Below are 57502 nucleotides of genomic sequence, written 5' to 3' on the forward strand. Positions count from 1 at the left end.
CGCTACTTGATGTGGCGGTATTTTTTTGTGAACGACAGATGGCTCAACTAATATCTGCGCACCAATATTTAGTGGTGATGTACTCTTCGATGCCGTATTTTGAGCCTTCACGCCCAAAGCCTGATTGCTTGACACCGCCAAAGGGGGCAACTTCGGTGGATAGCAGCCCTGTGTTTTGGGCGACCATGCCGTATTCTAGCGCTTCAGATACTCGCCATGAGCGACCCAAATCATTGGTATAAAAGTACGCCGCCAAGCCATAGATGGTATCGTTTGCCATAGTGATGACTTCTTCTTCGCTTGAGAAGGTGAATACAGGTGCAATCGGGCCAAAAATCTCTTCACGGTAGATGTCCATCTCAGGGGTGATATCACTGATGATGGTTGGGTTGAAGGTTAATTTACTGACATCATTTTTGTCGCCACCGGTGATGAGTGTTGCACCTTTATCCAAGGCATCGTTTAAAAGATGTTCCACTTTTTGCAGGGCTTTGTCGTTGATGAGTGGCCCGACTTCCACGCCTGATGTCATGCCGTTACCGACTGTTAGGTCATCAACTTTTGCTTTAAAAATTTCTAAAAATTGATCTTTGATGCTGTCTTGGACATAGACACGGTTGGCACAGACGCAAGTTTGTCCTGCGTTGCGGTATTTTGAGCCAATCAAGCCAGCGGCAGCCTTTTCAAGGTCAGCATCTTCAAAGACGATGAATGGGGCATTGCCACCGAGCTCTAGCGAGAGTTTTTTGACGGTGCTGGCGCATTGCTCCATCAGTAGGCGACCGACAGCAGTCGAGCCTGTAAAGGATAGCTTATGAATGCGCTCGTCTTTGGTCAGCACACTGCCGATGGTTGGGGCATCGCCTGTGACGATTTGCAGTACGCCTTTTGGCAGGCCGGCTTGTTCGGCAAGCACCATCATGGCGATGGCAGAAAATGGCGTTTGGCTATCTGGCTTGACAATCATAGTACAGCCAGCTGCGAGTGCAGGAGCAGCTTTACGAGTAATCATTGCCGCTGGGAAATTCCACGGGGTGATGGCAGCACAGACACCGACAGGCTGCTTTAGGATGGTGTAGCGTAAGCTAGGGTTGGTGGCTGCGATGACATCGCCATAAACGCGCTTGCCTTCTTCGGCAAACCAGCGGATAAAGCTGTTGGCGTACGCCACTTCGCCACGAGCTTCGCTAAGCGGCTTGCCTTGCTCAAGCGTCATGATGACTGCCAAATCATCGATATTAGCATCAATCAAATCTGCCCATTTGTGCAAAATCTCGCCACGATCTTTGGGGGTGAGCTTTGCCCATGCGTGTTGGGCAGTATCGGCAGCGGTAACCGCAGTACGCACTTCATCGGCAGATAAATCAGGCACACAGCCGAGATGTGAGCCATCAAATGGATTGGTGATGTCAATGTTTTTGCCGCTTTGGGCGGTGATCCATGCGCCATCGATGTGGCAAGATTCACGGATGAGAGCGGGATTTTTTAGGATGTTAAAAGTCATGACAAGCTCCTTTTTTGTAGCGACGTTATGGGGATGGGCAGTGAGTGATGATTGTACACGATGGATAGTCATCTCTGTATTTGCACAGCAATGAGCCATCTGATATTGTTAGCATTATAAAAATTTAGGCTATGGCTGACAAGTATTTGATGCAACCCAACTATCGGTGATCCTGTTCTTGTGTATCTGGTGTGTGCAGGCATCTTACATCGCTGTTACTAAGGCTTCGCTGCGCCATCCCCATCGGACGCTACATTTGCCAAGAGTCAAAGATTAGCAGGCAAGCTGACGATCTGCCAAAGCATCATGTTACTCATGGTGCTTTTTTTGTGATTTTTTGCTATAGTGCGTTTATCTATCGTGATGGACATATTATGCAAATCGAAAAAAGCTATGGCATCAAAAGCGCTTATGGGCAGCTGATTTTATTGGTATTTTTGCCGATTGTGATTTTGGCATTGGCAGGTTCGTACATTGTCATGACTGAGGCGCGCCGAGCGATTTTGGCTGAGCAAGATACGATGGCGCAGGCGGCGCTCGTGCGTTATGAGGCCATTGTGCGCCCTTTATTGACCGACATTCAGCATCGCCAAGCCCGCTTGGATGAGCGTGCAGCGCAGATGACTGAGGATGAGATTTTATCAGCCATCGCCCCAAACGGTGCCAAGCAAGCTGCAGCCACAGCGCTCGATGTTGATGGCTCGTTTTATAATGAAAATTGGTTTGTGCAGCTACAACAATCGCGCAATCAGCATGTACAGCGCGTCGCGGTGATGGATGGCGTCGGACAAGTGCTATTTAGTACGGGCATGCAGACGGATCTGTCATGGGGCGATTTTGACTTGACTGCCAATGAGATTTTTCGCTTACCCACCGCAGTCGGTACTGCTTATGGCAAGTCGTTTATTTTTGATGACAAGCGCTACTGGCTTTTGGTGGATATGGATAGCACGCCCTTGACGATCGCTTCATATCGCGTGGCGCTGGCGCTGACCATCACAGGTCTTACGACGATTTTGCTGTTGTTGTTGATTTTAAATATCTACTCTAAGCGCTGGATTGCACCGATTTATGAGATGCGTCTGTATTTGCAAAGGCTCAATGCTGATAATCTGTCGCGACTGCCGACTTTGAGAACCAATGGTGAATTTGCGCTGCTCAAGGATGATTTCACCCGTGCCATCAAGCGGCTCGACAGCAGTTTTACTGAGCTAAAAAATCACGCCGATGAGACCGAACGCGACTTGCAGCAAGCCTTTGATGAGATGGAGATGCAAAATATCTCTATCCGCAACGCCCGTGATGCCGCGATCTCAACCAGCCAGGCCAAATCTGCTTTTTTGGCCAATATCAGCCATGAGCTGCGCACGCCATTGAACAGTATCGATGGCTTTATCAATTTATTGGCAAAAAAAGCCACCTTTACTGGCGAACAAAATCTATATGTACAGACCATCAAAAAATCCAGCGCGCATTTATTGGCTTTGGTCAATGATGTGTTGGATTTTTCTAAGATGGAGGCAGGCAAGCTTGTCTTAGAAAGCCATCAATTCGATCTGCGCGCCGCGGTGTATGATGTGGTGGATATGCTTTCGCCAGCAGCGTTTGAAAAACGGCTGCGCTTAGCGGTGCTGTTTTATGATGATGTGCCAACCCAAGTCATTGGTGACAGTTTAAGAGTTAAGCAAATATTAACAAATCTGGTCGGCAATGCCATCAAATTCACCGATTCAGGCGGTGTGGTGGTGCGTGTGAGTTTGGCACAGCAGTCAGGATTTTTACGCATTGAAGTTGAGGATACGGGCAAGGGCGTGAGCGAAAGTGACAAGCAAAAGCTGTTTGTCAGCTTCGGCCAAGGCGATCTGTCTGTCACTCGGCGCTATGGTGGCACAGGCTTGGGGCTTGTGATCTCCAAGCAGTTGACACAGCTGATGGGCGGTGCGATTGGCTTTTATGATAATCGCGGTGAAAACATTGCCAATGCGGGTGCGACTTTTTGGTTTGAGATGCCAACGGGCGTCGAGGATGAGCTGGATATTGATCATCACGCGCAGATCCCATCGGCGCTACAGATGCCGATGCAGCTGTTGGTGTGGATCAATCATGCGCCGACACTGCAGGTCTTAAAGGCTGGCTTGTTAGGCACCAAAGTACAGCTGACTGTCGCCATCGGATTGGCAGATTTATTAGAAAAAATTGATAAAAATGAGGTGCAATACGACTGGGTCATCGTCGATAACTTCGGCCAAGATGCTGCCAAAGATGATGTCGGTGCCATCTTGCGTCAGATACGCCTGCGCTATCAGGGCAAGCTTGCCAGCTTTGGCTATCAGGTGGGCATCAATGAGCAGCTGTTAATGCGCTATCAGACGCATGCGTTGTACGAGCCTTTGGATCGGCGTCAGCTGCACGCGATGCTGTCCAATCAGCAGACGGTGGCGGCGACCATATCCGCTCAGGCCAAATTCGTCGGTCGGCGCATTTTGGCTGTCGATGACCATTTGCCAAATCTGCTGGTACTCGATGCACTGCTGGGCGAGCTGGGCGTGGAGGTGGTGACAGCCAGCAATGGCTTTGATGCTATCGAAAAAATGACCCAGAGTATCACAGGTTCGATGGCGCCGATTGACATGATTTTTATGGATGTGCAGATGCCTCGCATGTCAGGACTTGAGGCGGCGCTTGAGATTCGCAAGATCGAGCGCGCGCACATGGTGGCGCCAGTACCGATCATTGCATTGACCGCGCATGGCTTATCCGACGAAAAAGATCGCTTGGTGTCATCAGGGCTTGATGACTATGTCGGCAAACCTGTGGGTGAGATGCAGTTGATACAGATTTTGCAAAAATGGCTGGAGCGTAGCGGTGATAGCCATCGCGATGCCGATCTGCAACAGGTGATTCAATCGCTGTCCGAAGCACAAGCTGACGCGATGGATGCGCCGATTGAGGCAGCTGAGCAGCTGATGGATGTTGATTGGCAAGATGCGCTGACACGCTCAGCCCACAAGCCAGATCTGGCCAAAAAACTCTTACAGATGCTCATCGACAGCGCCGAGGGCGAGCGTCAGGCACTAGAAAGAGCGTGGGCAGACCGCGATCGTGTGGCGCTGGCAGACATCAGCCATCGGATGGTCGGAGCGGCGCGCTATACAGGCGTACCCAGACTTAGGGCGACCTCTGAGGCATTTGAAGAGCGGTGTCGAGCGGACATCACGGCGGTGAGCGCCAGTCAGTTCATCGCCATGCGACCTGCTTATCGCGCACTGATCGATGCGCTTGATGCGCTGCAGTCGATCGATCTTGGCAGCATCATCCAACCATCGATTTGAGCAGGTGGATGAAGCTTGGGCGGCTTAGGCTGACACCAATGTGCCGATGGCTTGACCCATCACCACTTTTTGACCATGAGTGATGCCATCAAGCCAAGTGTTGCCTGCTGATTTTGGCAATACAACAATCGCTGTCGAGCCCAGATAAAATCTGCCAAGCTCATCGCCTTTTTTCATATCCATATCATGCGTGCGATACTGAATGTACGGCGTACGGCGAATTTGACCAGTCGCGACGCACTCAATCCCCGCCACAATCATCGCACCGACCAGCACCACCGCAGCACGACCAAACTCAGTCTCAAACAGACATACCAAGCGTTCATTGCGTGCGAACAAATCAGGTACTGACTCGGCAGTGGCATTATTCACCGAAAACAGCGTGCCTGGCACATAGCGAGTGGCAATCAGCTTGCCATCAAAAGGCAGGTGCACGCGGTGATAGTTGCTCGGTGCCAGATAAATCGTCGCAAAACTGCCATCAATAAAATACTGCCCATCATCATAATCAGCCAGTAGCTGGCCGACTTCATAATCATGGCCTTTGGCTTGCAAGATGGATTGGTGAAGGATAGCACCTGCTTGCGAGACTGTGCCGTCAGCAGGGCAGATGATACTGTCCGCATCTGCATCAATCGGGCGAGTGTTATCCTTTAATTCACGAGTAAAAAAGTCATTAAAGCTGGCATAGTCATCCAGTGAGCCACGCTCATACTCATCGAGTGTGATGCCGTAGGCTTTGGCGAAGCTGTGGATTAGGGCTTTTTTGACATAAGGGTTTTGGCTTTTGGCAAGGCTGCCAGCCAGTTCGCTCAAGGCCTGTTGTGGAACGAGATTTTGGGCAAGGGTAAATAGGCTCATAATGATGATATTCGCTAAAGAAAATTAACTCATTTTAGCACATCAAAGCAGATTTGTAAGTTGATAAATGTGAAAAACCCAGACGATCATCTGACCATCTGGGCTGTTTTTGATGATGAGATTATTCACCATAAATCGCACGAATCACTTGCTTAAAATACGCAAAGGCATCATCAGCACCTTTGAGTGTAGCTGCTTTGTTGATGGTGGTTTCTAGCGTATCAATCTTTGCTTTGGTGTCCCTCCAATGTGCCAAGCGGCCATCACTATGCGCTGCTAAGTGGCTTGCGCCATGCGTATCAGACAGCTCGATTTTGCCTGCTTCTTTGTACAAAATCGCAGCACCGACATTAGAGCCTTCGACGCAGTATAGCCAGCCGATGGCTTCATCATCGCTAAAGCTTGGTGTTGGTAATTCGCCGGCAAATGGCTCAACTTGCAAATCTGCCATGTCTGACTTGACTCGTTCAAATCGAGCAAGTTCAGCCAAGCCATCGATGCGCTCGGCAAGTGCATCATGATGGTAGATGGGATTGACTGTTTGGTGAAAGGCGTATTGTGCTTGCAGAAATTTGCGATAATTATCCAATGAGGCAAATGGCTGCATCGACATCACCAGATGATCAACGCTGTCATGTGTGGTGCGTGAATGTTCTTTGAGTGCTTCGGTCAGTGTCATGTGATGATCTCCTTGGATTCATAGATGGGTGGGTTTGGCGTGTGTCATTTTTTTTTGGCAATAAGGTAACAAATTTTCGTCCATTTGTAAATAAGATAAATAATGATAATCATTACTATTTACAACAAAAACCTGTCATGCTACCATATTTATGATGCACCAAATAAAAATTTGCCCAAACAGCTATCAAGCAGTGATCAGCCACAGCAAGCCAAAGATAATGATTGATTTTATTGATTGTTTATTTGATTAATGATTGGATAAAATAATCAAAAAACTGATGGCTGATCAGATTTTGCCGTTGATTGACAATGATTAATCAAATATTGCGGCCAAACATTGCTTAGTGCTTTTGGAGTTTGATATGCTTAATACCATGAAACGACCTGCCGACAGCCTGATCCATAACAATGCGCTCATCCGAGGCGTATTTTTTGGCTTGGGTGTAGTTTTTTTGGTGCTTGGGCTGATTGGTGTGGTCGTACCAGGGATGCCGACGACGGTGTTTGTGCTATTGGCGGGCTATTGCTGGGCGAGAAGTTCCAAGCGGTTTTATGACTATTTGCTGTCGCATCAGCTGTTTGGCAAGATGATCACCGACTGGCAAGAACGCCGCGCGATGCCCCGTTTTGCCAAATATCTGGCATGGGCGATGATGGCGATATCGACGGTGGTGATGTTTCTAAGGTTGCCCGATGACTGGCTATGGCTGGGTGTCGTGATGGCGGTTGTGTCTGTTTTGGTGGCGATTTGGATGGCGCGCCTACCTGATGCTTAAATAAACGCGCCTGTATTCCAATCTTTGAGCGAAGATTGGAATTTTTTTATTTTGATAATGATAATAATAACAATTCTTATTTACAATATAAACACAGTTGGTTATAATTGGGCAATTATTGAGCAATTTTAATTACAGGAGCTGATCATGACCCATGCAAAACCAACCGCACTTGCGCTTAGCATCAGCATTGCCTTGGCCATGTATGCCACAGCAGCGCAGGCTGATGAAGGTGCTGGTGAGACAGATCTGCCGACGGTGGTGCTAGATACCCAGACGGTGACGATTAGCCGCCAATCTGCCTTGGCCGAAAGCCATATTGATCAGGCGCAGATCGCGCGTACGATGGCATCGGATAGCAGGGATTTGGTTCGATACGAGACAGGGGTGTCGGTGGTTGAGACAGGGCGCATGGGCGCAAGCGGCTTTGCCATTCGGGGTGTCGATGAAAACCGCGTCGCTGTGACTGTCGATGGCCTGCATCAAGCACAGACGCTGTCATCACAAGGATTTAAAGAGTTGTTCGAGGGCTATGGTAATTTTAATAACACCAGAAACGGTGTCGAGGTCGAGCATTTAAAGCGCGCCATCGTCACCAAAGGTGCAAGCTCACTTGTGGTCGGCAGCGGTGCTTTGGGTGGCATGGTGCAATACCAGACCAAAACTCCACAAGATTTTTTGCAGGACAAAGATTATTTTGCCAGCCATAAAATTGGCTATGCCACCGCCAATAATGAACGCGTGAACACCACCACATTGGCTGGGCGCTTTGCCGATCTTGAGGCGCTGATCATTCGAACCGAGCGCGAGGGACATGAGTTTGAGAATTATGGTTATGATAGCTATGATGAATTTTTACAAGGTCGCGAACGCGAAAAAGCTGATCCTTATACCATACACAAAGAAAGCTGGCTGGGTAAATTATCCTACGCGCCAAATGATGAGCATCGATTTACCATCATGGCAGACACCAGTAAGCTTAGCTCCCAAGGTCATGATTTTTCATATAATCTAAATGCCAGTGATTATTATGATCGTAGCGAGACCCGCCTAAGACACACCGATGATAAAAGTGAGCGCAGCATGTTCGGTGTCAGCTACGAAAATCATCATGCCAATGCGCTGTGGGATGGGCTAAAGCTGTCTTATCATCAACAAAAAATCGACAATGTCGCGCGCACCGATGACTACTGTGAGGGCAATTTGTCGTGCAATGAGATTGCCAATCCGATGGGCTGGCAAGTCAAAGATGGCAAAATCGTGGACAAGAATGGTAAGTTGCCCACCGTGACAAAAGTCGGCTATGACACTGTGGTCAGTATCGATGGCGTGCCTGTGGATGGCGCGGCATTCTCGTTGAACCGACGGCTGAATCAGTCGTGGTTTGATTGTTCGGTATTTGATTGTACTGGCGCGATTACAGGCTATCGCGCAGGTTATGATGATGACTGGAATCCGACATTGAGCGAGAAGCAGTTTGAATTTGATACGGATAATATCGTCACCGACCACGATGGCAAGCGCTATGCCAAAGTCAAGGATGCAGGCTATAGTGATTATCTACTGACGCCAGTTGGGCAGGGTTTTCTTGAAAGACTGTACAAACAGCGCCATCTAAAGACCGACACCAAGCAGCTGAATGTCGATGCGGATAAATATCTACACATCGGCAATATGGCGCATCAGCTGAACTATGGCGGCATGTACAGCGAAACCGACACCTCGATGGTCAACCAAGATGGCTCTTTTGCGCATCTGCCGCAGTGGTGGGCGCAGGGATTTATCGGTCTTAGAAAAGATGGCAAGTCTTTGTATGATAATTGCGCTGAGGCCAAAGACACAGCCAATGTCGATCGATGGCATTCGCGTAATACCAATACTTATGCCTGCCCAAGCCATTCGCCACTTAGTTCATTTTTGATTCCTGTCACCACAAAGACAGGCGCGCTGTATTTTGCCGATAAAATTCAAGTGACTGACAAATTGCGTCTGGATGTGGGCTATCGTTATGATAAGATCAAATATCAGCCCAATTATGTCGCGGGTGAGAGTCCAGCCATCGCTGATGATATGGTCAAAGGGCTGTTTGTGCCATTGCCAACGCCGACACATGGCACCAAACCAAATTGGTGGGATGATCAGTATCAAGGTACTAGCGATCCAAAGTTCATCGCCGATTTGACAGCTTGGCAGAATGCGGAGGATGTGTATCAGCAAAGCGTGGCGGATAATCCTGCCCAAAATATCGCCTACTTTGCTCAGCCGAAAAAATATTCAGCACACTCTTATGCATTGGGTGCGACGTTTGACCCAACGAGCTTTGCCAGATTGCAATTGAAATATGCCCGTAGCTTTAGAACGCCTACCAGTGATGAGATGTATTTTACTTTCAAGCATCCTGATTTCACCATTTTGCCAAATACCGATCTAAAACCTGAGATCGCGCACAACAAAGAGCTGGCTTTGACCCTGCATAGCAAATTGGGGCATGTGACTACCAGTGTATTTCAAAGTGATTATGACGACTTTTTAAATTTGGACTATCTGGGTCAAAAAGCCTTTAAAAACCCTTATGAAAGCAATATTCCGACCTTGCAGCATCAACTGTATCAGAATGTCAATGTCGATAAAGCCAAAATTACAGGTGTCGAAATTGATGCTAAGCTCAATGTCGGCGAGGTTTTCCCATCACTACAAGGGGTGAATGCCAGCTACAAATTCACCGATCAAAAAGGCCGTATGGCTGGCGACATACCGATCAACGCCATTCAGCCACGCACCTCGGTGATCGGCATCGGCTATGATCATGCCAATGAAAAATTCGGCGCCAATCTGTATCTGACGCATGTGGATGCCAAAAAAGCTGAAGACACTTATAATATGTTCTATCGCGAAGAGGGCGCGGATAATAGTCAAGTCAAATGGCGCAGTGATGCCTATCGTCTGTGGGATTTGACTGCGTATTATCGCCCGACAGATCATGTGACATTGCAAGCAGGCGTCTATAATCTGTTTGACAAAAAATACTTAACTTGGGATTCGGCACGATCGATCCGCTCATTTGGCACCAGCAATATGATTAATCAAACGACAGGTCAAGGCATCCATCGACTCTACGCACCAGAGCGTAATTTTAAACTCAGTGCTGAATTTAAATTCTAATCAGACCGCCCATCTAATCCCCTTGAATATCTTTCAAGGGGTTTTTACCGCTGATCAATGACACTGGACAACAGCCACGCATCAATTTGGTTGGTTTTGCCATGCTGTGTGCTATAATTTGGATTTCTTAACCAATTAGGCGACCGCTATGACCTTGCCGACAGATGATTTTGATACCGCTCACATTTGGCATCCTTATACATCGATGACTCAGCCGATTCCTGCACTGAAGGTAGCACGGGCGGATGGCTGTTTAATTCATCTGGCGGATGGTTCGGTGCTGATTGATGGGATGTCGTCTTGGTGGTGCGCCATTCACGGCTATAATCATCCTGTGCTCAATCAAGCAATTCAAGACCAGCTGACCAAGATGTCGCACATCATGTTCGGTGGTCTGACCCACGAGCCCGCCATCGAATTGGCTCGGTTATTGATTGACATCACGCCCAAGCCACTGGAGCACATATTTTTTGCGGACTCGGGTTCGGTGGCAGTCGAGGTGGCGCTCAAGATGGCAGTGCAGTATCAGCACGCTCTAGGCAAGCCTGCCAAATCCAATATCATCACCACGCGTTCAGGCTATCATGGCGATACTTGGAATGCCATGAGTGTCTGCGATCCGGTGACGGGGATGCATGGCCTGTTTGGTGAGAGTCTGCCCAAGCGTATCTTTGTGCCAGCACCGAGCATCCGTCCTGATGAGCCGTGGTCGGCAGATGAGATGCTGCCTGTGTATCAGGCATTTGAGCAGTATGGCGATACTTTGGCGGCATTTATCATTGAGCCTGTCGTCCAAGGTGCTGGCGGTATGCGATTTTATCATCCCAATTATCTCAAGACCCTGCGTACACTGTGTGATCAGTACGGGGTATTGTTGATTTTTGATGAGATTGCCACAGGCTTTGGACGCACCGGCAAGCTATTCGCCTGCGAGCACGCCGATGTCACACCTGATATCCTATGTCTGGGCAAGGCATTGACCGGCGGCTATATGACGCTGTCGGCGACCCTGACCACACGCCAAGTGGCACATACCATCAGTGATGGTGAGGCAGGCGTATTCATGCATGGCCCGACTTTTATGGCCAATCCCTTGGCGTGCCGTGTGGCGTTGGCAAGCACGCAGTTATTATTATCCCAAGACTGGCAAGCCAAGGTTACAAGCATCGCACAGCAGTGCCAAGATGCGCTCGAGCCACTAAAACAACTACCCATCGTGGCAGATGTGCGAGTGCTTGGGGCGATCGCGGTGGTGGAGCTTGATCGTGCTGTGGATATGCGGTGGATACAGGCGCAGTGCGTCGCTCGGGGGATTTGGATTCGGCCATTTGGGCGGTTGGTGTATTTGATGCCGCCATTTGCCATCAGTGAGGATGAGCTGGCTACGCTACTGACCCAGATGGTGCAGATGATTGGGGAGATGGCAGATGTCTGAGCGAATGTTGGCACAGTTTGCTGAGCATCTAGATCAGCTCAAGCAGACGGATAATTATCGCAGTTTTCGTAAGCTACATCATCAAGGTGCAGCCATTCATCTGGATGGTCAAAAGCTTGTCAATCTGGCGAGTAATGACTACTTGGGCGTGGCAAGTGATGAGCATCTACAAGCACAATTTTTGGCAACTTATCAGGATTATCTGCCATTTGGTTCGTCATCATCACGACTGCTGACGGGTAATTTTGCAGTGTATGAGATGCTTGAAGAGCGCATGGGCGAGCTGTTTTTGGGGCGTGCTTGCTTGCTATTTAATAGTGGCTATCATGCCAATGTCGGGATTTTGCCGGCGATTTGTGATGGGCGAACACTGGTTTTGGCGGATAAATTGGTACACGCCAGCATCATTGATGGGATGCGTTTGGCGGCTGCCAATGGTACAAAGTGCGTACGCTATCAGCACCAAAATCTGACGCATCTTGAGACACTTATCCAAAAATATCATGATGATATGAGCATCGATCGCATCGTGATCGTTACTGAGTCGATTTTTAGCATGGATGGGGATGCGACCGATTTGCCTGCCTTGGTGCGTCTGAAGGCGACATATCCCAAGCTGATACTGTATATCGATGAAGCACACGCCATCGGAGTGCGTGGTCAGCAAGGGCTTGGCTGCGCTGAAGCCTTTGGCTGTATTGATGAGATTGATTTGATTGTTGGGGCATTTGGCAAGGCGATGGCATCGGTGGGTGGTTATGTGATTTGCCATCAGATGATCAAGGATTATCTGATTAATACCATGCGTCCCTTGATTTTTAGTACGGCTTTGCCACCGATGAATGTCGCTTGGACGGCATTTGTCCTTGATAACATCATCGGCATGACCGCTGAACGTAACAAGCTTCAAATGCGGCATGAACATCTGATTATGCACATCAAAAGCTTGGGTTTTGAGTGTCCATCAGACAGTCAGATCGTGCCTATTATCCTAAAGGACAACGCGCGCACGATGCGTGCTACCGATGAGCTGACCAAGCAGGGCTTTTTTGTCCTAGGTGTACGACCACCGACTGTACCGCAGAACCAATCACGGCTCAGAGTCTGCCTAAATAGCACCATCAGTGATGATGAGTTTACGCAGTTTTGCCATGCCATCGGACAGCTGACATGACAGCAGAAAAATGCCATTCGGTGACGATGCAAACTGTGCAGACATCGCACATCGCCAAACGCTTTGCACGGGCTTATGATGGCTATCAGCAACAGGCAGTTGTGCAGGCGATGATGGCAGAACGCTTGGTGGATGAGCTTGTGAACATGGGCGGTCATCATTTTGATCAAGTGCTCGAAATCGGCTGCGGTAGCGGTTTATTAAGTGATCGCTTTGCCAAAAGATGCACGGCCAAGCAATTGATTTTAAATGATTTATATGATGATATCATGCACAATCCAAAGCATCTGGATGCTGCCGATTATCACTATCTGATCGGTGATATCAGTACGGTCAAGCTGCCTGATGGATTGGATTTGGTGCTATCGGGCGCCAGCTTACAATGGATTTATCCACTGGATCAACTGATGGCAAGACTGTATCAGGCGTGTCGGTCGGGTGCGGTTTTGGCGTTTAGTAGTTTTGGCGTGGATAACCTGCGTGAAATCAGACAACTGACAGGGCGAGGGCTTGAGTATTATACAGTCCAAGCACTTCGTGAGTGCATCACAGCACAGGGCTGGCAGATTTGCCAACTACACGCATGGCATGAAGTGCTGTATTTTGATAGTCCGATGGCATCACTTCGCCACCTAAAGGCGACAGGTGTGACTGGATCAGATCGTGAGTATCGCTGGACACGCACAAGACTGGATGAATTTTGTCAAGCATATCAATCACTTGCCACAGATCATGGTGTACCATTGACTTATCATCCGCTTATCATACTTGCTAAAAAACCCTAAGGAAAACCCATGCAAGGCATCTATTTTATCACTGGCATTGATACCGACATCGGCAAGACCATCGCAACAGGTATCATCGCAAGACGGCTGATGGATGATGGCGTCAAGGTCATCACCCAAAAACTGGTGCAGACCGGCAACTGCGATATCAGTGATGACATCATCATGCACCGCCAACTGATGGGCGTGCCAATGCTCCCCGAAGATCTGCCCGATGCTGATGGTGTCAGATTGACCATGCCGGTATTGTTAAGCTATCCTGCATCACCGCATTTGGCAAGTCGGCTGGATGATCGGCCAATCGATCTTGGGTACATCACTGCGTGTACCGATGAACTGGCGCACCGTTATTCGGTCGTATTGGTCGAAGGAGCAGGGGGTGTGATGGTACCACTGATTGATCAAGATGGGCAAGATGTGCTGATGATTGATCATATTGCACAGCATGATTATCCGGTGATTGTCGTGACTTCAGGCAGATTGGGCAGTATTAATCATACACTAATTACTTTAGAAATAATAAAAAATAAAGGTATCAGTGTTCATGCTGTCGCCTACAATCTTGCTGATGATAGCCAAGATGAAACCATCGCCAATGACACCAAACGCTATCTACAGGCATATCTTGCCAAGCATCATCCACAGGCGAGATGGTGGGAGATTCCTGTGGTGACTGGCTAAGTGTCGTTTATTTTTGGCAAGTCAAAACAGCGGTATTGGTAAGTTTACTGTTAATTTTCAAATACTTAGGAAAAACTCATGAAAGCACTGATTCAACGAGTCACCCATGCCCAAGTCGATGTCGATGGACAAACCATTGGGCAGATTGATGCAGGCGTGCTGGCCTACATCGGCATCGGGCATGATGATGACTATGATAAGGCGTGCCGCTTGGTGGATAAGGTGTTAAGTTATCGTATTTTTGAGAACGCCACCGATGCTGATAAGCTTGGCAAGCTGGATAAAAGCGTCGTCGATGTCGGTGGCGGCTTACTGCTGGTATCGCAATTTACTTTGATGGCAAAGACGGACAAGGGTCGCCGACCTGACTTCGCCCCTGCGATGCCGCCCGCTCAGGCAAATGAGCTATTTGCGCGGCTGATCGACTATGCCAAATCTCAGCATCACACCGTCGCCACAGGGCAATTTGGCGCCAATATGCAAGTGATCGCCCAAAATGATGGGCCGATTAATTTTATATTGGAAGTGTGATTTGGTCAGTTTGATGATTTGACCAGTTTTTCCAATTGTGTAAATTCTGCTTCGGTCAAAACCGCTTTATTGAGCTCATTTACCTGCCAAAGACCATGTTTTGCAATTTTTGGTCGAGTTGAGTGGTTGCCAAGCCAAACAGTGGATGGTTTGATTTCACCTGATTGGGCAAGCGTGGAAACCAGTCTGCTTTCCCAAAATAATCTTTCTTCTTTTGTTGATACTTCAAAAACGCAAAAAGACAGATTGTTTTGGATATAATCGCTAATCTTTTCTTCAAGTTGTTTTTCGTAGTCTTGATCAATGAGTTGCAGTTTTTTGTCTCTGCCTGCTCTTGGCGTAGGGTCAAGTTCCCAAATTGGTAGATAGTTTTGATTATCCCGATTTAAAAAACAACGACCAATATTTTTTCTAAAGATACTGCGGTTTTTGTTGGGTTTGATAAAGTGTTGTTTTAGTCTTGATGGTAATTGATTGCTGCCAGTGTGTGTGCCAATGCGTACAATTCTATCCATATTTTGAAAGGATTCACCTGCTTCAAAAATGATATAAATACCATTTTTGGGGATGGTTGCATCATCAAACGGAAATTTTAGGCGCGGTTGATGACTGAACAGCTGATGTAATCGGGTGGCTAATGAACTCATAAATTTACCGAAGAAAGTTGTTGGTTTAAAAATTGCATTCTCTCACCAATGCGCATACCTACCAATGGTAGTTCAATATGACTAAGATGTCTTTGCAATGGCATGAGGTAGTTATTACCAGCCAAGATAATGAATTTATCATGGTTTAAGTCGCAAACTTGAGATAATTGATTGGCGACAACATCACCCCATGCTAATTTTTCAGCTTTTTTCATATTCTTAAGCGTTTTATCATAAGGCTCAATCTCCGTTGTTAGTTCAAGCAAATGATACTCGGCTGAGAGAATGTAGATTGCGTCAGGATGAAGTTGTTTGGCATATTGCAAGCTTTTGATGAATAATGGGCTTTGGTATAAATCTTGGGCTTTGCATTTGGCATTAAGCTTTTTAGATACGCAAGAGATAAGAACAATATTTTTCATGACTTTTCACTGATTATTTGGATATCGGCATTTTAACCATCTTAACCATCAAGTCAATTCATCCACCACAATCTCATCTAAGGTGATTTGGTGCAGTGGATAATTGGCAAAGTCATTGGGGTTGAGCCCCTTGTCGATGATGGCTTGTTTGTCCGCCAAATAATGCTCAAGCGTCAAGCGAATGGTACGAAACGCAAGCTCATCCCACGGCAAATCCGCTTCATCAAATAACGCGCACTCAAGACTCTCCACGCCCACACCAAAGCGACCATCGGCAGTGAGATTGGACAGATGCATCGCATGAATCTGACCCAAAAACGGCAGATCAAATAAGCAATACAGCTTGGCATCGGTGGCGATGGCGGCAGCTTCTTCGATGGTCTCACGCAGCGCGCCTTCGAGCATGGTCTCTCCGATTTCCATAAAGCCTGCCGGCAGGGTCCATTTGCCATACTGTGGCTCAATCGCTCGGCGGCACAAAAGCACCTGATCATGATGACGCACAAGCGCCCCGCAGATCATCTTGGGGTTGTCGTAATGGATATAGTGGCAAGCAGGGCAGACGATACGGACTTTGCTGTCACCTGGTGGGATGATTTCTTGGGCTTGGGTGCCGCAGTGTAGGCAGTAGGGCATGAGCTTAAGCCTTGACATTTGATGAGTGATAATTTAGTTTAAAACAAATCCATCGCAATTACAAATTCTGTTATGCCAAATTTGACCCAGCGGACCGATGTCACATTCATCGATCGTGAATATATCCCAACCACCCAAGGGCAATTTGCCATGCTGACTGCCAAGCTTGATCGCTATTGGCAAGATGGCGGCTTGGAAGTGCTGCCCTTATCCAAAGGGGATAATCAGCTGCTGTCAGCCGATATCGTCGCCAAATCAACATTAGCTGAACAAACTTCGCCTTTGCCTGATGCGTGTGTGCTCGTCGCCATCAGTGATGAGCCTGTGCCACGACTGCTTCTGACACGCCGTGCGGTGAATCTGAATAGCCATGCTGGCGAAGTGTCATTCGTCGGTGGCAAGCGAGATGATACGGATGTATCAAGCCTATCGGTGGCGTGCCGTGAAGCCTTTGAAGAAGTGGGGCTGTATCAGCATCACATATCACCGATTGGTTATCTACCGATGCAGATGTCTCGTAGTGGGCTATTTGTGCGTCCTGTGGTGGCAAGTATCGAACAGTCGGCGATTGAAGGGCTGATTGCCAATCAAGATGAAATTGATGCGATATTTTGGCTGGAGTTTGAGCGGATACTCACACCGCCTGTGGCGTATGCGATGCCTAGAATGCTTGGCGTGCAGCGATTTACCTTGCATACACCGGCATGGCTTGGTGATGACGGGGCAGGCGAGCAGGTGGTCTGGGGGCTGACGGCTCGGATTTTGGCAAATTTGGCTGAGATTGGCTTTGGTAAGCAGTATCCGTGGTACTATCGGCTTCGAGCATAATTCAAGGCGTCAGACGGCTGTTGGCTGATTAATTCAGCAAAAAAACCGTTCATACTTTTTGCTTATTCGGCTTGGTATGAACGGTTATTTTGTGTGAACTGGCTTAGTCTTTTGGTGCAACCGCCAATGCGCGCAGTGCTTCTGGCGATGACCATAGACCTTCTAAATCATAAAACTCGCGCGCCTGTGGCGTCATCACATGGACGACCACAGAGCCTAGATCGACCAGTGTCCAGTCGCTGTCTTTGTCGCCTTCACGACCTAGTGGCATAAGTCCTGCTTCTTTGGTGGCGGCACCAAGCTTATCAGCGAGTGCTTTGACATGACGCTTGGAAGTGGCTTCACAGATGATGATGCGTTCGGCAACTTCGGTCAGATGCTCAATCTCAAGCGTGGTGATGTTTTTGGCTTTTAGGTCATCGAGTGTCTCAATGACAAGCGCCAAGGTTTGCTCTAAAGTTAAAGTAGTCATAAATTCAAAAAAATTAATCAGAAAACTCAATATTATAACACAAATTAGCTGTCTTGGTATAGCTGATGTGTATCAATATAGTCAATGACCGCAGGGTGCAGATAGTCTGTCAGTGTATCTGCCTTGCCATCAGCGATTAGCTGTCTGATGTGGCTCGATGACATTGCCGCGATCGAGCTGGGATCTTGATAAATCAAGCCATCATCTGACAAAAACTGAGCCAAATCATCCGTCAGGCGTGCCGATATCGATGGATCGATAGATTTGGTTTCGCCCACACGATCAAATGCCCAAAATTTCACCAAATCAGGCAGCTGCTCACCACTTTTCCATCTTGGCAGACTGCTTAGGCTGTCTTGTCCAACCAGATAAATCAGCACATCATCGGCAAACTCGTCACGCAACTGCCGCACGGTATCGATGGTATAAACCGGTGGCGGCTCGTGAATCTCTCGCTCGTCAATACCAATCGGCAGATAGGCGGTGGCAAGCGTCAGCATGGCAAGGCGATGTGCTGTGGGTGTCGGCACTCCTTTAAAGGGATTGCCAGCGGTGGGCAGTAGCGTCACTGTCACAGGCAGATGCAGAGCGGATAATTGTTCGAAGGCTGTCATCGCCATCTGTAGATGTGCGTGGTGAACAGGGTCAAACGAGCCGCCAAGATAGATGTGATAGGTCATGTCAGTCTTGATTGAGATGACTGGGGTCAAGAGTGGGGTGTTTATGCAGTGCTTGTCCAGCACGCCAACCGTCTTCATCACCAAAATACAACAAGCCTTGTGCATCATCTCGATAAAACTTTAGTATCTTGCCATTTGGATCGGTGACGACAAGCGTATCTACCACTTCTTGGCATAGGCGCTTGATTTCATCTTCGTGATCGCCAAGCATTGGGCGAGTGATGGCGTTCAGTGTCTGGCGCTGCTCATCGGTCAGTATGGGATTTTTTTGGTCACGAGCAAGAATACGTTCGGCGATTTGTTTGGCATAAGCGACCGAAAAATCTTTGGGGTTAAGAGTTATAAAAAACACGGTAATGCTCTCACTACAAAAATACAGCCAATATTTTACAGTAAGTCTATCATCATGGCTTGATTCGATGGTATAAAAATTGTTGTACGTCTTACAATTTACCACTTTAAAATCCATCAACTTTGCCCCATTATGCCTTATAATATCTATTTAAAATATCAAAAAGGCAAGTCTATGGCACACGACAAAATCAGTATCCGTGGTGCACGCACGCACAATCTCAAAAACATCGATGTCGATATCCCCCGTGATAAATTTGTCGTCATCACAGGCTTGTCAGGCTCAGGCAAATCATCGCTTGCCTTTGATACACTGTATGCCGAAGGTCAGCGCCGCTATGTCGAGAGCTTGTCCGCTTATGCGCGCCAATTTTTGAGCCAAATGGAAAAGCCTGATGTTGATAGCATCGAAGGCCTATCCCCTGCCATCGCCATCGAACAAAAATCCACCAACCACAACCCACGCTCCACCGTCGGCACGATTACCGAAGTGTATGATTATCTACGCTTGCTATTTGCTCGTGTGGGCGTACCACACTGCCCTGAGCATGGCGAGCCAATGGTAGCACAGACGGTCAGTGAGATGGTTGATGGCGTGCTCGGCTTGCCTGCTGATACTAAGCTTATGATCCTTGCGCCTGTGGTGCGTGAACGCAAAGGCGAGCATACGGCACTACTTGAGCAGCTGCCATCTCAGGGCTTTACCAAGGTGCGTATTGATGGCGTGATTTATGATACCGATGAATTGCCAAGTCTAGAAAAAAACAAAAAACACAGCATTGAGGTGGTGGTCGATCGCTTCAAGGTGCGTGATGATTTGGGTAATCGTGTGGCAGAGAGTCTTGAGACAGCACTCAAGCTTGGCAATGACATTGCTATCTTGCACCACATGGATGGTAATCCTAATGGCGATGATGAGCAGATTTTATCCGCCAAGCATTCTTGTCCAGTCTGCGATCGTGCGGTGAGCGAGCTTGAGCCACGCCTGTTTAGTTTTAACAACCCTGCTGGGGCGTGTCCTGCTTGTGATGGCTTGGGCAAACGCCAGTATTTCGCTGCCGAACGCATCGTTACCCATCCTGAAAAGTCGCTCAACCAAGGGGCGATTCATGGCTGGGATAAACGCCATGCGTATTATTTTGGCATCTTGAGTACGGTGTGTCGTCATTTTGATATTGATATGGATGCACCGTGGCAAACCTTACCCAAAAAACATCAGGACATTATCCTGCATGGTTCTGGCAAAGAAAAAATCGAGTTTGATTTTGTATTTGAAACAGGCCGAAAAAGCAAAAAAACCGTGCCATTTGAAGGCATTTTGCCATATCTTGAGCGTCGCTATGCATCGACGACGAGCAATCTTGTGCGTGATGAGCTTGCCCAATACCTATCCGACACGGCGTGTAATGTCTGCGATGGCGTGCGTCTCAATGATATCGCGCGTCATGTACAGGTCGATGGCAAAGGCATCGGCGAGATTATTCATCTGCCGATTGGTGAGGCGTGGCAGTATTATGAAAATCTGCATATCGATGGTGCCAAAGGCGAAGTGGCAGATAAGATTTTTAAAGAAATCCGTGAACGCTTGGGCTTTTTGACCAAAGTTGGGCTTGAATATCTTACTTTGGCTCGCAGTGCCGAGACGCTCTCAGGTGGTGAAGCACAGCGTATTCGCTTAGCCAGTCAGATTGGTGCAGGCTTGATGGGTGTGATGTATGTGCTTGATGAGCCGTCGATTGGTCTGCACCAAAGGGATAATGACCGCTTGCTTTCGACCTTGACCCATTTGCGAGATTTGGGCAATACGGTAGTGGTCGTCGAGCATGACGAAGATGCCATCCGTCAAGCCGATCACATCATCGACATCGGTGTCGGTGCAGGCGTGCACGGTGGGCGAGTAGTTGCCCAAGGTACGGCCAAGCAAATCGCCGCCGTCAAAGGCTCATTGACTGGTGAGTATCTATCGGGTAAGCGTCGCATCGAAGTGCCAAGCGTGCGTCATACGCCTGCGACCATCACCGTCGAAACAGGCAAGGGCAAAAATAAATCTAGCATCGAAGAGCCGCTGTATATTAGGCTTGATGGCGCAAGTGGTAATAACCTAAAAAATGTCAATCTATCCATCCCAATCGGTGTGATGACCTGTATCACAGGTGTGTCAGGCTCAGGCAAATCCACCTTGATTAACCGCACCTTGATGCCGCTGGCAGCCACTGCACTCAATAACGCCACGACACTTGTCCCCGAAAAATATGACAGCATTACAGGGCTTGAGCATCTGGATAAGATGGTGGATATTGACCAAAGCCCGATCGGTCGCACGCCACGCAGTAACCCTGCGACTTATACAGGTGTGTTTACCTTGATTCGTGATTTATTCACTCAGACACCCGAGGCACGAGCTCGTGGCTACAAGGCGGGGCGGTTTAGTTTCAATGTCAAGGGCGGTCGCTGTGAGTCATGCCAAGGCGACGGCTTGATTAAGGTTGAGATGCACTTTTTGCCAGATATGTATGTGCCGTGTGATGCCTGTCATGGCAAGCGGTACAACCGAGAGACACTGGAAGTCAAATATAAGGGCAAATCCATCAGTGATGTGCTCGATATGACGGTCGAAGAGGCGATGGTATTCTTTGAGGCGATTCCAGTGATTCATCGCAGACTTGAGGCGCTACACGAAGTGGGGCTGGACTATATCCGTCTAGGTCAGTCGGCGACGACGCTATCAGGGGGTGAAGCGCAGCGTGTCAAGCTTGCCAAAGAGCTTGCCAAGCGAGATACCGGCAAGACCTTGTACATCTTAGATGAGCCGACCACAGGCCTGCATTTTCATGACATTGCCAAGCTATTGCACATCTTGCATACCTTGCGTGATCGGGGTAATACGGTGGTGGTGATTGAGCATAATTTGGATGTCATCAAGACCGCTGACTGGATTGTGGATTTGGGCTACGAAGGTGGTAGCGGTGGTGGTGAAATCGTTGCTACAGGTACGCCAGAGACAGTGGCGATGGATGATAAATCGCATACGGGGCGGTTTTTGAAGCCGATGCTTGAGACGGATAAATCTTTGGCAAAATAATTTGTAAATTTGCCAAAAACCCCTAGCAATTTTACTTCAAATTTCGTAAAGTAAGCACTAAAAATTGATGCGATATTTCGGCTGATTTTTATCGTTTTTAACAACAAAAAAGGAAATCTTATGAGCGTAAATAAGGTCATTCTTGTGGGTAACTTAGGTAACGACCCAGAAGTGAAGCAATTTGAAAATGGCGGCATGATCGCCAATGTCTCGATCGCTACCAGTGAGCGCTGGACCGATCGCAACACTGGTGAGCGCAAGGAACACACCGAGTGGCACCGTGTGGTGTTTAATAATAAACTGGCTGAGATCGCTCAGCAGTATCTGCGCAAAGGCTCGCAGGTCTATGTCGAAGGTAGCCTGCGCACCCGTAAATGGACGGATCCACAGACAGGACAAGACCGTTATAGCACCGAGATTCGCGCTGACAGTATGCAGATGCTTGGCAATCGTGGTGGCAATGATAACGGTGGTTATCAAGGCAATCAAGGTGGCAATGGTAACTACAACCAAGGCGGTTATCAAAATACCCGTAATCAAGGTGGATACGATGGTCGTCAACAAAACCAAGCACCACAAAATCGCAACTACGGCAATCCAAATCAGGGCGGCAATCAGTTTGGTGGTCAGCAGCCGTATGCGCAGGGCGGTCAGCAGTCATATCCAAGCCAGTCAGCGCCAAGTCATCATAATGAGTACAATCAAGACTACGCACCACAAGCGCAAGGCAACCCGATGGCACAGAATAACTCATTCCAGCAGCCTGCTGTCAGCGCGCCTAAGCCGAATACGCCAGCACCTGCCGCGAATAAAAATGTCATCAATCCAGCCGTCGGTGTGACGGATGATGACATGCCATTCTAAGTATGATTTTAAGATCAGATCTTATCCAAAAGCCCTAACATTAGGGCTTTTGTTTTGGATGGGTGGGTGTGATGGCGGTTGTGCATCACACAAAGGCGTGCGGTACAAAAAGACTGGTGTCCTTGGTAATCAGCGTACTGTCTTCACGCACGCCAATCCCTGCAGGGCTATGACCAATCACCCAGCTACCGATGACCGTATAGACGGCTTGACCCTGATGATTGGTGAACTTTGGCAGCGGTTTAAGTGCTTGATAAACATAACCTTCTTGCCCATAGATGCCATCGGTTGCGATGTGCATATCGCCTTGATGCAGGCTGATGTTCGCCCCTTCTCGAGAGAAAAACGGCTTTTTGACCACATCAGATGCGATTGCAGATGCGTTTAGGCTTGCTGGTAGTAGGTTCGGGTGATTTGGGAATAGCTCCCATAGCACAGCAAGCAATGCTTTGTTACTCATCAACAGCTTATAGGCAGGCTCGATAAACTGCGTGCCACTATGCTCGATATGACTGCCAAACGCTTCGGACAGTAGCCACTCCCATGGATACAGCTTGAATAGATGGCTGATGGCATGGTCTTTTAGATCCGTAAATCGCCCGTCGGTCGCACGATGACCAATCGCACCGATATCGATATAATCGGTGGCAAGTCCTGCTTGGATAGCGGCATCTTGTAGGTAGCGAGTGGTGGTGTAGTCTTCGACGCTGGCAGAGACTGCGGTAAAATACAGCTTATCTTGGCCAATCACAGGCTTCATCGCCCCAAACTCTACCAATAATCGCTCATGAATGCTATTAAACTGGTCGGCACCACTCAGCTCACCACCTTGAGCCTGTAGCCAATACCACTGGGCGACACTGGCTTCAAACAGGGATGTCGGTGTATCAGCATTGTATTCATACAGCTTAGGCTCAGTTGTGCCATCAAAGCACAAATCAAAGCGACCGTACAGACTTGGCTCACGGTTTTTGAAGCTTTGTTCAATCAGTCGTGCAGCAGTATCTGACAGCCCAAGCCGTGCATAATCGCCTGTTTTGACGACATGGGCGACGGCTTGTAGATACATCTGGTGCAGTGCTTCGGTGGCAGTTTCGATGATATCGATTTGGCGTTCATCAAACACATAGCACGCATCTTCTTGCCAATAATTACCATCGATACTGTGATAATCAAAGCCAATGCGAGCCATCTCACCTTGCCAATCAGGGCGTGGCGCGACCTTGATGCGTCTCACGATGCAGCGCTCGTGCTACCGCCAGTTGCCCCAAAGCCTTGGCGAGTCGTGCCAGTCTTATTATCTGCTGTCGCCTGTGCCAGTGATTGGCGGTTTTGGTTGGCGGCTTGTTGCTGGGTGTTTTGGACAGGCTGCTGAGTGGTGGTTGGCGTTTGGGCGGTTTGTGAAGCAGCGGCTGTCTGTGCTTTGCCTGCACCGGCAGCTTTACTTGCGATATAACCAGCGGCAGCACCGGCAGCGGCAGCACCCAGCATAGTACCGACACCGCTACCATTTTCAGCGGTGGCTTCGGTGCCTTGTTCGGCGGCAGCTTGCTCAGCCTGTGCTTGTGCTTCAAGCTCGGCAGCTTGGGCTTGTAGGGCGGCGGCTTGTTCTTGCAAGGCTTGTGCTTCAGCACTGGTGTACTGCTGTGTCTGCTCTTGCGGTGCGGGTGCGGTTGTTTGCGGTGCTTCGGCAGGCGAGCAGGCAGTCAGTCCTAGACCTGTTGCACCGAGCAGTACTAGTGAGATTTGGCGAGATGCTTTTGAAGGTTTTGTCAATTGAGTCATCAATGTATCCAGTTTGGTAATGAATTTACAACGATTATCCTATCATTATGCAGTCAAATCACCGATTTTACAAGGGATGGCAGACGGATTGTTGATGAAAATTGTCCAGATAGCTTGCCAAATTTTGTATAGAGTGGGGCGAATTGTGCTATAATAATTAAGATTTGCCACCGATTTTGGCAAAGTGATTCGCGTGATTTTCCTTCAAAACTTTTTGCAACTTATAGAAGCCTTTGAGCTAGGTAGAAAAATGCCAAAAAATAGCCAAGCCACCAATAGCACGAGCCAAGCCAGTTTTTTTGGACGACTTTGGCAAGGATTTTTGACCACTGTCGGCACCGAGCGATTTTTTCAGATTTTCTCACCTTGGGTAAAATATCTTGCCGCCATCGCAGCGATTTTGCTTGGTGTTGGCACGGTGTGGGGCTTGGGTTTTGCACCGCCTGATTATTTGCAGGGTAACAGCTATCGCATCATCTTTATCCATGTGCCAGCGGCGAGCCTTGCGATGAGTATTTATTTTGCGATGAGTGTGCTTGGGGTGATTTTTTTGGTATGGAAAATCAAAACCGCCAACATCGTCGCCCAAGCCATTGCACCGATTGGCTTTATCTTTTGTGTGCTGAGTCTTTTGACAGGGTCAATTTGGGCAAAGCCGACTTGGGGGACTTACTGGGTGTGGGATGCGCGCTTGACATCGATGCTGATTTTGGCGTTCTTGTACGCAGGGGTGATGGCATTGTTTGCAGCATTTGAGCATAGTAGCAACCGTGGTAAGGCGGCGGCGATTTTGTCCATTGTCGGTGCGGTGAATTTGCCCATCATCAAATATTCGGTGGAATGGTGGAACACACTGCACCAAGGGGCGACTTTTACGGTGACCAACGCACCCAAGATGAGTGCATCGATGTGGGTGCCACTACTGATTATGATGCTTGGGATGTATTTTTTGGTGGCGGCATTGGCGATTTATCGCACCAATTCTTTGATTTTAAGCCGTGAAGCCAACAAAGCATGGGTAACTCGATTGGTTAATTCGGATAAATAGGGCGAGCGATGACACCGTATTTTAAGACTTTTGGTGATTTTTTGGCGATGGGTGGGCATGGCTTTTATGTATGGCTGTGCTATGCGATGACTTTTTTGGCAGTCATTGGCTTGATTATTTATGCCAAAAATGAACGCAAACAGACGCTAGATAAACTTGGCAGACAGCAAGCACAATCTCGCCTAACCAATAAACAACGCAAACAATCTTAATTGATGAATTATTAATGATAAGGGTGACATCATGAATGCAGTCAGACAAAAAAAGCTGATGTGGGTCATTGCCGTGCTACTCGGTGCGGTGGTGGCGGTGAGTTTGATTTTGTATGCCATCCGCAATCAGACCGATTATTATTTTGACCCGACAGCCATCGCTGCAGGTCAAGCACCTGAAGCCAAGCGTATCCGTGCTGGCGGCATGGTCGTGGCAGGTAGTGTCAAGCGTGATCCCGCTGATCAGCTCAATGTGCAGTTTGAGATCACCGACTTTAAATCGACCGTGCCTGTCAGCTATCGTGGCGTATTGCCTGATCTATTTGCCGAAAACTCTGGCGTCGTGGCAACGGGTGAACTACAAAACGGCACCTTTGTCGCCAGCGAAGTACTTGCCAAGCACGACGAAAACTATATGCCACCTGAAGTCGCCAAGTCACTCAAGACCGAGCACGCCGCTCGTGGCACGGATGTCAATAATGGGCAGTTTGTCCCTGCGACATCGATGAGTGAGATCGATGAGCGTAATGCCAAAGAAGCTGAACAAAAGTAAATGGCTAAAACCGATAAAAGCGTATCGATGGATACGCTTTTATTTTAAAGGAAGTTTATTATGGTGATATTGATGGCACTAATGGCGCTCATTGCTTTGGTGTTTGCAGGGTTTAGCATTAAGTTGTGCTATGAGCTAGTCAAAGCACAAAGATGGTTTGGTGCAGCACTTATGGCGATTTTTGGTGTGTTGGGTTTGGGTGCCGTGGCTTATTGTGCGCTCGTCATTTGGGCGGTTTTTCATATCTCTGTTTAAAGTTCAATGACTTATGATAAATCGAATTAAGTTAAAAACAAACAACAGCGTCATAAACCCCAGACTACCAAGATAAATCCATTTGCTTTGTCTAAAAATCTGTCTGGGCAATTCATCATTTTGTAGATTGGCAACCAACAAATACACAAGATTTAATCCCACAAAAACCATCACATTTAGCTGAAACATCCATAATATTGTGCTAAATAAACCTTGCTTGGGTAATTGCAGTATCAGTGATACAGGGATAAAGATAATATGTAAAAATAATAAAATTCTCTTTGCCAAAGCCAGCGTCGCCATCATATCCCCCACACATCCGCACAATCAAGATAAAAAAATCTCAGCAAACCCAGCAGATAAATGGCGATATGGATGCCAAAGCTGAAGCCGTATATTCGTTTTGATTGTGATAATAGTAATTTGGGCAAGCGTTGGTGATGCGTCCAAAGTACAAATAAATATAATAAATTCAATAAGATGTATATTATATTAATCAGAATAAAGTTAATGGTTGGTCTGGCATAAAACCCATTTTCAAGCATGTATAAGCAGTCTTGGTAGTGAGAATTTAAGCCAATACCAAACTGACCGACCAAGAAGAGTGGTAAAAATGGAATGTGTAGCAGCACCAAAACTTTTTTGGCGAAAGAAACTTGGCTCATATCTATGATTGAAATAACAAAATCCCCATCACCGAGCGATGATAGGGATTGTTAAGTTCGGTGAGATTACCAACCTTTGACCACGCCGTCTTTAAATTGCTTTTTGGCTTCGGCTTCGACTTCATCAGTTTGATAGGCTTTGACGAAGTTTTGGATGGCTGCAGAGTCTTTATTGTCGGTGCGAGCGACGATGATGTTCACATATGGTGATTCTTTGTCTTCGACAAATACACCATTTTCGCTGGCAGTTAGGCCGACTTGACCAGCATAGTTGTTATTTACCACAGCGATATCCACATCATCCATGGCGCGAGCTGCCACAGAGGTATCCACTTCTTTGATCACCAGATTTTTTGGATTTTCGATGATGTCAATGGTGGTTGAGAATAGGTTATTGTGGTCTTTTAGTTTGATCAGACCTTGTTTTTCAAGCAAAATCAGCGCACGAGCTAGGTTCGATGGATCGTTTGGCACAGCGATGATGGCACCGTCTTTTAGCTCAGAGAGGTTTTTGATTTTGGTTGAGTAGCCTGCCAGTGGATAGACAAAAGTATTGCCAACGATGGCTAGGTTGTCCAGACCTTTTTCTTGGCTGTCTTTATCCAAATATGGCTTATGCTGCATGGCATTAGCGTCCAGCTCGCCTTTAGAGACGGCAGTATTTGGCAGCGCATAATCGTTAAATTCAACCAATTCAACGGTCAAATTGTACTTATCTTTTGCCACTTGGCTGGCCACTTCGGCGACAGCTTGCTCAGGGCCTGCCATCACACCAACTTTGATGGTTTCGGCAGCAGGTGCATCACCAACAGGGGCGGCAGTTTGTTGTGCTGCTTTGTCTTGGTTGCAGCCAGCTAGGGCGATGCCTGATGCGATGGCGCACACGCCAAAAAATTTGCTCAAATTAAAAGTCATAATCAATTCCAAAAATAGATCAGATCAGATGGGATAATAAAAAATTGCTAAATAGCAACAATTGTCATATTAAAGCAAAAAAAGCCATCCAATGCAAGCATCAAGCGGCATCAGATGACCAAATTTCTCGATAAATCTTATAAAACTCAACCAATCAGCGATGATCAACTTTGGCAGCCAGCATGTCACCTGCTTTTTGGCAGATCATCACGATCGCGACGATGATAATGGTGGAGATCCATTTGACATACACCATGTTGCGATGCTCACCGTAGTTAATGGCCAAGCTACCCAGGCCGCCTGCACCGACGACGCCTGCCATCGCCGAATAGCCGATGAGCGACACCAAGGTCAGCGTCACGGCATTGATGAGAATTGGCAGGCTCTCAGGCAGATAGTATTTGCTCACCACTTGCCAATGCGTCGCCCCCATCGATTTGGCAGCTTCGGTCAGGCCAGTTGGCACTTCAAGCAAGGCATTGGCGGTTAAGCGTCCAAAGAACGGAATCGCCGCCGCACTCAATGGCACAATCGCCGCTGTCGTACCAAGCGTCGTCCCCACCAAAAAACGCGTCACTGGCATCAACACAATCAATAAAATAATAAATGGCACCGAGCGACCAACATTAATCAAAGCATCCAAGATGACAAAGATGCTGCGATTTTCAAGGATACGACCTTTGTCCGTCAAAAACGCCAAGAAGCCAAGCGGCAGACCCACCAGTACAGCGATGGCAGTGGCAGTCAGCCCCATGTAAAGCGTCTCCCAAGTGGACTGGGCGACCATGCTCCACATCTTTGGGTGCATTTCGGTTGTAAAATCGATGAGTAATTTATCCCACATAGCCAAGTATCTCAATATTTACCCGATGGGTCTGTAAAAAATCAATCGCTTGAGTGATCGCAGCATCGTCGCCAGTCATCTGTGCGATTGTAAAGCCAAACTTCACACCACCAGCATAATCCATCTGCGAAGTCAGGATGTTAAATTCCACGCCAAAGGCCTTTGAGGCTTGGGAGAAGAGCGGCTGATCGACCGACGCACCAGTAAATTCAAACTGAATCACAGGCGACAATCCTGCCGCAGGCGATGACTGTAGGGCGCTCATGTAGCTGTCTGGCAGACCGATGTGAAAGGTTGAGCGGATGAACTCTTTGGCAAGCTCGGTTTGTGGATTGGCAAAAATCTCACTGACTGTGCCTTGTTCGATCAAGATACCGCGATCCATGACAGCGACCTTATCACAGATGCGCTTGACCACATCCATCTCATGGGTGATGAGCAAGATGGTGATGCCAAGTGCTTGATTGATTTGTTTTAATAGCTTAAGAATCGACTGCGTGGTCGCAGGATCGAGTGCTGAGGTGGCTTCGTCGCATAGCAGCACTTTTGGATCAGATGCCAAGGCGCGAGCGATGGCGACGCGCTGCTTTTGACCGCCAGAGAGGCTGGCAGGATAGGCATCTTTTTTGTCAGATAGGCCGACCAATGCCAATAGCTCCGTGACCTTTTGGGCGATGGCAGCTTTTGGCATGCCTGATAGCTCAAGCGGCAAAGCGACATTATCAAAAGCAGTGCGAGAATGCAGTAAGTTAAAATGCTGAAAAATCATGCCGATTTTGCGGCGTTCAGCGATCAGCGCAGGTTCGGTCAATGCGGTCAGATCCGTGCCATCGATGATGACGCGACCCGTGGTTGGGCGCTCTAAGAGGTTTACGCAGCGGATCAAAGTGGATTTGCCAGCGCCAGAGGCACCGATGATGCCGTAGATCTCCCCTTGATCAATGGTCAAATCTGTGGGCTGTACAGCGGTAAAATCATGGATTTTGCCATCTTTTTCGATGCGAAAAACTTTGCTTAAGTTTTGCAGCTCAATCATGGCAGTAGAAGACCGTGTGTTCATGCTAAAGAATCAAAATAAAATAACTGATTATTATAACATGAAAACGCGGCATGTGGGGCTTAATATGATTTTCTTGTTGTGATCAGAGTCAGTGATATGGATGACAGCTGATGCCACCTTAGCCAAGATGGATGTGCTGTTTATGACGACAATTTGGCTTTATCAGTCTCAGATGTCATCGATTTTGGTTTGAGTGGCAATACAACCAAGAATCGGGTGTGGCCTTGCCAAGTATCGGTACTGATCTTGCCTTGATGCGCTTCAACGATTTGTGAGACCAAGGACAAGCCAAGCCCCGAGCCTTTTTTCTCTTGTTTTAGGCGAACAAAGGGGCTAAAGATATCCTCTCGCTTATCTTCAGGGATGCCTTCACCTTGGTCAATAAAGGCCAATACAGCAAAGTTTGGCTGTGATTTGGCTTTGTCTTTGTCTTTATCTTTACGAGCAAAGCGCTTTAAAAACTCAGCAGGCAGACGACCACCAGCCTCGGCCGATTGGACTTCACGAATGTCGTTGCACAAAATATCACCGCTGACATCGAGTGCTTGTCGCTGCTCAATCAGGGCAGATGGAATGATGGCAGCATCGCCAAGCGTTTGGGCGTAATACAGGTACACTTCAATCGGTGGCACGCCATGGATCATGGCATTGTTCAATAGATTGCGCACCAGATGGGTTAATAGCTTGGGCTGTGCAAGCAGGCTGACAGGCTCGGCCAATAGCGTCGCTTCAGGATAGTGCTGACACTCTTGGCGCGTCAGCTCATACAGATCGACCTGCTCGGTGGCTTGCAGGGCATGACCTGCATCGAGGCGCGAGACCAATAAGATGCTCTCGACCAACTCATTGAGTCCGGTCAAATCTCGATTCACTGCCGCTGCGCGCTTGTCAAACTTTGCCTTGGTGTCATCATCTAGGCGAGCTGCGAGCATATCCATCATCTCGATCTGTAGGCGAATGCGAGTAATTGGCGTGCGAAACTCATGCGATGCGTGCGCCAGTAGCAGGCTATTGGCGTTGATCAGTTGTTCGATTTTTTGGGCCGATTGGTTAAAGCCATGCGCCAGTACCGCGATCTCATCGTTGCCATGCTCACTGACTCGTACGCTAAAATCACCCTCACCAAGACGGCTCATCTGACGGCTCATTTGGTTGATCCGCCAAGTGATGCTGTGCGAAATCCACCACAGCACCGCTGACATGATGGTAAATAATAAAATGGTACCCGAAAACAGGTTAAACCATGCCATCAATGGGCGCTCGGGGCTTGGAATGCGATTTTCATACCAAAGCGAGTAGCCAAGCGCGCTATCGACGATGGTATGTGGCGGTGCAGGGGAGAAAATTTGACTGATCCAAGGCGGCTCTGGCGCTAGGACATCGGGCAGGTTGGTGTTTTCGGTTTGTAATACCAAGCGGCCTTGAGGATCGTACAGGCCGATCTTGGCATTGAGGCTTTCATCAAAAATATCGAAGCTTTTTTTGATCACCACCAGTGAAAATCGCGCCTCAAGCAGATTGTTTTCGGCGGATAAAGCTTGAGCCTCTGCCAAAAATGGCTCAATTTGGGTCATAATTTGGCTGGCGATGGCACGAGTTCTGGCGTGGTCGGAGTTGTTATGCGCAAACTGTGACAGCACGACGAAGGCAATGGTAAATGTCAACAGCGCCAAAAACACGCTAATGAACAAGCGTGATGAGATGGAGTGAAAACCGAATTTACCGTGATGAGGCGCGCGCATAAATCAAAAAATCTCAATCAATCTGAAGAGCATACCAAAAAACACCAAAAACCATCAAACGCATGGCTCGATGGTTTTGGGTGAATTAGATCTTATACTTGGTCAGTGGCGAACTGATAACCGACACCACGTACGGTGATGATGCGCTTTGGTTGACGCGGATTATCCTCGATCAAGGCGCGCAGACGCGAGATGTGGACATCGATGGCGCGATCGATGTTCTCTGAGCTGTCGTCATTTGGCATGGCTTGCCAGAGCTGTTCGCGGTTTAATACTTTGCCTGCATGCGTGGCGAAGTAGTGCAATAACTGGAATTGATGCGTGGTTAGGCGCACCGTTTTCTCGTCGATGGTGACTTCGTGGCTGTCTGGATAGACAGTCAGACGGCCAAAGGTCAGGCTACCAGAGTTGGTATCAGCTTGATTTGGGGTCTCATGGCGACGCAGTACCGCACGGATGCGAGCCAGCAGCTCTCGAGGTTCAAACGGCTTGGCGATGTAGTCATCAGCACCCATCTCAAGACCCAACACGCGATCGGTGGTGTCGCCTTTTGCCGTCAGCATGACGATGGGGACTTTGTTGATGAGGGTGTTTTTTGAGGCGCGGACTTTTTGGCAGACTTGCATGCCATCCATGTCAGGCAGCATCAGATCCAGTACGATCAGACTGATGTCGCGCTCTTTGGCCTCCAAAATATCCAAACCGCCTTGGGCAGTTGGTGCATGATGCACTTCATAATAGTTCATCGACAGATAGTCGCTGATCAGTTCGGCCAAATCTGGATCGTCTTCGATGAGTAGAATTTGTTTATTCATATCAATGCCTTTTTACCTTATTATCAAAATTACTGTACGCCAATGACAATCAGCGCTTAACTTATGTTTATCACTATTTCATATGAAAACTTAATAAGCATATCTTGCCAAGTTTTCTTGCGCTTATCAAGCATTAAATTGTAGTTAAATTGCATAAATCAGGGCGCGATAAGCAAATTTTAGCAAACAATCTCAAAAATCTGTAACATTTATGCGGTGCTGTGACACACCTGTCATCAATACTTCATTTAAGATGAACTTCCTGATCGCGCGCCTCTTTGGGCAAGGGCTGGGTGACGACTAGGCTGTCCTCGGTGATGCCTTGTACCAAAAATTGCTGATTTTTTGGATAATATTCCAATAGCTTCACAGGTGATAGCGCCAGGCGATGGTTTTGTTTGATAACCCAAATCTGGCCATCGATGGGCGATTCGGGCTTGTGCGGCGGCTTGGCAAAAGGCTCAAGATCAATCGCATTCATCTGTGCATCATATACCGCCATTTTTGGCATCATCACGCCAACCTGAATCTGGCCATAATCAATGTGACCGACGACACTGCGACCCAAAAGATCGTTGGGGTCTTGGGCGGGTTCAAGTGGAATCATCACATGCACATCGATCAGGCGATTGTCATTACTGGCGCTCACCACCTGACTGATCTGACCTGTGTGCGTGACGCCATCGACGCCAAAAGTCACGGCATCGCCCACCTTGATATAATCCATCAAGGTCGCTGACAGCCGACTGATGAATTTGAGCGCATTAAGATCTTGGATCTCGACCAGCGGTGTCTTTTTGGGATAATGCGTGCCAGATACGGCATGCAGCTGGGTGATGGTGCCATCAAATTCTGCCGTCAGATGAAGCTCATCCGATTGATTGGCTGCATTGTCGGTCAGCATATCAGGCGTGTAGCTGAGCAGCACATCACCTGCAGTCACCTCATCGCCAGCTTGGACAAAGACCTCATTGACTTGGGCGGCATCAATCAGATCCATCACTGCGCTTTTGGCGGGTATGATGGTGCCATCAAAAGCAAAGCTTGGCTGATATTTTGACATTTTTACCGTCATGACGCTTTGTTTATCTAAGCTGATGCGCGTATTTGCACTGCCACCTTGAGGGTCGCTACAGCCACATATACAGACGATCAATGCTGTGATGATCGCTGCCAGCCATAGCTTGGGGTGAGCTTGTGAAGTGGGATGATGCGCTTGTTGATGGTAGTGGGTGACTGCGCCAGTTGGCATGATGAGCTCCTGTAGATCCATAAGCTATCTTAGCATGCTTTGGCTCTGGCGTATAGATAAGACAGTGATCTTTGATGGGTGAGCCATCGCCCAAGCTGCTTACTGAAGCTTTGGTATCAATCGCGTGAATACAATACATCCACCACAGCTTCATCACCCATACTCTTGCCACTATCCAGCGAATAAAACAACAGCTCTGCCTCTTCACAAGCAGATAAAAATGTAATCTGCTCATTAAAGCCAAAATCACCATTAAAAATGCAAAGCTGCCTAGATGATCTGATGCTTTTTGATTGATCGATGATCATGTCAATCCGCTGATCGCCCGTGCCGATGCATCTTTGATGATCAAATATGCAGCCTGACAATGCTGTGAGCAACTCAACCAGATCAATTCTCAAAAAACCGTTGGTGACGGCATTACAAATCAATTCAGCGACCAGTCTTGCATCATCACAGCAGATCATCGAAAAGGCCTGTTCTGGCAGCTGTCTGTCATCGTCAGCATCCACCAGTGCCACCAGATGCACGCCATTTGCTTGTAGCTGATTGATTTGATCACGATCACAGTGATTATCTGGATGATAAAAAGCCAAAACAATCGACTCATTCTCTGGCACTTTATCAAGCGGCATCAAGTGATCGGTGTGATAAGTGGCACCACCAATACATAAGCATAATATTTCATTTAACATCTTTATCCCTTATTGAATGCATCGCACCAAAACAGCGCTGATATTATCAAGCTGCTGTGTTGGCTTGATTTGCTTGATTTGATCAATGCTGTCGATGAGCCATTGTTTTAGGCTGATTGCCTCATCCATCGGCAAAAACTGACCCTGCAATACTTCATAAAAACCATCACTGCACAGCAGCAGGCACTCGCCTGATTTTAGACTCAATGTCTGATGGCTTGCTAACTCAACTGCCGACATATCCGCCATGCGATCAACGACAAAATAACCCATCAATGCACCATAACAACTGGCATAGTCATCATTGCTCGCTGCGCCATCTGACTTAAGCTCATTGATAAAGCTGTGATCTTGGGTTAAGCACGCCCATGACGCGCCGTCATAATGATACGCCCGACTGTCACCAAGATGCTGAAGCACAATCTCATCACCCACCGTATAAGCGCACACCAAGGTGCTGCTCGCGCCATCATGCCGATCATCTGTCAGCGCTTGATTGAGCCGATGTTGCAACTCTACAAAATCCACTGCGCCTCTATCAGCGTACATCGCACTTGTCAGCTGTAACAAAGTCCGTGATGCCAGCGATGAATAAGGACTGGCAGATACACCATCAGCGACAGCGACACAAAACTGCTTGGCGTCATAACAGCGGCTAATCCGTCCTTGGTGCTGATAGATTTTAGGTGCGATCAGTACCGCATCCTGTTGGTGCGCCATACCGCCACGCCAGTTTACAGCTTGGATTTGATATGTCATCTTGACTCCAAAAGCTTGGTTGTGATGGCTATGATAACTTACTGATGCGTCAGACTGTGTCGCATTCTGCACACCCAGTGATATTTTCGTGATTTGTCACACGCCATCGCCAAGACCAAAATGACTTTTTTGGATCTGCTTTTGTAGATTATAATCACCTGCAAAATCATCCAGCTTCATCTGCATTGATGATCGTATGTTGATTGAAAGGTCAAATTGGCGATGGGTGTTGGTGTGCCATCATTTTGGTGGGTTTATTGAGATTGGACTGGTCGTTTGGTGTGATGGCATATCACAAGCGTCGGTCTAAGTCGCCAGATACAAAACCGCTACAGTTTGCCCAAGCAAGCTTTTGGATATATTTGATAAAATATCAAAAATTATTTATTAGAAATGATATGAGTGACTTGGCCAAGCGCTTTGCTTGCTGCCAAAATGATGGGAAAGTTTTATGACACACACAGCAACTGCGACTGTACATAAATACAGCGTGGCAGCACGCGTTTTTCATTGGGTGGGTGCGCTGCTCATCTTGGCTGCATGGTTGATCATTGAGCAGGGTGATGACTTCATCAGCCTGCATAAATCGGTGGGCTTTAGCTTTTTGATTTGGACGGTACTGCGTATTTTAAACCGTCTTGTCAGCAAAACGCCGCCAGCACCTATGCCAAAATTACACAGCATTGCCTCGGCTGTGGTGCATTTTTTGTTATATGTCGTGATGCTTGCGATGCCATTGACCGCCTTTATGGCGTCGATGTACGGCGGCTATGGCGTCAATGTCTTTGGGCTGTTTCAGATCCCAGGCTTTGGCAGTGTGAATGATTCATTGGCAGGTACACTGATGGATTGGCATACTGGGCTGATTTGGCCGCTGCTGCTGGCTTTGATCGCAGCGCACATCATCGGCGCACTGTATCATCAGTTTATCCTAAAAGACAATCTGCTGGCTCGCATGCGCTAAGCTGCCCTAGGATTCGAACACCGCACTATGCGGTGTTTTTTTAATAAAAAAATCCGCCAAATCTGGCGGATTATAGTATGACAGGGTCATCAGACATCATATTCAAACATGGCGCTGATCGATTCTTCGTTATTGATACGGCGCAGTGATTCGGCGATCATCGCAGCGATACTGACTTGGCGGATGTTGCCACAGGCCATCGCAGCTTCTGACAGCGGAATGGTGTCGGTGACGACCAGCTCATCCAAGGCTGAATTTTTGATGGTTTCGATGGCTTTGCCCGACAGAACAGGGTGGGTGATGTAGCCGACGACACGGCGTGCACCATTGTCTTTTAGAGCTTGGGCGGCTTTACACAGCGTACCTGCAGTATCGACGATGTCATCGACGATGACGCAGTCGCGGCCAGAGACATCACCGATGATGTGCATCACTTGTGATTCATTAGCACGGGCGCGGCGCTTGTCGATGATGGCCAGATCTGCTTCACCCAGCAGCTTGGCCATCGCACGAGCGCGAACGACACCGCCGACATCTGGCGAGACAACCATCAGATTTTCATAATTTTGTTGCTTTAAGTCGCGCAGTAGCACAGGCGTGCCGTATAGGTTATCCACAGGCACATCAAAGAAGCCTTGGATCTGATCTGAATGCAGATCAACCATCATCACACGGTCAATACCTGCGATCGATAGCATATCTGCGACCACTTTTGCTGAGATTGGCACGCGTGCCGAGCGCGGGCGGCGGTCTTGGCGCGCATAGCCAAAGTAAGGGATGACCGCGGTGATACGGCCTGCACTCGAACGACGCAATGCATCGGCAAGCAGGACGATTTCCATCAAATTGTCATTGGTGGGTGCGCAGGTCGGCTGTAGGATAAAGACATCTTTACCGCGGACATTTTCTTTGATCTCGACGGCGATTTCGCCATCAGAAAAACGGTTGATGTCAGCCTTACCCAGAGGAATGTGCAGATTATCAGCGACAGTTTGGGCAAGTTGAGGGTTGGCACTACCTGAAAAGACAGCCATATATGACATGGGAAAAATCCTATAAAAGCAAATCGAAAAGGGCTTTGGGCGTATGAGGCCGATTAAGGGTATATTTTAGCATTTTTGGATGTGATTTTGCAGGGGGTGCGATAAGTTTTTTGTAAACTTGCAGGGCGGTGGAAAAAACCACAAAAAAATCAAGCCAATCACGAATGACTGGCTTGATCGGATTTGGCAGAGGTAGCTGGACTCGAACCAACGAATGTCAGGATCAAAACCTGATGCCTTACCAACTTGGCGATACCCCTAGATGCAAATTTTTTAAAAGATTTGCAAACTTTGTTTTAAAGTCAATCTGTGCGATTTACTTTAAAAAAATTGGCAGAGGTAGCTGGACTCGAACCAACGAATGTCAGGATCAAAACCTGATGCCTTACCAACTTGGCGATACCCCTGTATAGGGCAAAAATTATACCAAATTTTTTGGATAATACAAGTAAATTTTATGATTTTTGGATAAAATTTTATAAACCATTGAAAAATATAGCATTATTTAATATAAATTCTCTGCAACCACACAAGGACAGGGCGAAGACAGCTGCCATGCGCTGAGCACGGCGGCATCGATATGCTCAGGTATCGGCAAAAACACCGTACTGCCAGTGCCAGTCAATCGTGCACTGGTGCCTGTCTTAGCCTCCAGCGTGCGCAGATAGCCGAGCGCCTCAGCCACAGCAGCTGAGTGCTGGACAGCGATGTGCTCAAAGGCATTAAAAAAATCCACCGATAAGCGTTCGCCATAGTCACTGTAGCGATCGGCGATGTCGGAGATGGGTTGGGTGTTTTTGATGAGATCAGGGTGGTTAAATAAAGCGGCGGTTGCCAGATGCGCGCGCGGCAATAATAACAGATAGCGCGCACTTGGCAGTTTAAGCGCGGTGAGCTGTTCACCAATGCCCAACGCATGCGCATCAGCATGATGGGCTTGGCTAAAAATAAAAAACGGCACATCGGCGCCCAGCTGCTGCCCAAAATCCATCAGCTGCTGCGTCGAAAGATTCAGCTGCCAGAGTGTATTTAGCGCCATCAATGTAGCAGCACAGTTGCTGGAACCGCCGCCCAGACCTGCACCTGTGGGAATGACCTTGTCCAGATGGATGCTGACAGCACGCGCTTGATCGGGATGATGTGTGGAGAGTAGCTTTGCTGCTTTGATGATGAGATTGTCATTAATATCATCGGTCAAGGTGTCGGCGCCAGTCAGGGTGACAAGCTGTGCCTGTGATGGCGATAGCTCAAAGCTTAGCACATCCCCAAAATCGATGGCGCGGAACACGCTTTGTAGATCGTGATAGCCATCATCGCGCTTGGCGGTGATGTGCAAAAACAGATTGATCTTAGCAGGTGAAAATACGATCAGTGACATAAGCTACCTACGAATGCGAGATGGTCAGGGTGACGCTGTGACCCTCTTGGTGTACAATGCGCAGTCGCGTCGGCAGAGCACCTTTGCCATACTCAAAATTGGCCTGCCAAACGCCGTTGGTGGCAGCGATCAGACGGCCGTTGGCATCGTGCGCAAGTGCGCTGTCAGCAGGCGCTGGGCGTCCCATGATCCAATAAGGCAATCTTGAGATCGGTGCTTGCCAACCAGTGGCTTGATACAACAGCGCTTCTGGCGAATCGGCAGTCAGCGTGCCAGTGCGTTCACTGCTTAAGGTCGCGCTCTTGCCATCATAGCGGATCTGGGTGGCGCCAATGCCCAAAGCGCCCGTCAGATCGATGCTGAATCTGTCCTCATCTTGAGCCCAAGCATAAAAAGCGCTGCCAGCTTGTCTGCCCTCGGAGCTGACACTGATCACCCCGATTTTGCCTGTGATGCCAAATTTGATCGGCGCTTGTGCGCTTGGTAGGCTGCTGGCCGTGGGCGCGATGTTCGGCTGAGTACTGGTGCATGCGCTGAGTAGTAGCACAGCTGCCGATGCGGTGATGAGACTGAGTTTTTTCATGATAAGTCCAAATGTCTGATCTTAAGGTTGGGTAAATCATCTGCCATCGGCTGCCACGGCAGCGGCCAATGCTGATGCCTGTCGATTAATAAATCTGACTGTCGCCTGTGGCAGCATCATTGCCGCCAAAACGCGCTTGCAGATCTGCCAACAGCTGCGCCATCGCGGCCTGATCATTAATGCCTTGATAAGCGCGCAATAAGGTGATGCCGACATCGAGCCTTGGGCTGACTTCATACGGCGCTTGCAGATGGTCGATGACGGCAGCAAAATCGCCTTGGGATAAGGCATGATTGGCCAGCACCAATAACGCATCTAGCTGCAGCTGACTGTCATAATCAGGGTGATCAAAGCTGATATTGCTGATGGTTCGCGCGATGTCCAGCGCCTTGGCATCTGTCGGATTTTGGCTTAGGCGCAGCTTGGCGTCGGCCAGCTGATAATACGGGTTATAATCAGCCAGCTGCAATAGGCGATCGATGGCTTGGCGCTTGTCGTTATGATCAAGTTCAGCTTCGAGCAGCTGGAAGCTTGCGTACAGTAGCCGATCGTCGTCTGGATATTCTCGATTGGCGATCGTCAGCAGATCTTTGGCTTTTTGTTTATCGCCTTGACGCAGATAAATCTCGGCCTGCAAAATATAGCTGTCGGTGGCGTAATTTTCAAATTCATCGCGCAGACGCACCAAGGTCTTGATGGCAGCGGCGGTGTCATTTTCTGCCAAATAAAAGCCCACCACTTTACTGCTGGCATCGAGCATATGCTCATAATGATTGACTTTCTCAAAGTGACTGCGCGCATGCTGAATGTCGCCCAATCGTTCATAGCCGATGCCCAGATAATAATGCGCTTGGCTTTTTAGGTCGGGCAGCTCGGTGAGCGGCATCAGCATGTCGATGGCATCACGGTAGCGGCCGCCATCCAGACCGACAAGGCCAGCCAATAGACGAATGTCGTTATCTTGGGTGTGTTTAACTGCTTGAGCCAACAGATCCCATGCTTGGGCCAGATCACCAGTTTCGATCAGATAGCGCGCTTCGTATAGATACAGCTCTTTTTCTTTGGGCAGCTTTTTGCGCATTTGGTGTAAGTATGACCACAGCTCATCCATGCGCTGATCGGCGCGCAGGATATTGAGCTTTAGGGTAATAAATGCCAGATTGTCAGGTTCGCTTTTTAGGGCTTGATTGACATGCAGGCGCGCGGCAGCATAATCCTCAAGCCCCATCAAAATACCTGCCCGCAGCACCGCGACCGAGGCATTGTCCTGCCGCAGTCCTTGTAAGGCATAAAGCAAAGCGCGCTTATCATCGGCATTTGGCGGAATAATGCCAGTCAAAATCTGCCCCAAATCAGAACGCGGATCATAGTGCAAAATGGTCGAGATCATGCTGGCGGCTTGGTCGTATTCGCCAGCCTTGAGCGCCAGATGCGTCACATAAAACCAAGCAGGAATATGCTCAGGATTGCTGTCTTGCCAAGCGGTCGCAAAGGCCAGCGATTTATCAGGTGTCTCAAATTCGATGGACAATGACAGCGCTCGTTCAAAGACGCTGGTGGCATTTTGTTTGAATGACTCGGCCTTATACAGAGTCAGTGCGCGCGCAATATCGCCACGATCCGCCGCAAATTCAGCATCCATCAGCGCATACAGATCGGGCGTATCGAGCATCGGTTCGATGTCATCGGCAATGAGTGTATCATCCAAGAGTACGGCAGGTAGGTTCGGGACGCTGCTTGGGGTCAGTACCTCATCAGGCTCATCACTCAGATCAGGCTGCGATGTGGGCAGTTCCACGATCTCGGTGTCGGCCATGTACTCGGCTTCTTCTTCGATGTCGCTTTTGGGGTTGGGTTTATAAAAAGGTAATAAAATTTTTAATAATGGATCAAAGACATTGGCATGCGCGCTCGTGGCGGTGATGCCTGTGATGCCGATGGCGCCGACACAGGCGATGGCGATGGCAAGCTTGATCGGCCGTCTGATCAACTGCGCTTTTTTTGGCGTGCCGATGCCATGATGACTCATCAGAGCATCATCAGCGCTGGGCGGTATGCCTTTGGGTGGGTGTCGTCGCAGTATCATGACCATCAGCCAATTTAAAAAAAGATTGGATTGGCAAAACAACAGTAATGCTTGCCAAATATGCTGTATTATAAAAGTACGCTCTATTATAAAAGTATTTTTGATAAGTGCAAATAAAACCGCTGAAAAACACCGACAAATCACAAATTTTAGCAATTTGCTGCCAATTTGTTAAGAAATCCGCGCATTTATCAAGCTTGGCGTAACACTTGGGTAGGTCAATGCGCTTTATGGCAAACGGCAAACCGACAGATGCTTGATGGGCAGCCGATGGCTATAAGACGAAAGATAATACAGCTTCATCAAGTTATCAAAGCGGTGATTTGATCGGCTCGCTCAGATTGGATCGGTTGGAATGCTAAGGCAAAGCTGTGATCTTTAAACAACGACTTAGCCAAGCAGCATCATTAAGATCGTCACTAAATTTGGCAAAATAAACTTGCAAATTTTTTGCTTGAAATGCGTGAAAAGCTGTTATAATAACGAGTTTAATTCATCGCAAGCCTCATCGATTGTTGGTTATTTTATGAAATTAGCAGTTATCGGAGTCAATCATAAGACTGCCCCTGTGTCATTACGGGAGCGGCTGTCTTTTGGCTTGGATATGCCTGAGGCAATTCAGGCATTGTCTGGGCTGACCCGTGGCTGCACCATCGTCTCTACTTGCAATCGCAGTGAGCTGTATGTCGGCATCGAGGATGAGTCGCTTGGCGATGATGAGCAGGTCGATGGCGTGATCTCGCCAAAGCTGCGCGCCATCGGTGAATGGCTGGCTCAGTTTAAGGGAGTGAGTTTCGATGACATCGCCCCTTATCTGTATGCCTATGAGGATTCGCGTGCGCTCAATCACTGGCTGCGCGTGGCAGCAGGCCTTGACTCGATGATCTTAGGCGAGCCACAGATCTTGGGTCAGATTCGCCAAGCAGTCGCCACCTCTCGCGAACATGGTGGGGTGAGTAGTGAGTTTGGTTGGCTCACTCAGCAGGTATTTGCCGCTGCTCGCACGGTGCGCCGTGATACCAAAGTCGGCGCTCAGGCGGTGACGCTGGGTTTTGCCACCGCCAAGCTTGCCACACAGATTTTTGATGATCCGCGTGAGCTGACTTTTTTGTTGGTGGCAGCAGGGGAGATGAATCGCTTGGTGGCGCATAATGTCGCTGCACTCGGCATCAAAAGAATCATCATCTGTAATCGCAGTGCCGAGCGTGCGCAGGCGCTGAGTGATGAGCTGGTCAAGATGGCCGATCAAGCAGCTCGACCGCTGCAGGTGGATATTGTGCCGCTGGCTGAGCTATCGATGGTGCTGCCTGAGGCCGACATTGTCAGCAGTTGTAGTGGCAGCATGCAGGCGCTGATCGACGCCGATATGGTCAAAAAAGCACTCAAGCAGCGCCGCCATCAGCCGATGCTTTTGGTGGATTTGGCAGTGCCAAGAGACATCGAGCCTGCCGTCGGCCAGCTTGATGACATTTATCTGTATTCAGTCGATGATCTGCAACATGTGATCGCAGGTAACTTGGCTGAGCGCAAACAAGCTGCCGTCGAAGCTGAGCTGTTGGTCGGGCAGCTGGTGCTTGACATCGAGGCGAGGATGCAGACGCAAAGGGCGCGCGCTTATATCCGTGACTATCGCCAGATGGCACAGCGCCGTAGCCAACAGCTTTTGGATGCTGCGATGGCGCGCATCGATCAGGGCGAGGATGCCAAAGTGGTGTTGGCTGAGTTTGCGCACGGCATGAGTCAGACCTTGATGCACAGCCCATCTAGGCTGATTCGTCAAGCCGCCAAAGTCTATGATGCCGACACGCTCGATGCCATCAGTCAAGAGCTGATCCACAGCCATCGTAAGCCGATCTGAACTGACATCGCAGCACACTTTTTATTAATAATACATCCCTTAAAAAAAGCACCAAGAGGCTCTTGGTGCTTTTTTGGGTTTACATGTTAGGATAATTTGGGCCACCGCCACCTTCTGGCGTCACCCAAGTGATGTTCTGGGCAGGATCTTTGATATCACAGGTTTTGCAATGGACGCAGTTTTGGCTGTTGATGACAAACTGCGGTTCCTCACCCTCTTTTTGGACGACTTCATACACGCCAGCAGGGCAATAGCGCTGCGCAGGCTCGGCATACAGCGGCAAGTTGACAGCGATTGGCACCGTCGGGTCAGTCAAGCGCAGATGGCATGGCTGATCTTCAGCGTGGTTGGTATTTGAGATAAAGACGCTGGATAACTTATCAAAAGTCAGCTTGCCATCTGGCTTTGGATAATCAGGCTTGTACGACTGTGCTGCTTTATCCAAAGTATCATAATCTGGCGTGGTGTCATTGATGGTCAATGGCATTTTGCCACCGAATAAATTTTGTTCCACAAAAGTGAACGCGCCACCCATCCACTGACCCATGCGATGCATCGCAGGCGCGAAGTTTCGTGCTTGATAGGCATCTTCATACAGCCAAGAGTTTTCAAAGACGCTTTGGTACTCGACCACCTCATCACCGCTGCGACCTGCTTTGATCGCCTCAAAGACGCTTTCGGCAGCCAGCATGCCTGATTTCATCGATGTGTGCGTGCCTTTGAGTTTGGCAGGATTTAGAAAACCTGCATCATCACCGACCAGTACGCCACCTGGGAAGGTGAATTTTGGCAAGCTGTTCAAACCGCCTTTGGTCATCGCGCGCGCGCCATAGGATAGACGCTTACCACCTTCTAGGATCGGGCGGATTAATGGGTGTAGTTTTAGGCGCTGCAACTCATCAAATGGTGAGATGTGTGGATTATGGTACGCCAAATCCACGATCAAGCCGAAGCTGACTTGATTGTCTTCAGCAAAATATAAGAACCAGCCGCCAGTTGAGCCAGTCTCAGACAATGGCCAACCCGTCCCATGCATGATGACGCCTTCTTCGTGTTTGTCGGCATCGATTTCCCACAGCTCTTTTAGGCCGATGCCGTAGTGCTGCGGATCTTTGTCTTTGTCCAGATGAAAGCGGCTGATGAGTCGTTTGCCCAGATGGCCGCGGCAACCCTCAGCAAAGATGGTATATTTGGCAAGCAGCTCATAACCTGGCTCGAAGCTGCCCTTTGGCTGACCTGCAGCGTCGATGCCCATATCGCCAGTTTGTACGCCGCGTACCGAGCCATCTTCGTGGTAGAGGATCTCACTGGCAGCAAAGCCTGGGAACATCATCACCTCAAGGGCTTCGGCTTGTTCGGCAAGCCAACGCACCACATTCCCCAGCGAGACGATGTAGTTACCCTCATTGTGCATACTGGCAGGAACGATGGAACCAGGCAGTTTGGTGGTGCGAGTGGCGCTGCCTAGCATATAGACGCGATCCTCTTTGGCCTCGACCGTGATCGGTGCGCCGCGCGCTTTCCAGTCTGGGATCAGCTCGTCAAGGGCGCGCGTTTCCATGATGGCGCCTGACAAGGTGTGTGCGCCAAATTCTGAGCCTTTTTCTAAGACACAGACGGTGAATTCATCCATGCCGTTTGCGATGGCCAACTGGCGCAGACGAATGGCAGCTGACAGACCTGCAGGCCCACCGCCGACGATGACGACATCAAATTCCATAGATTCGCGTTCGATTTGCATGAAGTATCCTTAATAATAAAATAAAAACTCTCAAATGATATCCAAAGTAGCAGAGGCTGGCAGTTAGCCTGCGATGCTACAGTTAAGCATGTGTCTATTTTAGCAATCTTGGCTAATTAGGCAAGTTTTTTTAAAGCCAGCTTAGTATTTTTGAATGGCCGATGCATGGTTTTTTAAATTTTTACCAAAAAAATTGGCTGCCGTGTAGGCGGGTTTGTGCGGTAAATCTTAGCCAAAAATCGCTTGCAATTCCCCAAAAAATCACCCATCATAACAAAAAATGGCGATGGCATTGACAAGCATTGCTTGTATAGTTGAGCAATATGATCAATCAATCAGGGAGTATACAGATGACACAACATGAATTAAAATCAAATAAAAACAATGAGTTAACCAAAACCCTTACCCAAGATCTACAAAAGCTGGCTGCCGATGGCGTCAGTGATGATAAGCCTGTGCGCAAAATTCCGCCTTTGGAGCGCTGGCAGCCTGAACGCAGCTCACCGATCGATATTGAAATTCGTGATAATGGCGAGTGGTGGCACGAAGGCACAAAAATGACCCGTCAGTCACTGGTGGATCTGTTTGCCAGTGTGTTGTGGGTTGAGATGCATGATGGCCAAAAAGTGCATTACCTAAAAACGCCGACAGATAAATATCAAATACGCGTTGCTGATGCGCCTTTATTTATCAATCAAGTCGATCAAGTGTCCGACAATGGGCAGCTGTGGATCGAGTTTGGCACCACCAATGGCGATCGCATTCGCTTGGATGATCATCATCAGCTGTATTTTAAGAGCCATGAGGGTGGTGAGCGGCTGTATATCGATACGCGCTTTGGCCTCAGCGCACGGCTGATGAATAATGCGATGTATCATCTGATCGAGATGGGCGAGCTCGTGCAGATCAGTGATAATAAGCAAAATAAAACCGTGCTAAAGCTGTCAAGTGGTGGTAAAATTCACCAAATTGATCAGCACGCTTAAGCGGCAGTTTGTAGTTTTTATGGACCATGTATGCGCATGATACACCCACAGTTTGACCCGATGAAGCCCACTAGCCAAGCCCCGATCGGTATTTTTGATTCGGGTGTCGGCGGGCTGTCGGTGTTTCGCCATCTGGCGCGGCTGATGCCCAATGAGCGCTATGTGTATTATGCTGACACCCAAAATGTGCCATACGGCAATAAATCAGGGGATGAGATATTATTTTTGACTTTGCAGGCAGTGGATTGGCTGTGCAAGCAAGGCTGCAAACTCATCGTCATCGCCTGCAATAGCGCATCGGCGCACAGTTTGACAGCGCTCAGAGCCAGATGCAGCGTGCCGATCGTGGGTCTGGTGCCTGCGGTCAAGCCAGCCTGTGAGATCACCACTTCAGGCCAGATCGCTGTGCTGGCCACCCAAGCAACGCTCCAAGGCAGGCTACTACAGCAAGTGATCGATGAGATCGCTACCCCAAAGGGCGTGACCGTGCATAAGCATTTCGAGCCGATGCTCGTGCCGTGGGTGGAGTCTGGCATGCCCATCGATCATCATGTGGCAGATCTATTGATCAAGCAGACTGCAGCGTGGCACGAGGCGGGCATTGATGTGATCGTGCTGGGCTGTACGCATTACCCGTTTTTTAAGGAATTTTTGCAGGCATGGATCGATGACTCTCATCTTTCGATGGCGCTGCTGGACTCAGGCACCGCGATTGCTGAGCGCGTGCGATCGTTGCTTGAGTATTTTGGTTTAAGTGCTGATTCTAGTGAGCGGGATGCGGTGCTGTATTTTTATGCATCGAGTTTGGCAGATCATGTGGTCACGACCGCCAAGCGCTTATCAGGTACGCGGATGGTGTTTGTGGACAGTGATTTTTTGCCACTGGATGATGAGTCATCTTGTGCTTGATGGCTAGCGTCGATTGTGCCAAGAATGTTATATTTTATGAAAATCGGTAAAAAACGCACCGATGATTTGCAATTTTCCTCAAAATTTGTTGTAATGCCACTAAGTGATGCCAATTTTGCATCTGATGAATGTTTTATACCACAACAAGGAGAATGAGATGACAACAGACACTAACAGCACCCTGCGCGAACAAATCGAAAAATTCGACGAGCTATCCGAAGCGATGCACGACGCCGAAAAAAAGCGTACGCTCGAGGAGCAGGTCGAATACCTAAAAAAACAAGGCATCAACCCATCGAAGACCTATGCCGAGTGGGATGATAAAGAAGACGACGCTTGATGGCATAGTCGATGTCGATAATAAAAAAGCTCAAAGTACGATACTTTGAGCTTTTTTTGATGCTGATTGATTATTTGACTGGCACTAATGATGTCGAGCCGTCAGTATTGACTACTCGGCGATAGACAGTGCCTGCACCAGAAATGCCTTGGCTTGGCTGAACCACTGGTGTAGCTTGGATGCTACTGGGTGCCTGCGGTGCTACTTGTGGTGCTGACATAGGCTGTACCGCACTGCTTTGTGTTGTAATCAAGCGATGGAATTTTTGACCCGCTCGGCCATCTGGAGTCACGCCTGCTTTACGCTGATAATCCATGATGGCACGGCGAGTATTATCCCCGATGATACCATCCACTGCACCGATGTCATAGCCAGCGTTGAGTAGCGCTTGCTGAATCTCTTTGGATTCACGGCGACCGATACCTGGGTCATCTGTTGGCCAAGGTGTGGAAAAGTTTGTGTTGGTATTTTCGCTCGTCACCAAATCTGACAAATGAGCAATGGCAAGTGCATAGCTCTCTGACGCATTATAGGCATAAAACGCATCAAAGTTCTTGCCCACCAAGAACGCAGGACCATGCTTACCTGCAGGTAGCAGCAGTCCTGCCGATGCCATGTTATTTGGCAATGGACGACCATCAGGTAGGGTCAGCCCCATATTTTGCCAATGGCTGATGGATTTTTTGTCACGGCGACCGCTTGAGCCGTCATAGCCGTTCAATTTTACTTCATAGCCCCATGGCTCGCCACTGCGATATCCTTTTTTGGCAAGGAAATTGGCGGTACTGGCTAGGGCATCTGCTTTTGAATTAACCAAATCTTTGCGGCCATCACCATCAAAATCCACCGCCAATTCTAGGAATGTGCTTGGCATAAACTGCGTCTGACCAAACGCCCCCGCCCATGAGCCTGTCATATCCTGCGGACGAATGTCACCATTTTGGACGATTTTTAGGGCATTGGCAAATTCACCACGGAAATAGCTCTGGCGACGGTCAAAGCATGATAAAGTCGCAAGGCTGTCAAACAAGTTTTTCTTACCCAAAGTCTGACCAAAATTACTCTCCACACCCCATACGCCAAGCACATGCTCTGCCTTGACACCATAACGGCTCTCGATACGGCGTAAGACATCGGCCTGCTCACGCTTGGCGCGGATACCGTCTTCGACACGCTCGCTATCGACTAGTGATGCCAAATAATCCCAAACATCTTTTTTAAATTCAGGTTGATAATTCAGCGAGCGAATCACCGTCGGGTCAGGCTGACTTGGGCGATAGGTTTCAAAGGTTTGGCTTGAGACACCACGAAACGCACTGCTGTTTTTTAGGCCATCAAGGCATTGTTGAAATTCGCTATTGCTAAGATTGGGTAAATCATTTGCCACCGCCGCTTGGCTCAGTGCCAAACCGCTCACTGCCAATGATAGGACTGAAAGTGTTTTTTTCATAAAAAAATCCTTAGAACCATAATGAAAATTGCAAATAGCCTAAGCTTACCCAATTTTGCCCGTGATTTCAAAATAAACTTGCTAAAATCCGACAATATCAACCATCATGCAACAAATGCGTAACCTAAGCCGAGCCAAAACCAAACAAGATGCACTGCTGTGATGATGCTAGAAGAACGACAGTTTGACAAGTACTAGAAGAACGATAGTTTGACAAGGTAACAGTGCTTTGGCATAATCTTAAAAACTCTTAGCAAAACCACCGCACAACAAACAAGGACTTGCCCATGACCACCCAAGACCAAACTGCCATCGTAGATAGCGTGATCACCGCTCGCCACTCAGTACGGGCATTTTTGGATACGCCTGTCGATACACAGACCATCAAAGATATTCTCACCGTGGCAAGCCGCGCACCATCAGGCACGAACACACAGCCGTGGAAAGTCTATGTGGTGACAGGTGACAAACGAGCCCAGCTGATTGACAATATCTTTACTGCCAAACAAGCCATCGCCGATGATCCAAGTCTTGCGGACAAATTCCAAGAAACTTTCCCCTACTATCCGACCGAATGGATCTCGCCATTCATCGATCGTCGCCGTGAGAATGGTTGGGGACTGTACGGACTTTTAGGCATCCAAAAAGGCGATAAAGAAAAAATGGCGGCACAGCAAGATCGCAACTTCAAGCTATTTGATGCGCCTGTGGGGCTGTTTTTTACGGTGAATAAAGTGATGGGCACTGGCTCAAAGATGGACATCGCTATGATGATCCAAAATGTGATGATTGCCGCCAAGGCTCGTGGGCTTGACACCTGCCCGCAGGCTGCATTCAACCACTTCCACCCTGTGGTGCTTGAGACGATCGGTGCAGGTGATGATGAAGAGCTGGTTTGTACTGTCGCGCTTGGCTATGCCGATGAATCAGACATCGTCAATACCTTTATCACGCCACGCGTGCCTGTGGATGAGTTTGCGGTGTTTTTGGATTAATAGGAGCAAAGGTACCAATTAATATGAAACATGCATTATTCAAAATTTCTGCCCTCGCCATGATGATGACTGCGATAATCAGCTGTAGCGATGCCAACATTGCCAGTTACAACACACGAAAATCAGCGGATAATTTTGAAGTTAATCGCCGTATTGTGTTTTATAATGGTATCACGGATAACTACATCCTTGAGATTGAAGGCAGATGCTCATTTGAGTTGAATGATAGCAAAACTGCTTTTAATGTCATTTGCAAGACAGGTGAAAAAGCATTTAAAAGACATACATTAGTGCTATCTGACAATGTGACAGCATTTGTCGAACAAATTGAGCCCAATCAGGCTGATAGTTATTTTTACCGAGTTATATTCAAGCCGTCCGCTATCGTACCTGATATGGAAGTTAAACTGCCAGAGTAAACTGACAAAGCAAACATACTGGATTGATTATCGCACAATCCAGTATGTTTTGTTAGTATTTATAAACGAAATATCACTTTAATAAATCGGTGAATTTTTCACGCAGTTTTGCCAATTTTGGTGGAATGGCAAAACTACAATACGGCTGGGTGGGGTTATTAGCAAAATAATTTTGGTGATAGCTTTCTGCTGGATAAAACTGCGGTGCCATCTCAAGGCGAGTCACGACCGGGATGCCATCTTTGATAAGCTCATTTATGAGTTGCTCAGCGATGGCTTGATCGGTGTTATCCTCATAAAAAATCACCGATGCATATTGTGTGCCGATGTCATTGCCTTGGCGGTTCGGCGTTGTCGGGTCATGGGTGGCAAAAAACACTGCCAAAATCTGCGATAAATCAATCACTTGATCATCATAGACCACCTGCACGACTTCGACATGACCTGTCGTACCTGTACAGACCGCTTGATAATTGGCGGTATCGGCACTGCCACCTGCATAGCCACTGATGACACTTTGCACACCTTTTAGTGCGCCAAACACCGACTCAGTACACCAAAAACAGCCGCCACCCAACAAGATTGATCGAATCATCGCCACATCCTTAATTTCAAATTGATAAATCAATGCTATAATAAGTCATTTTTACCAGTCTATCATAAGCCTATGTCAAATACCAAGCACGACACGCTATTTACGACACCGCTGGATAAATCGGCTCGTTTTAGCTTTGATGAAGAAGTGGTGGCGTGTTTTCCTGATATGATTCGCCGCAGTGTCCCAGGCTATGGGCAGATGCTTGCCATGTTGCCGATTTTGGCTCGCCGTCATTGCCTATTTCGCCAAAATACGCATGATGGCAAAAAAGTCAGTCGTGTCTATGATCTTGGCACATCGCTTGGGGCGGTGAGTTTTGCTTTGGCGGATAAATTTCGTCCTGATGAGCTTGAAATCCACGCCATCGACATCTCAAAGCCAATGATCGATCGTGCCAAAAGTGTCGTCGGTGAGCATTATCCTGATCATGACATTCGCTTTGAGCTTGCCGACATCACGCAGATGGACTTTGAGCCGTGCGATTTGATTGTTATCAATCTGACCTTGCAATTTCTCAATCCTGATGCCCGCCTAGCCCTACTACAAAAATGCCACGATGCACTGGCTGATGGCGGTATTTTGATTCTCACCGAAAAAACGCACCTAAGCGATGAACAAGATGATGCATGGCGAGTCGAACGCTATTATGATTTTAAGCGAGCCAATGGCTACAGCGAGATGGAAATCAGCGGCAAAAGAAATGCGCTTGAGAATGTACTCATCACCGACACGCTTGAGCTGCATCATCACAGACTGCAGCAAGCAGGGTTTGAGCGTCGTTTGACTTGGTTTATGTTTTTGAATTTTGCGTCGATTGTGGCGTTTAAATAGCGATTTTTAGTATGATGAACACCATTGCCCGTACCGAAAAAGCCTTATTTGACACCTTGTTTGACCTAGCTCAGCATCATCCTGTGGCGTATGAATGGCTCAAACGCCTACCTGATTGGCTTGGCAGTATCAAAAATAAAGAGCGATATGCACACGCCCCGTATTATGAATCCGTGATTAACAAACTGCCTGAAGTATCGCCAACGCATATTGATCTTGATGCCAGCTGTGTCACTGCTCATGTCAGCCTGACTCACAGTGACTATCGCAAAGCCGAAGCACTGCTGAAAAACCTGATGCCATGGCGAAAAGGCGGCTTTATCATCGGTGATGAGACGCATCAAATCCATATCGACACCGAATGGCGTAGCGATCACAAATGGGATCGCGTCTTGCCACACATCAGCGACCTTGGTGGCAAACGCGTGCTCGATGTCGGCGGTGGCTCAGGTTATCATGGCTTTCGTATGATTGGCGCGGGTGCTAGTAGCGTGGTGGTGATTGACCCATCTTGCTTGTTTTATCATCAGTTTATGGCGATACGGCATTTTTTGGGTGAGATGACCAACCGCTTTGGCCAATCACCGATTCATTTTATCCCTGTGGGTTTAGAAGAATTGCCAAATGGCGGATTGTTTCATACCGTCTTTTGTATGGGTGTGCTCTATCATCGTGCTTCGCCGTTTGATTGTTTATTACAATTAAAAAATCAACTGCTAAAAGGCGGTGAACTGGTGCTTGAAACTTTGGTCGTAGAAGGTGATGAAAATACCGTACTTGTGCCAAAAGATCGCTATGCGATGATGAATAATGTGTATTTTTTGCCATCAGTGGCAGCACTGACGCTTTGGCTAGAAAAAGCAGGCTTTGTCGATGTCCACTGCGTCGATATCAGCACCACCACAAGCGATGAGCAGCGTGCGACTGATTGGATGACTTATCATTCGCTATCAGACTTTTTAGATCCCGATGATGACAGCAAAACCATCGAAGGCTATCCACGCCCTGTACGCGCGGTGATGGTCGCCAAAAAGCCTTGACCTGCGATGATACAAACTGGCATTTGTGCCAATTTTATACAATTTACTACACATCATTTGCCAAAGCTTGATTATAATAAGCCAGCTGTCATGCGCTTGGCTTATTTTGTATTTGCCATACCAAACAAATGCAAAAACAACGCATGACAAACCAGTTAAAATAATACTCTAAAATTAAGGTGAAAATATGGCAGGTGGTAGCCTACTGATGTTACTCGATGACATCGCAACGATTCTTGATGATGTCTCAGTAATGACAAAAATGGCAGCAAAAAAGACTGCAGGCGTACTGGGTGATGATTTGGCGCTGAACGCTCAGCAGGTGACTGGCGTGCGTGCCGATCGTGAGCTGTCGGTAGTGTGGGCAGTTGCCAAAGGTTCGTTCATTAATAAAGTCATCCTAGTGCCAGCCGCTCTACTCATCAGTGCGGTGGCAGCTTGGCTGATTACCCCACTGTTAATGCTCGGCGGTGCGTTCTTGTGCTATGAAGGTGCCGAAAAAGTCGTGCATAAATTCGCCCCAAACCTGTTGCCGCATGAGCTTGACGATGATGCCGCACATCATGACCGTCTAGTCGCCAATGCTGATGAGCAGGTGGATTTGGTTGCTTTAGAAAAAGACAAAATCCGAGGTGCGATTCGTACAGACTTTATCTTATCTGCTGAGATCGTGGTCATCTCACTGGGCGTGATGACGGCAGCGACATTTGCAACCAAAGCAGCGGCGCTATCAACGATCGCCATTTTGATGACGGTGGGCGTGTATGGCTTGGTGGCGCTGATTGTCAAGCTTGATGATATGGGCGTGCATTTGCTGAATAAGCCTGACGCATCCTCTCAAGCGATCGGCCGTGCGCTGCTTGCTTTTGCACCAAAGCTAATGAAGTTTTTATCATTCGCTGGTACGCTTGCGATGTTCTTGGTCGGTGGTGGCATCTTGGTGCATGGCATCGATATTTTGCACCATCAAGCCGAAGATCTGGCGGCATTGTCAGGCGTATTTGGCGGCCTTACCGAAGCGCTATATAATGGCGTCGTGGGTCTGATCGCAGGTTTGATTATCCTTGCTGTGGTAATTATGGCAAAGAAGCTATTTGGTAAGAAGCATTAAGTCACCTCAAGCGATGTGGCATTGAATAACTGCCATCGCCAATCAAAAAAAGACGCTTGAATGCGTCTTTTTTGCATATTGTGATAAATTGTTCGGCTGATTTATGAATCACTGGGATAAAGTGAAACACCCCTCGATGCTGACGGCTATCACCGCGTCCGCTGCTCGATGATGATCGAATCGATGCCGTTATTGCGCAGACGAATGCTGGCTGAGGTGGCCTCGCTTTGGCTCATCGGTGTGGAGATGACTTGGTACAGATAGCTGCCATCGTTTAATTCACGACGCACGACGATGGCATCGACACCTGCCATCAGCACTTCAGCGCGCTTTAGGTCGGCTTCGTGGGCTTGCTCATAGCTTTTGATTTGTAAGATGTGGCTGCCTTGACTGGTTTGGACTTGGCTGATGCCGCGCTCTGACTCGCTCATGGTCAGGCGATTGGTTGGCTCATCCGCCTCGGCTGCATCAATGGGTGCAGGTTCGACTTGGCTTGGCGCGCTGTTATTGGCATTAGAATGCACGATCAAATCCGTGCTTGGGGTGGGTAGGCTGACCACCTCGCGCTCTTGAATGCTGACGCCCTCAGGGATGCTTTGAAATTTTTGTTCAGGCAGCACTTCATAAAACTCAAATTCCATCGCAGGACTGGTGGTTTTGATGGGTTCAACCGGCGCTTCGAGTTCAGCGGTACTGCGGCGAAAGCCATCAAACAACGGCGAAAAATACAAAAATACCGACAGCATCACCACCACCAAAGCGCCCACCAACATCCATAATAGGCTGCTTAAGCCTCTGCTGCGGCGGCGCATCTCATCTTTATAGATGGCAGAAGGTTGTTTTTGAGGTCTTGGTGACATGGTGATATCCTTGGGCTGAGCGTACTGGCCAAAGCTGCATCGAGCGGCGCAACTGAACTTAAGATGACAAAATCAATGAATGATGACTATTGTAACAAATTTTTCTAAAAATATCGTGCTTATTGTTGCATGGTGGTTGGTAGTTGGGATAAATATTGTTATAATATGTGGATGAATTATCACAAAGGTGCTTAGCATGTCTGCGATGGCGACGCTATTTTTGGTATCGGCCGAGACGATTACCAAGTTGGGCTTGTATGTATTACTGCCTGTTTTTATTGCATTTTTGATTTTTATTATGTGGGACATCTCCAAAAAATCAAATGCAGGCAGAGCAGGAACATTCTGGATTTTTGTGGCTTTGGGTATGGGTTTTTTTGGATTCATCGCCAAACTTGTGATCGAATTCGTCCTTGAAAAATGGGTTTTATAAGCTTTAAATTGTTCATCGGCATTTGATGACTTGATTGACAATTTTAATTGATCTTAAACTTGGAGAAACGGTATGAAAAATTTTGCACTAATTGCCGTGATGGCAGCAGCAGTGGCGTTGAGCGCTTGCAGCAAGCACCATGAGAAAGTCTATGCGGTAGATCGCGTTGAAGAAGCGCAGGCAGCTGCACTACAAAAGGCGCCACAAGCTGAAGAGATGATTTTTGATGATCATGGACAGCCGACTTTTGTTGAGTTGTCAGGTGGCGCGGCAACTACCACCACATCTGCAGCCGATACTGCCGCTCCAGCTGATGCTGCCACCGATGCCGCTGCGCCTGCAGCTGATGCAACCACAGAAGCTGCGCCTGCAGCCGATGCAACCACAGAAGCTGCGCCTGCAGCCGATGCAGCCACCACCAATTAATCAAATTGATGAATGCTGTTTTATAAGCCTGTGGATTGCCGCAGGCTTATTTTGTATGGATCTGTCATCAGCTGGGTGCTTGATTTTTTTGGCGCAGCTTGATACAGTAGAGCTGATTTTAATGGAATAAGGAAAATACCCATGGCACTACGACACGACATCGACCCTGATGGACTTTTGGAATATTCGGTGGTCTATACCGACCGTGCTTTGAACCATATGTCAGCACAGTTTCGGCAGGTGATGACTGATTTATCCAGCGAGCTCAAATCACTGTATCATGCAGATGCCATCGCCATCGTACCAGGCTCTGGTACATCAGGTATGGAAGCGGTGGCGCGTGCTTTGGCGGCGGACAAGGACTGTGTGGTGGTGCGTAATGGTTGGTTTAGCTATCGCTGGACGCAGATTTTGGATGCCACAAAGGTGGCTAAGTCTGTTGAAGTATTTAAGGCAAGTCAGTCGGACAATGATGGCGTGGTGCAGTTTGCCCCTGCCGATATTGAGACGGTGACGGCTTATATCCGCAAAAATTGCCCGCAGATGGTCTTTGCACCCCATGTTGAGACAGCTTCTGGCATGATGCTGTCGGATGACTATATCCGTGCACTGTCTGAAGCAGTGCATGAAGTCGGTGGTCTGCTTGCCATTGACTGCATCGCTTCAGGTTGTATTTGGCTGGATATGCAGGCGCTTGGCATTGATGTACTGCTATCTGCACCCCAAAAAGGTCTATCCAGCACCCCGTGTGCAGGGCTTGTCATGCTCTCAGCGGCTGCCAAAGAAGCGGTGCTTGCCAGTACGCCATCAAGCTTTGCCTTGGATCTTAAGGCATGGCTCAATATCATGATTGCTTATGAAAACGGCGGTCATGCCTATCATGCGACCATGCCAACTGACGGTATCAAGCAGCTAAGAGATATGCTGTTTGAAGCTCGTGACATCGGCTATGACACCCTAAAAGCTGCCCAAATCAAGCTAGGTACTCAAATCCTAGCCGTGCTAAACGCCAAAGGCATCCAAAGCGTCGCAGCACCTTCTGCTCAGGCCTATGGCGTCGTCGTCTGCCATGCGCCAAATGATGCGGTGCATAAGGGTGCAGCATTTGCCGAAGTGGGCTTACAGATCGCTGCTGGTACACCGCTACAAGTCGATGAACCCAGCGATTATAAGTCGTTTCGCATTGGGCTATTTGGGCTTGATAAGCTGATCGATGTCGATGGCACGACTGAGCGATTTGCCCGTGCAGCGGATCAGGTGTTTGGCTGATCCAAGTTCAAGCCTTTTATCACTACTTGAAAAATCAACAGGCTAGGTGTATGCTTAGCCTGTTTTTTGTGTTTTTTAAGGATAAAAAATGAGCCTAAATCAACTTGCTTATGAGCAAAATTTATCAGTTGTCAAAGACCTAACCCCCCAAAGCCTATGGCAATGGTTCGCCCGCATCTGTGCCACACCGCACCCAAGCTATCATGAAGAAGCTCTAGCCAATGACATCGTGGCATGGGCGAGCTCTCGTGGTATGACAGCCTATCGTGATGGCGTGGGCAATGTGATTATTAAAAAAAATGCTAGCCAAGGCTATGAGCATCATCCGACCATCGCACTACAAGCACACCTAGATATGGTGCCCCAAGCCAATGCCGATACGGTACATGACTTTACCACCGACCCGATACGCCTACGCATCCATCCTGAAGATGGCGAATGGCTGATGGCGACAGGCACGACACTCGGTGCGGATAACGGCATCGGCATGGCAAGCTGTCTGGCTGTCTTGGACAGTGATGACATCGCTCATCCACCACTTGAAGTGCTACTGACCATGACCGAAGAGACGGGTATGATTGGTGTGTTTGGACTGCAGCCGCAGACCTTATCTGCACAGATGATGATCAATACCGACACCGAAGAGATTGGTGAAGTGTATATCGGCTGTGCTGGCGG

At 48.2% G+C, this 57502-nt stretch carries 57 protein-coding genes and 2 tRNA genes (1 of these 59 cut by a window edge); 29 read left to right on the forward strand and 30 right to left on the reverse strand.

All coding sequences use genetic code 11. The features are described 5' to 3' along the window. Positions 1 to 43: 43 nt before the first annotated feature. On the reverse strand, positions 44 to 1504 hold the full coding sequence (locus B0681_RS06280; protein ID WP_078317905.1) for an NAD-dependent succinate-semialdehyde dehydrogenase: 1461 nt from the start codon (positions 1502 to 1504) through the stop codon (positions 44 to 46). Between the two features lie 374 nt (positions 1505 to 1878). Here B0681_RS06280 and B0681_RS06285 point away from each other — a divergent pair, with 374 nt between their 5' ends. Beyond that, positions 1879 to 4836: an ATP-binding protein gene (locus B0681_RS06285; RefSeq protein ID WP_078317906.1), complete on the forward strand. Its 2958-nt coding sequence runs from the start codon at positions 1879 to 1881 to the stop codon at positions 4834 to 4836. Between the two features lie 24 nt (positions 4837 to 4860). Here B0681_RS06285 and asd read toward each other — a convergent pair whose 3' ends face one another. Both asd and B0681_RS06295 read right to left on the reverse strand, forming a co-directional pair. Continuing rightward, entirely contained in the window at positions 4861 to 5697 is an 837-nt protein-coding gene (asd, locus tag B0681_RS06290; protein WP_078317907.1) for an archaetidylserine decarboxylase, read from the reverse strand. Positions 5698 to 5818: 121 nt separating this feature from the next. Then, a complete protein-coding gene (locus tag B0681_RS06295) occupies positions 5819 to 6376 on the reverse strand; it encodes a biliverdin-producing heme oxygenase (protein WP_078317908.1) in 558 nt (185 codons plus the stop codon). A gap of 364 nt (positions 6377 to 6740) precedes the next feature. On the opposite strand from B0681_RS06295, the gene B0681_RS06300 reads away from it, so the two are divergent. From B0681_RS06300 to dtd, 7 genes are all read left to right on the forward strand, one after another. Then, positions 6741 to 7154 carry a YbaN family protein gene (locus B0681_RS06300; RefSeq protein ID WP_078317909.1) on the forward strand — a complete coding sequence of 138 codons (414 nt, stop codon included), beginning with the start codon at positions 6741 to 6743 and terminating at the stop codon, positions 7152 to 7154. Positions 7155 to 7301: 147 nt separating this feature from the next. Then, the gene (locus B0681_RS06305) at positions 7302 to 10316 is read left to right on the forward strand and encodes a TonB-dependent hemoglobin/transferrin/lactoferrin family receptor (RefSeq protein ID WP_078317910.1); all 3015 of its coding nucleotides are present in this window, start codon (positions 7302 to 7304) and stop codon (positions 10314 to 10316) included. A 148-nt stretch (positions 10317 to 10464) separates the two neighbouring features. Continuing rightward, a complete protein-coding gene (gene bioA, locus B0681_RS06310; RefSeq protein WP_078317911.1) occupies positions 10465 to 11751 on the forward strand; it encodes an adenosylmethionine--8-amino-7-oxononanoate transaminase in 1287 nt (428 codons plus the stop codon). Beyond that, complete coding sequence (locus B0681_RS06315) at positions 11744 to 12925, forward strand: aminotransferase class I/II-fold pyridoxal phosphate-dependent enzyme (RefSeq protein ID WP_078317912.1); 1182 nt, start codon at positions 11744 to 11746, stop codon at positions 12923 to 12925. Before bioA ends, B0681_RS06315 begins: the two co-directional genes overlap by 8 nt. After that, complete coding sequence (bioC, locus tag B0681_RS06320) at positions 12922 to 13710, forward strand: malonyl-ACP O-methyltransferase BioC (protein ID WP_078317913.1); 789 nt, start codon at positions 12922 to 12924, stop codon at positions 13708 to 13710. Before B0681_RS06315 ends, bioC begins: the two co-directional genes overlap by 4 nt. A gap of 9 nt (positions 13711 to 13719) precedes the next feature. After that, positions 13720 to 14391 (forward strand): dethiobiotin synthase, encoded by a 672-nt coding sequence (bioD, locus tag B0681_RS06325; RefSeq protein WP_078317914.1) that lies wholly within the window; start codon positions 13720 to 13722, stop codon positions 14389 to 14391. Between the two features lie 78 nt (positions 14392 to 14469). Then, positions 14470 to 14922 carry a D-aminoacyl-tRNA deacylase gene (gene dtd, locus B0681_RS06330; protein ID WP_078317915.1) on the forward strand — a complete coding sequence of 151 codons (453 nt, stop codon included), beginning with the start codon at positions 14470 to 14472 and terminating at the stop codon, positions 14920 to 14922. A 5-nt stretch (positions 14923 to 14927) separates the two neighbouring features. On the opposite strand, the gene B0681_RS06335 is transcribed toward dtd, so the two are convergent. Genes B0681_RS06335 through B0681_RS06345 form a run of 3 tightly spaced genes read right to left on the reverse strand, consistent with a single transcriptional unit; the run spans position 14928 to position 16627 of the window. Beyond that, positions 14928 to 15569 (reverse strand): hypothetical protein, encoded by a 642-nt coding sequence (locus B0681_RS06335; protein WP_078317916.1) that lies wholly within the window; start codon positions 15567 to 15569, stop codon positions 14928 to 14930. After that, positions 15566 to 15991, reverse strand: a complete 426-nt coding sequence (locus B0681_RS06340) for a DUF6884 domain-containing protein (protein WP_078317917.1) — start codon at positions 15989 to 15991, stop codon at positions 15566 to 15568. Before B0681_RS06340 ends, B0681_RS06335 begins: the two co-directional genes overlap by 4 nt. Before the next feature lie 48 nt (positions 15992 to 16039). After that, positions 16040 to 16627 (reverse strand): NUDIX hydrolase, encoded by a 588-nt coding sequence (locus B0681_RS06345; protein ID WP_078317918.1) that lies wholly within the window; start codon positions 16625 to 16627, stop codon positions 16040 to 16042. 72 nt (positions 16628 to 16699) lie between these two features. Here B0681_RS06345 and B0681_RS06350 point away from each other — a divergent pair, with 72 nt between their 5' ends. Beyond that, the gene (locus tag B0681_RS06350) at positions 16700 to 17455 is read left to right on the forward strand and encodes an NUDIX hydrolase (protein WP_078317919.1); all 756 of its coding nucleotides are present in this window, start codon (positions 16700 to 16702) and stop codon (positions 17453 to 17455) included. A 103-nt stretch (positions 17456 to 17558) separates the two neighbouring features. On the opposite strand, the gene rsfS is transcribed toward B0681_RS06350, so the two are convergent. Genes rsfS through B0681_RS06365 form a run of 3 tightly spaced genes read right to left on the reverse strand, consistent with a single transcriptional unit; the run spans position 17559 to position 18959 of the window. Then, positions 17559 to 17927 carry a ribosome silencing factor gene (rsfS, locus tag B0681_RS06355; RefSeq protein WP_078317920.1) on the reverse strand — a complete coding sequence of 123 codons (369 nt, stop codon included), beginning with the start codon at positions 17925 to 17927 and terminating at the stop codon, positions 17559 to 17561. A gap of 44 nt (positions 17928 to 17971) precedes the next feature. Beyond that, on the reverse strand, positions 17972 to 18607 hold the full coding sequence (nadD, locus tag B0681_RS06360) for a nicotinate (nicotinamide) nucleotide adenylyltransferase (RefSeq protein WP_114144963.1): 636 nt from the start codon (positions 18605 to 18607) through the stop codon (positions 17972 to 17974). A gap of 1 nt (position 18608) precedes the next feature. Continuing rightward, positions 18609 to 18959, reverse strand: coding sequence for a hypothetical protein (locus tag B0681_RS06365; RefSeq protein WP_143821227.1), 351 nt, complete (start codon positions 18957 to 18959; stop codon positions 18609 to 18611). A gap of 174 nt (positions 18960 to 19133) precedes the next feature. Here B0681_RS06365 and uvrA point away from each other — a divergent pair, with 174 nt between their 5' ends. Further along, positions 19134 to 22040: an excinuclease ABC subunit UvrA gene (gene uvrA, locus B0681_RS06370; RefSeq protein WP_078317923.1), complete on the forward strand. Its 2907-nt coding sequence runs from the start codon at positions 19134 to 19136 to the stop codon at positions 22038 to 22040. A gap of 120 nt (positions 22041 to 22160) precedes the next feature. After that, a complete protein-coding gene (locus B0681_RS06375) occupies positions 22161 to 22904 on the forward strand; it encodes a single-stranded DNA-binding protein (RefSeq protein ID WP_078317924.1) in 744 nt (247 codons plus the stop codon). Positions 22905 to 22989: 85 nt separating this feature from the next. Here the strand turns inward: B0681_RS06375 and B0681_RS06380 are convergent, their stop codons facing one another. Together B0681_RS06380 and B0681_RS06385 are read right to left on the reverse strand one after the other, a co-directional pair. Then, on the reverse strand, positions 22990 to 24141 hold the full coding sequence (locus tag B0681_RS06380; protein ID WP_078317925.1) for a glutathionylspermidine synthase family protein: 1152 nt from the start codon (positions 24139 to 24141) through the stop codon (positions 22990 to 22992). Further along, complete coding sequence (locus B0681_RS06385; protein ID WP_078317926.1) at positions 24138 to 24689, reverse strand: hypothetical protein; 552 nt, start codon at positions 24687 to 24689, stop codon at positions 24138 to 24140. Before B0681_RS06385 ends, B0681_RS06380 begins: the two co-directional genes overlap by 4 nt. A gap of 250 nt (positions 24690 to 24939) precedes the next feature. Between B0681_RS06385 and B0681_RS06390 the strand changes: the two genes are divergently transcribed. From B0681_RS06390 to B0681_RS06405, 4 genes are read left to right on the forward strand one after another with little or no spacing between them, the layout of a single operon-like run. Next, on the forward strand, positions 24940 to 25737 hold the full coding sequence (locus B0681_RS06390) for a heme ABC transporter permease (RefSeq protein WP_078317927.1): 798 nt from the start codon (positions 24940 to 24942) through the stop codon (positions 25735 to 25737). 8 nt (positions 25738 to 25745) lie between these two features. Beyond that, positions 25746 to 25949, forward strand: coding sequence for a heme exporter protein CcmD (gene ccmD, locus B0681_RS06395; protein WP_078317928.1), 204 nt, complete (start codon positions 25746 to 25748; stop codon positions 25947 to 25949). A 31-nt stretch (positions 25950 to 25980) separates the two neighbouring features. After that, entirely contained in the window at positions 25981 to 26502 is a 522-nt protein-coding gene (gene ccmE, locus B0681_RS06400; protein ID WP_078317929.1) for a cytochrome c maturation protein CcmE, read from the forward strand. A 60-nt stretch (positions 26503 to 26562) separates the two neighbouring features. Next, positions 26563 to 26757, forward strand: coding sequence for a hypothetical protein (locus tag B0681_RS06405; RefSeq protein ID WP_078317930.1), 195 nt, complete (start codon positions 26563 to 26565; stop codon positions 26755 to 26757). A 3-nt stretch (positions 26758 to 26760) separates the two neighbouring features. Here B0681_RS06405 and B0681_RS06410 read toward each other — a convergent pair whose 3' ends face one another. The 9 genes from B0681_RS06410 to B0681_RS06455 form a co-directional block, all read right to left on the reverse strand. Next, entirely contained in the window at positions 26761 to 27060 is a 300-nt protein-coding gene (locus B0681_RS06410) for a hypothetical protein (RefSeq protein ID WP_078317931.1), read from the reverse strand. Positions 27061 to 27488: 428 nt separating this feature from the next. After that, positions 27489 to 28337 (reverse strand): MetQ/NlpA family lipoprotein, encoded by an 849-nt coding sequence (locus B0681_RS06420; protein WP_078317933.1) that lies wholly within the window; start codon positions 28335 to 28337, stop codon positions 27489 to 27491. A 154-nt stretch (positions 28338 to 28491) separates the two neighbouring features. Next, the gene (locus tag B0681_RS06425) at positions 28492 to 29181 is read right to left on the reverse strand and encodes a methionine ABC transporter permease (RefSeq protein ID WP_078317934.1); all 690 of its coding nucleotides are present in this window, start codon (positions 29179 to 29181) and stop codon (positions 28492 to 28494) included. Next, positions 29171 to 30241, reverse strand: coding sequence for a methionine ABC transporter ATP-binding protein MetN (gene metN / locus B0681_RS06430; RefSeq protein WP_304442089.1), 1071 nt, complete (start codon positions 30239 to 30241; stop codon positions 29171 to 29173). Before metN ends, B0681_RS06425 begins: the two co-directional genes overlap by 11 nt. Before the next feature lie 140 nt (positions 30242 to 30381). Beyond that, complete coding sequence (locus B0681_RS06435) at positions 30382 to 31983, reverse strand: sensor histidine kinase (RefSeq protein WP_078317936.1); 1602 nt, start codon at positions 31981 to 31983, stop codon at positions 30382 to 30384. A gap of 92 nt (positions 31984 to 32075) precedes the next feature. Beyond that, positions 32076 to 32798 (reverse strand): response regulator transcription factor, encoded by a 723-nt coding sequence (locus tag B0681_RS06440; RefSeq protein WP_078317937.1) that lies wholly within the window; start codon positions 32796 to 32798, stop codon positions 32076 to 32078. A gap of 244 nt (positions 32799 to 33042) precedes the next feature. Then, on the reverse strand, positions 33043 to 34050 hold the full coding sequence (locus B0681_RS06445) for an efflux RND transporter periplasmic adaptor subunit (protein ID WP_114144966.1): 1008 nt from the start codon (positions 34048 to 34050) through the stop codon (positions 33043 to 33045). 116 nt (positions 34051 to 34166) lie between these two features. Next, complete coding sequence (locus B0681_RS06450) at positions 34167 to 34745, reverse strand: hypothetical protein (protein WP_078317938.1); 579 nt, start codon at positions 34743 to 34745, stop codon at positions 34167 to 34169. A gap of 9 nt (positions 34746 to 34754) precedes the next feature. Continuing rightward, positions 34755 to 35504, reverse strand: coding sequence for a PP2C family protein-serine/threonine phosphatase (locus B0681_RS06455; protein ID WP_078317939.1), 750 nt, complete (start codon positions 35502 to 35504; stop codon positions 34755 to 34757). A gap of 451 nt (positions 35505 to 35955) precedes the next feature. Here B0681_RS06455 and B0681_RS06465 point away from each other — a divergent pair, with 451 nt between their 5' ends. Continuing rightward, positions 35956 to 36468 carry a cytochrome b gene (locus B0681_RS06465; protein ID WP_078317941.1) on the forward strand — a complete coding sequence of 171 codons (513 nt, stop codon included), beginning with the start codon at positions 35956 to 35958 and terminating at the stop codon, positions 36466 to 36468. A gap of 89 nt (positions 36469 to 36557) precedes the next feature. Here B0681_RS06465 and B0681_RS06470 read toward each other — a convergent pair whose 3' ends face one another. The 6 genes from B0681_RS06470 to B0681_RS06500 all read right to left on the reverse strand — a co-directional run bounded on the left by B0681_RS06470 (position 36558) and on the right by B0681_RS06500 (position 41558). Further along, on the reverse strand, positions 36558 to 37511 hold the full coding sequence (locus tag B0681_RS06470; RefSeq protein ID WP_078317942.1) for a ribose-phosphate pyrophosphokinase: 954 nt from the start codon (positions 37509 to 37511) through the stop codon (positions 36558 to 36560). 184 nt (positions 37512 to 37695) lie between these two features. Beyond that, positions 37696 to 37771: transfer RNA gene (locus tag B0681_RS06480), tRNA-Gln, on the reverse strand. 71 nt (positions 37772 to 37842) lie between these two features. Further along, positions 37843 to 37918, reverse strand: a tRNA-Gln gene (locus B0681_RS06485). 98 nt (positions 37919 to 38016) lie between these two features. Continuing rightward, positions 38017 to 38889: a 4-(cytidine 5'-diphospho)-2-C-methyl-D-erythritol kinase gene (gene ispE / locus B0681_RS06490; protein WP_078317944.1), complete on the reverse strand. Its 873-nt coding sequence runs from the start codon at positions 38887 to 38889 to the stop codon at positions 38017 to 38019. 7 nt (positions 38890 to 38896) lie between these two features. Next, positions 38897 to 39472, reverse strand: a complete 576-nt coding sequence (lolB, locus tag B0681_RS06495; protein ID WP_078317945.1) for a lipoprotein insertase outer membrane protein LolB — start codon at positions 39470 to 39472, stop codon at positions 38897 to 38899. A gap of 85 nt (positions 39473 to 39557) precedes the next feature. Beyond that, positions 39558 to 41558: a tetratricopeptide repeat protein gene (locus tag B0681_RS06500; protein ID WP_078317981.1), complete on the reverse strand. Its 2001-nt coding sequence runs from the start codon at positions 41556 to 41558 to the stop codon at positions 39558 to 39560. Between the two features lie 526 nt (positions 41559 to 42084). Here B0681_RS06500 and hemA point away from each other — a divergent pair. Further along, entirely contained in the window at positions 42085 to 43416 is a 1332-nt protein-coding gene (hemA, locus tag B0681_RS06505) for a glutamyl-tRNA reductase (RefSeq protein WP_078317946.1), read from the forward strand. 79 nt (positions 43417 to 43495) lie between these two features. Here hemA and B0681_RS06510 read toward each other — a convergent pair whose 3' ends face one another. Continuing rightward, positions 43496 to 45157 (reverse strand): electron transfer flavoprotein-ubiquinone oxidoreductase, encoded by a 1662-nt coding sequence (locus B0681_RS06510; protein WP_078317947.1) that lies wholly within the window; start codon positions 45155 to 45157, stop codon positions 43496 to 43498. Positions 45158 to 45507: 350 nt separating this feature from the next. Here B0681_RS06510 and B0681_RS06515 point away from each other — a divergent pair, with 350 nt between their 5' ends. The 3 genes from B0681_RS06515 (at position 45508) to B0681_RS06525 (ending at position 47392) form a co-directional block, all read left to right on the forward strand. Then, positions 45508 to 46143, forward strand: a complete 636-nt coding sequence (locus B0681_RS06515; protein WP_078317948.1) for a DUF1285 domain-containing protein — start codon at positions 45508 to 45510, stop codon at positions 46141 to 46143. A gap of 30 nt (positions 46144 to 46173) precedes the next feature. After that, entirely contained in the window at positions 46174 to 47052 is an 879-nt protein-coding gene (murI, locus tag B0681_RS06520) for a glutamate racemase (protein WP_228143875.1), read from the forward strand. 157 nt (positions 47053 to 47209) lie between these two features. Next, positions 47210 to 47392 (forward strand): hypothetical protein, encoded by a 183-nt coding sequence (locus tag B0681_RS06525; protein ID WP_228143876.1) that lies wholly within the window; start codon positions 47210 to 47212, stop codon positions 47390 to 47392. A 70-nt stretch (positions 47393 to 47462) separates the two neighbouring features. On the opposite strand, the gene B0681_RS06530 is transcribed toward B0681_RS06525, so the two are convergent. Continuing rightward, positions 47463 to 48842, reverse strand: a complete 1380-nt coding sequence (locus B0681_RS06530) for a lytic murein transglycosylase (protein ID WP_078317949.1) — start codon at positions 48840 to 48842, stop codon at positions 47463 to 47465. 287 nt (positions 48843 to 49129) lie between these two features. On the opposite strand from B0681_RS06530, the gene B0681_RS06535 reads away from it, so the two are divergent. Together B0681_RS06535 and B0681_RS06540 are read left to right on the forward strand one after the other, a co-directional pair. Next, the gene (locus tag B0681_RS06535; protein ID WP_078317950.1) at positions 49130 to 49837 is read left to right on the forward strand and encodes a nitroreductase; all 708 of its coding nucleotides are present in this window, start codon (positions 49130 to 49132) and stop codon (positions 49835 to 49837) included. Positions 49838 to 49860: 23 nt separating this feature from the next. Further along, positions 49861 to 50256: a beta-sandwich lipoprotein gene (locus tag B0681_RS06540; protein WP_078317951.1), complete on the forward strand. Its 396-nt coding sequence runs from the start codon at positions 49861 to 49863 to the stop codon at positions 50254 to 50256. Between the two features lie 73 nt (positions 50257 to 50329). Here the strand turns inward: B0681_RS06540 and msrA are convergent, their stop codons facing one another. Further along, positions 50330 to 50848 (reverse strand): peptide-methionine (S)-S-oxide reductase MsrA, encoded by a 519-nt coding sequence (gene msrA, locus B0681_RS06545; RefSeq protein WP_078317984.1) that lies wholly within the window; start codon positions 50846 to 50848, stop codon positions 50330 to 50332. Positions 50849 to 50923: 75 nt separating this feature from the next. Between msrA and cmoA the strand changes: the two genes are divergently transcribed. From cmoA to B0681_RS06560, 3 genes are all read left to right on the forward strand, one after another. After that, the gene (gene cmoA / locus B0681_RS06550) at positions 50924 to 51685 is read left to right on the forward strand and encodes a carboxy-S-adenosyl-L-methionine synthase CmoA (RefSeq protein ID WP_078317952.1); all 762 of its coding nucleotides are present in this window, start codon (positions 50924 to 50926) and stop codon (positions 51683 to 51685) included. A gap of 14 nt (positions 51686 to 51699) precedes the next feature. Next, on the forward strand, positions 51700 to 52725 hold the full coding sequence (cmoB, locus tag B0681_RS06555; protein WP_078317985.1) for a tRNA 5-methoxyuridine(34)/uridine 5-oxyacetic acid(34) synthase CmoB: 1026 nt from the start codon (positions 51700 to 51702) through the stop codon (positions 52723 to 52725). A 187-nt stretch (positions 52726 to 52912) separates the two neighbouring features. Next, the gene (locus B0681_RS06560) at positions 52913 to 53836 is read left to right on the forward strand and encodes a DUF808 domain-containing protein (protein ID WP_078317953.1); all 924 of its coding nucleotides are present in this window, start codon (positions 52913 to 52915) and stop codon (positions 53834 to 53836) included. A 149-nt stretch (positions 53837 to 53985) separates the two neighbouring features. Here B0681_RS06560 and B0681_RS06565 read toward each other — a convergent pair whose 3' ends face one another. Further along, positions 53986 to 54696, reverse strand: a complete 711-nt coding sequence (locus B0681_RS06565) for an SPOR domain-containing protein (RefSeq protein WP_078317954.1) — start codon at positions 54694 to 54696, stop codon at positions 53986 to 53988. A gap of 196 nt (positions 54697 to 54892) precedes the next feature. On the opposite strand from B0681_RS06565, the gene B0681_RS06570 reads away from it, so the two are divergent. The 4 genes from B0681_RS06570 to B0681_RS06585 form a co-directional block, all read left to right on the forward strand. Further along, entirely contained in the window at positions 54893 to 55129 is a 237-nt protein-coding gene (locus B0681_RS06570) for a DUF2788 domain-containing protein (RefSeq protein WP_078317955.1), read from the forward strand. Between the two features lie 72 nt (positions 55130 to 55201). Next, positions 55202 to 55555, forward strand: coding sequence for a hypothetical protein (locus B0681_RS10330; protein ID WP_114144965.1), 354 nt, complete (start codon positions 55202 to 55204; stop codon positions 55553 to 55555). A 141-nt stretch (positions 55556 to 55696) separates the two neighbouring features. Continuing rightward, positions 55697 to 56824 (forward strand): aminotransferase class V-fold PLP-dependent enzyme, encoded by a 1128-nt coding sequence (locus B0681_RS06580; RefSeq protein WP_407661973.1) that lies wholly within the window; start codon positions 55697 to 55699, stop codon positions 56822 to 56824. A gap of 88 nt (positions 56825 to 56912) precedes the next feature. Further along, positions 56913 to 57502 carry the start of an aminoacyl-histidine dipeptidase gene (locus B0681_RS06585; RefSeq protein ID WP_078317957.1) on the forward strand. Its footprint extends 913 nt past the window's final position, so the window shows 590 of its 1503 coding nt (coding positions 1-590); it begins with the start codon at positions 56913 to 56915; its stop codon lies off the right edge, out of view.

The organism is Moraxella porci DSM 25326 (assembly GCF_002014855.1).
Taxonomy (GTDB): domain Bacteria; phylum Pseudomonadota; class Gammaproteobacteria; order Pseudomonadales; family Moraxellaceae; genus Moraxella; species Moraxella porci.

Bases quoted from the DNA above. Each gene is read 5' to 3' on its own strand.
- B0681_RS06285 (WP_078317906.1), top strand. From the start codon at position 1,879: ATGCAAATCGAAAAAAGCTATGGCATCAAAAGCGCTTATGGGCAGCTG.
- B0681_RS06565 (WP_078317954.1), bottom strand. From the start codon at position 54,696: ATGTCACCAAGACCTCAAAAACAACCTTCTGCCATCTATAAAGATGAG.
- B0681_RS06450 (WP_078317938.1), bottom strand. From the start codon at position 34,745: ATGTTAAATGAAATATTATGCTTATGTATTGGTGGTGCCACTTATCAC.
- B0681_RS06420 (WP_078317933.1), bottom strand. From the start codon at position 28,337: ATGACTTTTAATTTGAGCAAATTTTTTGGCGTGTGCGCCATCGCATCA.
- B0681_RS06315 (WP_078317912.1), top strand. From the start codon at position 11,744: ATGTCTGAGCGAATGTTGGCACAGTTTGCTGAGCATCTAGATCAGCTC.
- B0681_RS06425 (WP_078317934.1), bottom strand. From the start codon at position 29,181: ATGTGGGATAAATTACTCATCGATTTTACAACCGAAATGCACCCAAAG.
- B0681_RS06410 (WP_078317931.1), bottom strand. From the start codon at position 27,060: ATGGCGACGCTGGCTTTGGCAAAGAGAATTTTATTATTTTTACATATT.
- B0681_RS06470 (WP_078317942.1), bottom strand. From the start codon at position 37,511: ATGTCATATATGGCTGTCTTTTCAGGTAGTGCCAACCCTCAACTTGCC.
- hemA (WP_078317946.1), top strand. From the start codon at position 42,085: ATGAAATTAGCAGTTATCGGAGTCAATCATAAGACTGCCCCTGTGTCA.
- B0681_RS06345 (WP_078317918.1), bottom strand. From the start codon at position 16,627: ATGCCCTACTGCCTACACTGCGGCACCCAAGCCCAAGAAATCATCCCA.
- B0681_RS06455 (WP_078317939.1), bottom strand. From the start codon at position 35,504: ATGACATATCAAATCCAAGCTGTAAACTGGCGTGGCGGTATGGCGCAC.
- lolB (WP_078317945.1), bottom strand. From the start codon at position 39,472: ATGAAAAAACTCAGTCTCATCACCGCATCGGCAGCTGTGCTACTACTC.
- murI (WP_228143875.1), top strand. From the start codon at position 46,174: ATGCGCATGATACACCCACAGTTTGACCCGATGAAGCCCACTAGCCAA.
- B0681_RS06570 (WP_078317955.1), top strand. From the start codon at position 54,893: ATGTCTGCGATGGCGACGCTATTTTTGGTATCGGCCGAGACGATTACC.
- B0681_RS06525 (WP_228143876.1), top strand. From the start codon at position 47,210: ATGACAACAGACACTAACAGCACCCTGCGCGAACAAATCGAAAAATTC.
- nadD (WP_114144963.1), bottom strand. From the start codon at position 18,607: ATGACCTATCACATCTATCTTGGCGGCTCGTTTGACCCTGTTCACCAC.
- bioD (WP_078317914.1), top strand. From the start codon at position 13,720: ATGCAAGGCATCTATTTTATCACTGGCATTGATACCGACATCGGCAAG.
- uvrA (WP_078317923.1), top strand. From the start codon at position 19,134: ATGGCACACGACAAAATCAGTATCCGTGGTGCACGCACGCACAATCTC.
- B0681_RS06435 (WP_078317936.1), bottom strand. From the start codon at position 31,983: ATGCGCGCGCCTCATCACGGTAAATTCGGTTTTCACTCCATCTCATCA.
- B0681_RS06580 (WP_407661973.1), top strand. From the start codon at position 55,697: ATGGCACTACGACACGACATCGACCCTGATGGACTTTTGGAATATTCG.
- B0681_RS06305 (WP_078317910.1), top strand. From the start codon at position 7,302: ATGACCCATGCAAAACCAACCGCACTTGCGCTTAGCATCAGCATTGCC.
- B0681_RS06530 (WP_078317949.1), bottom strand. From the start codon at position 48,842: ATGAAAAAAACACTTTCAGTCCTATCATTGGCAGTGAGCGGTTTGGCA.
- B0681_RS06350 (WP_078317919.1), top strand. From the start codon at position 16,700: ATGCCAAATTTGACCCAGCGGACCGATGTCACATTCATCGATCGTGAA.
- B0681_RS06540 (WP_078317951.1), top strand. From the start codon at position 49,861: ATGAAACATGCATTATTCAAAATTTCTGCCCTCGCCATGATGATGACT.
- ispE (WP_078317944.1), bottom strand. From the start codon at position 38,889: ATGTCACTGATCGTATTTTCACCTGCTAAGATCAATCTGTTTTTGCAC.
- dtd (WP_078317915.1), top strand. From the start codon at position 14,470: ATGAAAGCACTGATTCAACGAGTCACCCATGCCCAAGTCGATGTCGAT.
- ccmD (WP_078317928.1), top strand. From the start codon at position 25,746: ATGACACCGTATTTTAAGACTTTTGGTGATTTTTTGGCGATGGGTGGG.
- B0681_RS06375 (WP_078317924.1), top strand. From the start codon at position 22,161: ATGAGCGTAAATAAGGTCATTCTTGTGGGTAACTTAGGTAACGACCCA.
- B0681_RS06535 (WP_078317950.1), top strand. From the start codon at position 49,130: ATGACCACCCAAGACCAAACTGCCATCGTAGATAGCGTGATCACCGCT.
- B0681_RS06390 (WP_078317927.1), top strand. From the start codon at position 24,940: ATGCCAAAAAATAGCCAAGCCACCAATAGCACGAGCCAAGCCAGTTTT.
- cmoA (WP_078317952.1), top strand. From the start codon at position 50,924: ATGTCAAATACCAAGCACGACACGCTATTTACGACACCGCTGGATAAA.
- ccmE (WP_078317929.1), top strand. From the start codon at position 25,981: ATGAATGCAGTCAGACAAAAAAAGCTGATGTGGGTCATTGCCGTGCTA.
- B0681_RS06405 (WP_078317930.1), top strand. From the start codon at position 26,563: ATGGTGATATTGATGGCACTAATGGCGCTCATTGCTTTGGTGTTTGCA.
- B0681_RS06295 (WP_078317908.1), bottom strand. From the start codon at position 6,376: ATGACACTGACCGAAGCACTCAAAGAACATTCACGCACCACACATGAC.
- rsfS (WP_078317920.1), bottom strand. From the start codon at position 17,927: ATGACTACTTTAACTTTAGAGCAAACCTTGGCGCTTGTCATTGAGACA.
- bioC (WP_078317913.1), top strand. From the start codon at position 12,922: ATGACAGCAGAAAAATGCCATTCGGTGACGATGCAAACTGTGCAGACA.
- cmoB (WP_078317985.1), top strand. From the start codon at position 51,700: ATGAACACCATTGCCCGTACCGAAAAAGCCTTATTTGACACCTTGTTT.
- B0681_RS06515 (WP_078317948.1), top strand. From the start codon at position 45,508: ATGACACAACATGAATTAAAATCAAATAAAAACAATGAGTTAACCAAA.
- B0681_RS06300 (WP_078317909.1), top strand. From the start codon at position 6,741: ATGCTTAATACCATGAAACGACCTGCCGACAGCCTGATCCATAACAAT.
- B0681_RS06335 (WP_078317916.1), bottom strand. From the start codon at position 15,569: ATGAGTTCATTAGCCACCCGATTACATCAGCTGTTCAGTCATCAACCG.
- B0681_RS06340 (WP_078317917.1), bottom strand. From the start codon at position 15,991: ATGAAAAATATTGTTCTTATCTCTTGCGTATCTAAAAAGCTTAATGCC.
- B0681_RS06510 (WP_078317947.1), bottom strand. From the start codon at position 45,157: ATGCAAATCGAACGCGAATCTATGGAATTTGATGTCGTCATCGTCGGC.
- B0681_RS06280 (WP_078317905.1), bottom strand. From the start codon at position 1,504: ATGACTTTTAACATCCTAAAAAATCCCGCTCTCATCCGTGAATCTTGC.
- B0681_RS10330 (WP_114144965.1), top strand. From the start codon at position 55,202: ATGAAAAATTTTGCACTAATTGCCGTGATGGCAGCAGCAGTGGCGTTG.
- B0681_RS06385 (WP_078317926.1), bottom strand. From the start codon at position 24,689: ATGACTCAATTGACAAAACCTTCAAAAGCATCTCGCCAAATCTCACTA.
- metN (WP_304442089.1), bottom strand. From the start codon at position 30,241: ATGAACACACGGTCTTCTACTGCCATGATTGAGCTGCAAAACTTAAGC.
- asd (WP_078317907.1), bottom strand. From the start codon at position 5,697: ATGAGCCTATTTACCCTTGCCCAAAATCTCGTTCCACAACAGGCCTTG.
- bioA (WP_078317911.1), top strand. From the start codon at position 10,465: ATGACCTTGCCGACAGATGATTTTGATACCGCTCACATTTGGCATCCT.
- B0681_RS06440 (WP_078317937.1), bottom strand. From the start codon at position 32,798: ATGAATAAACAAATTCTACTCATCGAAGACGATCCAGATTTGGCCGAA.
- B0681_RS06445 (WP_114144966.1), bottom strand. From the start codon at position 34,050: ATGCCAACTGGCGCAGTCACCCACTACCATCAACAAGCGCATCATCCC.
- B0681_RS06560 (WP_078317953.1), top strand. From the start codon at position 52,913: ATGGCAGGTGGTAGCCTACTGATGTTACTCGATGACATCGCAACGATT.
- B0681_RS06500 (WP_078317981.1), bottom strand. From the start codon at position 41,558: ATGATACTGCGACGACACCCACCCAAAGGCATACCGCCCAGCGCTGAT.
- B0681_RS06465 (WP_078317941.1), top strand. From the start codon at position 35,956: ATGACACACACAGCAACTGCGACTGTACATAAATACAGCGTGGCAGCA.